Source organism: Pelomonas candidula (assembly GCF_043555985.1).
Lineage (GTDB): Bacteria > Pseudomonadota > Gammaproteobacteria > Burkholderiales > Burkholderiaceae_C > Pelomonas > Pelomonas candidula.
The window spans coordinates 168,194-213,997 of the sequence record NZ_JBIGIC010000013.1; the positions used below are offsets into that span (position 1 = coordinate 168,194).

Genomic DNA, 45,804 nt, shown 5'->3' on the forward strand with positions numbered 1-45,804 from the left:
GCCCGTTCACGTTCAACATCGCCCCCTTCGCCACGGCCAGCAGCGCAGGCGCAACGACTCGCGACAAGCTCGCCGTGCTGAACAGCGACTTTTCTCCGCCCAATTCGCGCGACCGCAGCCACGATGTCTGGGAATCGGTGCGCGATACCGCCAGCCAATGGGTCGAGTACCGCTGGGACAGGCCGGTGCAGACAGATCGCATCGAGGTTTACTGGGGCTGGGACGAGTGGGACATAAAGCTGCCCACGAGCTGCCTGTTGCTGTACTGGGACGGCAAGGCTTGGCAGCCCGTGCGCAACGCCCAAGGCCTGGGCGTCGAGATCAATCGCTTCAATTCGACGACCTTCGAGCCCGTGAAGACGACGCGGCTGCGTCTGAAGATGGCGACGCTGAAAGAGAAATCTGCTGGCATCCTGCAGTGGCAGGTGTGGAGCAACGGGCCTTTGCCAGACTTACCGCCACGCGTGGAGGCAGGAGTGGACCGCAGCGTGATTGTCGGCGGCGATAGTTATCTTTCCGGGCGTGTCGTCAGCCTCATCCCGTCCCAGCCGCCGCAGGTGCGCTGGCGCCAGATCAGTGGCCCTGGCGATGTGTTTTTCGGTGACGAACGCCAGCCCATCACGACGGCGCGCGTGAACCGTCCTGGCGAATACGAGCTCGAACTTGTCGCTGACGGAGTAGAAGCGCCCGACGGAATCCGCTCCACGCTGCGCCTTCGCGCTGCCGAGCCACCGCCATCGAAGCGACTGGACGTCGTCTACACGACGCCGTACCAGCTCACCAGCCTGCTCTGGCGGGACCGTGCCCGCAGCCTCGTCACGAGCTGGATTCCTCACTGCATCGACTACTGCGAGCGCACCGACCTGAAGGACGGCCAGGGCGGCATCGACAACTTCGTCGAAGCGGCCAAGGCCTTGCGCGGCGAGCCGCATGCCCCGCACCGCGGCTATGTGTTCTCCAACGCCTGGGTGCACCAGACGGTCGAGTCCATCTGCCTCGGGCTGATGGTGGACGCGCAAGGCGATGAGGAAATGCTGAAGGCGCAAGCGCAGCTGCGCGCCACGCTGGAACGCTGGATTCCCACCATCCTCGCCGCGCAGCACCCGGACGGTTACCTGCAGACGGCCTACACGTTGGCCTCGCGCAAGGATTGGCCCGAGCGCTGGTCGCCCGAGCAGCGGGGCAACCACGAGGGCTACGTCAGCGGCTACTTCATCGAGGCCGCCATCAACCACCACACGCTGACCGGCGGCCGCGACCTGCGCCTGTACGACGCGGCCAAGCGCTTGGCCGACTGCTGGGTCGCGAACCTCGGCCCGGGCAAGCGCCCCTGGTTCGACGGCCACCAGCAGATGGAGCAGGCGCTGGTGCGCTTCGGCCGCTTCGTCAACGACGTGGAAGGTGGCGGGCGCGGTGACGCCTACGTCGCGCTGGCCAAGTTCCTCGTCGAGAGCCGCGAGGGCGGCAGCCGGTACGACCAGAGCCACCTGCCACCGCGCCAGCAGTACGAGGCCGCCGGCCACGCGGTGCGCGCCGTCTACTACTACTCCGGCATGGCCGACATCGCCGCCGAGACGGGCGACCGCGACTATCAGAGCGCCGTGCTGTCGCTGTGGGACAACCTCGTCAACCGCAAGTACTACGTGACCGGCGGCGTCGGCAGCGGCGACACCAGCGAGGGTTTCGGCGACGACTACGCGCTGCGCCACGACGGCTACTGCGAGTCCTGCTCCAGCTGCGGCCTGGTGTTCTTCCAGTACAAGCTCAACCTCGCCTACCACCACGCCAAGTACGCCGACCTGTACGAGGAGACGCTCTACAACGCACTGCTCGGCGGCGTCGATCTGGCTGGCAAGCACTTCACGTACACCAACCCGCTCGTCGGCAGCCAGCGCTACGCGTGGCATACCTGCCCCTGCTGCGTCGGCAACATTCCGCGCACGCTGCTGATGATGCCGACCTGGGCCTACGCGAAGGACACGGACGGGCTGTTCGTCAACCTCTTCGTCGGCAGCCGCGTGCAGGTCGGCGCCGTGAAGGGCACGGCCGTCGAGATGGTGCAGGACACCAACTACCCGTGGGACGGCGGCGTGAAGCTGACCGTCAACCCGGCGCAGCCCACCGAGTTCGCGCTGCGCGTGCGCATGCCTGACCGGCACACCAGCGCGCTCTACACCGCGAAGCCCGCGGTGAGCGGGCTGCGTGGCCTGAAGGTAAACGGCCAAGCCGTCAAGGTCGACGCGCAGGACGGCTACGCCGTCATCCACCGCCGCTGGCAGGCCGGCGACACGGTCAGCTTCGAGCTGCCGCTGCCGGTGCAGCGCGTGGTTGCCGACGAAAAGGTGGCAGCCACACGCGGCCAGGTGGCACTGAGGCGCGGGCCGCTGGTCTACAGCGTGGAGGCGGTCGATCAACCGCGGTTGGACCTGCCGCTGGCCGATTCACCGATCACCGCTCGCTGGCAGCTCTCTCAACAGCTCGGTGTGATCTGCAGCTTGTCGGGGTACTGGAAAGACGGATCAAAGATGACCGCCATCCCCTACTTCGCCCGAATGAACCGCGAGCCGCAGGCCTCGCCCGAGTTCCCGTCGGGCGACCCGGGCTTCGCGCGTTCGCGCGTCTGGCTGAAAGCCTAGCAACCCGGACAGGTTGCCCTCAGGGAGAGGCATCGTCGTCGATGCTGCCGGATCAGCAGCACTTGCCGACGCGCGCGCTGTAGCGCGCAGCCTGCCTCTCCCTGAAGAACTCCTCGTAAGTCATCGCCGGCCGATCCGGGTGCGTGGCCTGGTGGTGGGCCAGATAGCTGCCGTAGTCCGGCACGCCCACCATCAGGCGCAGGCTCTGCGTGAGATAGCGCCCGGCCTGCGCCAGATCGCGGCGCAGCTCACGCATGCTGGCCCGCCGGCAACAGCACGAAGGCCGTCTCCTGCGCCGTGACCTTGTGGGTGGCACGCGCCGCCAGGATGGCCTTCACGCTGTAGATCAGCACGCTGATGACGACACCCATAAACAGCGCGCACAGCGCGGCGTCCAGGCGGTCGTTGAAGACAACGCGCGACATCGCATCCAGCGTCTTGGCCGGTGCCAGCACCTTGCCTTCGGCTATTGCCCCGGCGTACTTGTCGGCATGGGCCAGGAAGCCCAGCTTGGGGTCCGCCGAGAAGATCTTCAGCCAGCCGGCCGACATCGTGCACACCAGCAGCCAGGCAGCCGGCACGGCCGTGACCCAGGCGTAACGGTCCTTCTTCATCTTGAAGATGACGACGGTACCCAGCAGCAGCGCCACGGCGGCAAGCATCTGGTTGGCGATGCCGAACAGCGGCCACAGCGTGTTGACGCCGCCCAGCGGATCAGTGACGCCCTGGTGCAGGAAGTAACCCCAGGCCGCCACGCACAGACCCGTGGCGATGAGATTGGCGACCCAAGACTCGGTGCGCTTGAGCGAGGGCACGAAGCTGCCCAACAGATCCTGCAGCATGAAGCGGCCTGCGCGCGTGCCGGCGTCCACAGCGGTCAGGATGAACAGCGCCTCGAACAGGATGGCGAAGTGGTACCAGAAGGCCATCAGCGCCTTGCCGCCGACCACCTGGTGCAGGATCTCGGCCATGCCCACGGCCAGCGTCGGTGCGCCGCCAGCACGGGCCAGGATGGTCTTCTCGCCGACGTCGGCCGCGGCCTGCGCGAGCATGTCGGGCGTGATGACGAATCCCCAGGTTGACAGCGTCTGCGCGACCGTCGCGGCATCCTTGCCGACGACGGCGGCCGGGCTGTTCATCGCGAAGTACACGCCCGGCTCGATGCACGAGGCGGCCACCAGCGCCATCACGGCGACGAAGCTCTCGGCCAGCATGCCGCCGTAGCCGATGTAGCGCGCATGCCGCTCGTTCTCCAGCAGCTTGGGGCTGGTGCCCGACGAGATCAGCGCGTGGAAGCCCGACACCGCACCGCAGGCGATGGTGATGAACAGGAAGGGGAACAGGTTGCCGGCCCAGACGGGGCCACCGCCAGTGGCGAACTGGGTCAGCGCGGGCATCTTCAGCGGCGGCGCGACGATGACGATGCCGATGGCCAGCGCGACGATGGTGCCGATCTTCAGGAAGGTGGACAGGTAGTCGCGCGGCGCCAGCAGCAGCCACACGGGGATGCAGGCGGCGATGAAGCCATAGCCGATCAGCGCCCACACCAGTTGCACCGGCGTGAACGTGAACAGCGGCGCCAGCGTGGCGCTCTCGCTGACGGCCTGGCCGCCGAAGATGGCCGCCATCAGCAGCACGAAGCCGATGACCGACACCTCGCCGATACGGCCCGGGCGGATGAAGCGCAGGTAGATGCCCATGAACAGCGCGACGGGAATCGTCGCCGCCACGGTGAACGTACCCCACGGCGAGTCCGCCAGCGCCTTCACGACGATGAGGGCCAGCACGGCCAGGATGATGATCATGATCATGAACGCGCCGAACAGCGCGATCAGGCCGGGCACGGTGCCCATCTCCTGCTTGACGAGGTCGCCGAGGGACCGGCCGTCACGGCGCGTGGAGATGAACAGCACGATGAAGTCCTGCACCGCGCCGGCGAACACGACGCCAGCCAAGATCCACAGCAGCCCCGGCAGGTAGCCCATCTGCGCCGCGAGCACGGGGCCGACCAACGGGCCGGCACCGGCAATCGCCGCGAAGTGGTGGCCGAACAGCACGTGCTTGTTGGTCGGCACGTAGTCCAGGCCGTCGTTGTACTTCCAGGCCGGCGTCTGCCGCTTCGCGTCCAGCCCCAGCACCTTGTCGGCGATGAACAGGCTGTAGTAGCGGTAGGCGATCAGGTAGGTGCACAGCGCGGCGGCCACGACCCACAGCGCGCTGATCGTCTCGCCGCGGCTCAGGGCCACGGTGGCGAGCGACACGGCGCCGAGGATGGCAACGCCCGCCCAGGCAAGGTGGCGGCGCAGATTCATGAGGCTTGTCTCCATCGCGGCGCGCACCTCAACGCGGGTGCATGGCCGTGGTGCAAGTCTCGAAAATTGCGCACCCACCCGCATCGTGCATGCCACGCGGGCCAGCCACGCGGCATCACCTAAGGGTCAACCCGGAATCCCCGGGGCTCAAACGGCACCGGCCACGGCGCGTCGGGTGCCGCTCGCGCGGCGGCCATAGACGGCCAGCGTTGCCCCGAGGCTCAGCAGCGCAGCCGCCGACATCCAGATACCCGGCACGGCGCGGTTGCCGGTCGCGTCGATCAGCCAGGTGCAGACCAGCGGCGTGAAGCCGCCGAACAGCGCGGTTGCCAGGCTGTAGGCGAGCGAGAAACCCGCCGTGCGGATGTACGGCGGCACCACCTCGGTGAGCGCCGCGATCGTCGCACCGTTGTAGCTGGCATACAGGAACGACAGCCACAGCTCCACGGCCAGCATGTGCCCCAGGCTGGGTGCGGCCACCAGCCAGGCCATGGCAGGGTAGGCGGTCAGCACGGTCAGCGCCGTGGCCGCCAGCATGACCGGCGCGCGGCCGATGCGGTCCGACAGCCCGCCCATCACCGGCAGCCACAGCAGGTTGGACAGCCCGACCGCCAGCGTCACCAGCAGGCTCTCGGTGGTGGACAGGTGCAACACCGACTTGCCGAAGGTCGGCGTGTAGACCGTGATCAGGTAGAACGACACCGTCGTCATCACCACCAGCAGCGTGCTGAGGCTGATGACGCGCCAGTGCGTCGCCAGGCCCTGCAGCGTCTGGCGGAAGGTCGGCCGGTGCGTGGACGCCTTGAAGGCCTCGGTCTCCTGCAGCTGACGCCGGATGACGAAGATGGCCGGGACGATCAGGCAGCCGATGAAGAACGGGACGCGCCAGCCCCAGGCGTCCAGCGCGGCGCGGTCCATCGCCGTGTTCAGTCCGAAGCCCAACAGCGCGGACACGACGATGGCCAGTTGCTGGCTGGCCGACTGCCAGGCCACGAAGAAGCCACGCCGGCCCGGCGGTGCGATCTCGGCCAGGTAGACCGACACGCCGCCCAGTTCCACGCCGGCCGACAGGCCCTGCAGCAGCCGGCCCACCAACACCAGGGCCGGCGCCAGCAGGCCGATGCTGTCGTAGCCCGGCACGAAAGCCACCAGCGCCGTGCCGGCCGCCATGACGGTCAGCGTCACCAGCAGCCCGCGGCGGCGCCCGACGCGGTCGACGTAGGCGCCCAGCACCACCGCGCCCAGCGGCCGCATCAGGAAGCCTGCGCCGAAGGTCGCGAAGGTCAGCATCAGCGACGCGAACTCGCTGCCGGCCGGAAAGAACGCCCGGGCAATCGCCGTGGCGTAGAAGCCGAACAGGAAGAAGTCGTACATCTCGATGAAGTTGCCGCTGGTGACGCGGACCACGGCACCGAAGCGCGAGGGGATGGGGCTGGACCCCGACGGGGAATGAGCAGACATGCTTGTCTCCTGGATGAGCCGTTGCTGCCTCTGCGGGCCGCTGCCGGCGGTGAGGGTTCAGGGGGCCACGGGCTCCAGGCCGGCGGCGCGGATGGCCGGCGCGCTGTCGGGCCCGGCGAGGAAGTCGAGGTAGCGCTGCGCGGCGTCCGGGTGGGTGCTGCGGGCAACGCGGGCAGCGGCATAGGGCGTCACGCGCTGCAGCTCGTCGGGCAGCTCGCCGACGATGTCGATGCCGGCCACCGGCTGCAGCTCGCTGCGCTGCTGGCAGCCGAAGGCGGCTTCATGGCGGGCCAGGATCTCTCCCACCGGCGTGGCCGGGATCTGCCGGCCCTTGGCCTTGACCTCGGCCTCGACGCCCAGCCGCGCCAGCAGCTCGCCCTGGATGTACTCGCCGCTGGCGCTGTCCGACCAGGCCACCGACGGCGCCTGCAGCAAGGCCTGGCGTACCTGGGCCACGGTGTGCAGCGGCGGCCGCGGCGCGCCCGCCGGCACCGCGCAGGCGATGCGCGACAGTGCCAGGCGGCGCTTGCTCTGCGGCACGAGCCAGCCGGCCGCGACGAGCCGGTCCAGCGCCGGCTCGACCATGACGACCACATCCAGTGCCTCGCCGCGCTGCAACCGCGCCGGGATGGCCCCGGCGGTGTCGCCCATCGACGGGCCGAAGACGCGCTGCACCGGCTGGCCACCGGCCTGCCCCTCGTAGCGCGCCGACAGCGTCTTGAAGGCCTCGGCAAAGCCGCCCGAGGACGCCACCGTCAGCGGTGCATCGCCACTGCCGGCAGCGGCCCCCGCCGTGCTCGCGAGGCCGCTCGCCAGCAGCGCGACCAGGGCGTGTCGGAAGTACCGTGAGCGGGCGGCCTGGCCAGACTTGGAGCGTGCTTGCATGCGCTGCCGGCGCCCAGGCGCCGCCGTGTGTGATGACACAACGATCTTGGTCGCGGCGGACCATAAACTCCAGTGCAACGTTTCTCACGTTCATTGCATGCAAAGCAACGGTCTAGACCTCGACCAGCTCCGCGCCTTCGTCACCGTGGCCGACCGCCGCAGCTTTCGCGCAGCGGCGGACGAACTCCACCTGTCCCCGCCCGCGCTGAGCCGCCGCATCGAGCGGCTGGAGGAGCGTGTCGGCGCCAGGCTGCTGGAGCGCACCTCGCGCTCGGTGCAGTTGTCGGCCGTCGGAGAGGCCTTCCTGGACCGTGTGCGCGGCGTGCTGGCCGATCTCGATGGAGCCGTGCTGGGCGTGCACGAGCTGGCCTCGGGCCACCAGGGGCGTGTCACCGTCGCCGCCGTGCCTTCCGCCGCCAGTGGCTTCGTGCCACGTGCCCTCGCCCGCTTCGCCCAGGCCTACCCGGGCGTGAAGATGCGGCTGATGGACGGCTCGCTGCAGGAGACGACGCTGGCGGTGCTGGGCGGCCAGGCCGACCTGGGCATCACCTTCGACGACGCCACCGTGCCCGGGCTGGAGTCCACGCCGCTGGGCGACGATCCCTACGTGCTGGCGATGCCCGCCGCCCACCCCTGGGCCACCCGGGCCGTCATCCGCCTCGACGAACTGGCCGACCTGCCCCTGATCGGGCTGCACGGGGGCAGCGGCAACCGGCGGCTGCTCGACACCCAGCTCAAGGCGGGCGGCCTGGACCTCACGCCCCGCCACGAAGCCGCGCATCTGCAGGCCGTGCTGGCGATGGTGGCCGCCGGCATGGGGGCGGCGCTGGTGCCGCAACTGGCCGTCTCGCCGGCGCTGCCTGGCGTGGCCGCGCGGCCATTGCAGGGCGCACCGCTGAGCCGCGCGCTGGCAGTCTGCTGGTCGGCCTCCCGGCGGCTCACGCCGCTGGCCCAGCGCCTGATCCCGGAGCTGCAGCAGGCCTTTGCCGGCTGATCCCGGCGCACAACACCTGCTTACGAACGCTGCCGGCGGCGGGTCAACCCATCGGCCAGGCCGGCGTTGTGGACACAAGCCGGGACTTCTGCCCCGGCGTCGAAGGAGGTTCCATGATCCGCAAGCTCGTCACCGCTTCACTCGCAGCCGCAGCCCTGGTCGGCGCGACCGCCGCACATGCCGGCACGCACTGGTCCATTGGCATCAACGTGCCGCTGGCCGGCATCGTCGTGTCCGACGGCCGGTACGTGGAGCCCGCGCCGGTCTACTACACCCCGCCGCCGGTGGTCTACGCGCCGGCACCGCGCTACGTCGAACGCGAGGTCTACTACGCCCCGCCCCCACCGCCCCGCGTGATTTACGAGACGACCTACCGCGAAGGCCGCTGGGATGACCGCCGCTGGGACGACCGCCGTTGGGAACACGAGCGGCACGAGCATCGCGATCACTGGGATCGCGACGACGGCCCGCGCCGCGGGCGTTGATTTCAGTGAGCGGTCGCCGTACCGCTGCAGGCCGCGAGCGCCAGATGAAGCTCACCCAGCCAACCCGGGTTGAGATCCGCCCGCCTCTGCACGCCGCGCTGCAACGCCTGCAAGGCGGATAGCAGCCGCGGGCTGGCCATTTTTTTGGCGGCGTTCAGGTCGAGGCTTCCCCAGCCGTCGTCGCCCAACGCCAGCAGATGATCGATAACTCGCGCGTCACCGCGCACGGCCAAACCGATGACCGCCTCGCCGCGCACATCGGCCTCCGCGTCGCCCAGGTTCTGCCACAGCCGTTCGCGGACTTCCGGCGTGTCGACGTCGTGCAGCGTACCGAGTCCGAACGTCGCCCAGTCACGCACGTCATCATCGACATCGCGCGCCAGCCGCAGCAGGACTGCGACGGATTCGGGCTCGAAATAGCTGCCCAACGCGCAGGCCACACTGAAGCGGATGTCGCGGTTGCGGTGCGCGGCCAAACGGACCAGCTCAGGCAATGCGTCGGCATGAGGGCGATGCCCCAGTCCGGCAACGGCCGCATCGACGATCTCCTCGCGCGCATCGTGCAGATGGCTCAGCAGCAATTGCTGGGTCGGCACGAGCGCGTACTCGACGGACTCCGAGCCAACGCGCTGCCGCAATTGGGCCGCGATGTTCACCCCAAGCGCGCGCTTGCGCCAGTTGCCGCTGCGGCACAGCGTTTGCGCCAGCGCCAGTGTGGCCGGTGAACCGCGCATACGCAGTTCGCAGATGGCGTCCCAGCAGCGGTCGCTGTTCCATGCGAGCAGCGCGACTCTCACCAGTTGACGCAACGATCGGTGCTTGAATGAACGGCGAACACGGCGCTTCATGATCGCCCCCGTTCAGTTCTCGCGTGCTCCACCGCATACCGGATCAGCTCCGCCTGTCCGTCGAGGTCCAACTTTCGCTTGATGCTCTGCCGGTGCGCCTCCACGGTGCGCACGCTCAAGTCCAGGTCGCGGGCGATCTGCTTGCTGGACGCGCCCTGCCCCAGCTTGCTGAGGATCTCGCTCTCTCGCGGCGTCAGCACGGGTTTGGGGGCCTGGCCGCGGAACAGCCGGCCCGACACGGCGGCGCTGAGGAAGGTGCCGCCAGCCGCCACCGCGTCGATGGCCGACACGATCTCGGTCGCCGGCGCGTCCTTCAGCACATAGCCGCGCGCGCCGGCCTGCAGCGCGCGCTGCACGTACTCGGGGTTGTCGTACATGCTGAACATCAGCAGCTTGATGGCCGGCTGCGCCGCCAGCATCTCGGCGCCCAGTGCGATGCCGTTGACGTCCTTCAGCCCCACGTCCATCAGCACAACGTCGGGCGACGTGCGGCTCAGCTGCTCCAGCGCTTCATCGCGGGTGCCCGCCTCGCCCACGACCTCGAAGCGCGGCACGGCGGCCAGGCGTGCGACCAGGCCTTCGCGCACCATCGGGTGGTCATCGACGAGCAGGATGCGGATCGGGGTGGTCATGCAGCGGCGCGGGCCAGGTCGGAGGCCGACAGTTTGACCGCAAGCCGGCAACCCAGGCCCGGCGACGTGACGAGGCTCAGCCGCGCACCCAGCGCGTCGGCCCGCTCGCGCATGCTGCGCAGGCCCAGGCCGCGGTCGGCCACGGCCTGGGCGGCGTCGGCGTCGAAGCCCTGGCCGTCGTCCTTCACCTCCAGCGCCAGGCCGCCGTCGTGCTCGAAGCGCAGCGTCACCGCCACGACGGTCGCATGCGCGTGGCGGGCCGCGTTGTTCAGCGCCTCCTGGGCGATGCGGAACAGCGCCGTGTTGACGGCCTCGGGCAGGCCCACTTCCTCGCCTTGAACGGCAGCCGTGTAGTGCGTGCCGCCCGCGGCGTCGAACTCGCCGGCCAGGTGCTGCAGCGCGGCCGGCAAACCCAGCGTGTCCAGCAGCGCTGGCCGCAGCGCGTGCGACAGGTGGCGCACCTCGGCCAGCGTGCTGTTCAGGCGCTTCAGCGCCAGCTCCTGCAGCCGCGCGGCGCCGGCCGGCTCGTGCTGGGCCGATTCGATGAGCAGCTTGGTCGCAACCAGCGCCTGGCTGACGCCGTCGTGCAGTTCGCGGGCCAGCCGCGCGCGTTCGTCTTCCTGGCTCTGCACGACCTCGCGGGCCAGCGCGCGCAGCTTGGCCTCGGCGCTGCGATGCTCGCTGAGGTTGAGCGCCAGCGCGCCGGCGCTGATCAGCGCGACACCGAGCACGGCGACGGCGCCCACCCACAGCAGCGTCGTCGTGATGTTCTGGCGCGCGCCGCGTTCCAGCTCGGCCATCGTCGCCTCGATGCCGTCCAGGTACAGCCCCGTGCCCAGCATCCAGTTCCACTCGGGCACGGCGACGACGTAACCCAGCTTGGGCGCCAGCAGGCTGCTGGACGGCTTGCGCCACAGGTACTCCACGTAGCCGCCGCCCGCCTTCGCCTTGCCGATGAGCTGCTGGATGGTGGGCCGACCCTGCGGGTCGCGCAGCTCCCACAGGTTCTGCCCCAGCAGCTCGGGCTGGCGCGAATGCATCAACACGCGGCCGTCCAGCGAGTAGACGAAGAAATAGCCGTCCGGCCCGTAGTCCAGCGACGACAGCAGCTGCAACGCCCGCTGCGGCCCGTCGGGCTGGCCCAGCAGCGGCTTGACGGTACTGACGGCCAGGTCAACGTAGTGCTTCAGCTCGGTGCGGCGCGCGTCCATGTAGCTGGCGCGCACCAGCGCCTGCTCACGCGCGGCCAGCTCGCGCTCCTGCTGGCGAACGGCCAGCGCGATCAGCGCCAGCGAGGCCATCAGCGGCAGCAGGGCCAGCAGGACGAAGCGGCCCCGCAGGGACAGGGCCGCCCAGGCTTTCATCAGCGTCCCAACGTCGCCGGAGCCGGCGCCGTCTTGCGCTGGATGGGCTTCCACGTCTCCAGCCGCTTCAGCACATCGGCAATCGCCGCGTCCAGTTGCGTGTCATCGCCGCGGTTGACGGCGGCGGGGTCCAGCTCGACATCGACGTCCGGCGACACGCCCTCGTTCTCGACGCGCCACTCGCCGTCCGGCGTGTAGAAGCGGAAGAACGGCACGGTCAGGAAGGCACCGTCGATGAGCGGCGGGTTCGTCGAGATGCCGATCAGGCCGCCCCACGTGCGCTTGCCGATCAGCGGCCCCAGGCCCACGCGCTTGAAGGCATACGGCATGAAGTCGCCGCCGGAGCCGGCGTCCTGGTCGATCAGCATGGCCTTGGGGCCATAGATGGCGCCGCCCGGCGTGTCGAAGACGAGGCCGTCGCGGTCCTTCCAGCTGGCCAGGTAGGGGCGGCTCAGCAGTTCGGTCACGTAGTTGGCCGCCTGGCCGCCGCTGTTCCTGCGGTCGTCCACGATGAGCGCCTGCTTGTCGATCTGCGCGAAGAACATGCGGTTGAAGTGCTCGAAGCCCTGGTCGGCCGTGTCGGGCATGTAGACATAGGCGATCTTGCCACCGCTCTTCTCCTGCACCTTCCTGCGGTTGCCCTCGATCCACGCCCAGCGGCGCAGCTGAGCTTCGCTGGCGATGGGCTCGACGGTGATGTCGCGGCGCCCCTTCCCGGCGGCGTCCTGCGCGACGGCGATCGCGACCTGCTTGCCGACTGTGTTCTCCAGCAGTGCGTAGAGGTTGGTCTTGCTGTCCAGCGCCTGGCCGCCGATGGCGAGGATGAAGTCACCCTCCTTCACGCCCAGCCCCGGCACTGCCAGCGGCGAGCGCAGGTTGGGGTTGAGGCGGTCGCCGGCGTAGAGCTTCGCGATGCGGTAGCGGCCCTGCTCGACGCTGAAGTCCGCGCCCAGCAGGCCGACAGCCACGCGCGCCTCCTGGTGCACGTCGCCGCCGCCGGTGCGGTTGTGGCCCACCTGCAGCTCGCCGATCATCTGCACCAGCAGGTCGTTCAGGTCCTCACGGCGCTGCACATGCGCCAGCTGCGGCAGGTAGCGGTTGTAAACGCCCTGCCAGTCCAGCCCGTGCAGCGCCGGGTCGTAGAAGAACTCCTTCTCCATCCACCAGGCCTCGTCGAAGATCTGCTTCCACTCGGCACGCGGGTCGATGCGGGCGCGCAGGCCGGACAGGTCCAGCGCCTTGCTTTCGCCCTTGTCGTTGGCGTCGCCGACCTCCAGCCCGCCGCCCGCCACGGTCAGCAGCAGCTTCTTGTGGTCCTCGCTCAGCGAGAAGTTCGCGACGCCCGCCTTCAGCATCTTGGGCTTGCGCTCCTCGAAGTCGAAGCGCCACAACTCGGCCGTCGCGTTGCGCTCGGCCTGCGGGGGCTCGGCGCTGGCGCCGGGCTGCGGATGCTGCAGGTAGAACAGCGCGCCGTCCGACGCGACGGAAAGGCTGTCGTAGTTGCGCTCGGCCACCGGCAGCGCCACCAGGCGCTCATCCAGGCCGTCGAAGTCGATGCGCACGGGCTTGACCTTGCCCTCCTTCTTGCCGTCGTCCTTCTTGCCGTCCTCCTTCTTCGCGTCGGCCTTGGCAGGCGCCTTCGCGTCGGGCTTGCCGTCGTCTTTTTTATCGTCCTTCTTTTCGTCCTTCTTATCGTCCTCGTCACCGGTCCGCGGGGCCAGCGGCGACTTGCCGTCGGCAGCCAGCACCAGCGCGTACAGGCCGACGCGACGCGGGCGTTCCTGCGTCGACAGGTCCAGCCCGACCTGGCTGGGACCGGAGTTGATGGAAGCCGTGAAGTACAGATAGCCGCCATCGGCCGAGAAGACCGGGCTGCCGGCATGCGAGAGGCCGTCCGTCACCGCATGGTTGCGGCCCGTGCTCAGGTCATGCAGCCAGATGCGGCCGAAATGGTTCTCCCCCGACACCGTGTAGGCCAGCCAGCGGCTGTCGGGCGAGAAGGACACCTCCGTGCCGTTGCGGCGCTGGTCGGTCGCGATCTTGGCCAACTGGCCGCGCTGCGGGCCGGCCTTCAGGCTCAGCGTGTAGAGGTTGAGGTGGTTGTCCAGCAGCACCAGCGTGTGGCCGTCGGGCGACCAGTCGGCCAGCGTGAAATAACCCTCCTTGGGCAGCAGGAAGGTTTCCTTCGCGCCCAGGCCGGTTTGGGCTTGCAGCACCAGCTCGTGGCGCATGCCGGGGGCGTCGGAGAGGTAGGCGACGCGCTGGCCGTCGGGGCTCCACAGCGCGTCCTTCTCGCGCACGCCGGACGTCTGCGTCAGGTTGCGCACGCTGCCGTCCTTGACCGGCACCGTGAACACCTCGCCGCGTGCGCTGACGACCACGCGCTTGCCGGTGGCCGACAGGCGGGCCGAGGTCTGGGCCTGGCTGGCATCCTTCCACTGCGGGCGGGCCTGGGGCGCAATGCTGTCGAGCTGGATGTCCAGCACCTTGGGCTCTCCACCGGCCAGGTCGATCTGCTTGATGCGGCCGCCACTTTCGTAGACCAGCGTCGTGCCGGTGGCGTCGACGCTGCGCACGTCCCACTGTGTCTCGTGCGTCAGCTGGCGCAACTGCTTGGTGGCCGGGTTGAACGCGAACAGGTTGGCCGCACCATCGGCCCGGTCGGAAATGAAGACGACCTCGCCGCCCGCCCACACCGGGGCCGAGTCGGTCGCGTTGACGTGGGGAATCTGCTCCCACTTCTGGCTCGCCATGTCCATGATCCACACCGGCGGCGTCGAGCCGCCACGGCTCTGGCGCCAGCCGCTGGGGCCGGCATAGGCGGCGTTGTACGGCCGGTAGGCCAGCCGCTTGCCGTCGGCCGACCAGGCGCCTTCGTAGGCCACGGCCTTCATGACCTGCTTCTCGTAGCCGCCGTCGACGCTGACCTCGTAGAGCTGGTTGCTGCGGTTGTTCAGCACCTCGCGCGGCGACGCGAACAGCACGCGCTTGCCGTCCGGGCTCCAGCCGCTGACGACGTCCGGCGTGGGGTGCCAGGTGAGGCGCTTCGGCTGCCCGCCGTCCACGCCGATGACGTAGACGTCGGTGTTGCCGTCGTAGCTGGCCGAGAACGCGATCTGCCGGCCGTCCGGCGAGAAGCGCGGCGCGAACTCGCTGGCCGCATGGCTGGTCAGGCGCCGGGCGTTGCCACCGGACCGGTCGGCCAGCCACAGGTCGCCGGCGTAGACGAAGGCCAGGTGGTCCTTGGAAACGGCGGGCTGGCGCAGCATCAGCGTCGATTCGGCTGCGTTGGCCGCCGGCACGGCCAGGCTGGAGGTCATCCACACCAGGGCCAGGGCGAGTCGTGTCAGGGTCATCGGGATCTCCGATCAAGTCGCAAAACGCGCGACTCTAGACCCGAACTGCGGGGGACCTGAAAGTCAGGTCGTCGAGCGCTTGAGGCGCCCCTTCAGGCTGCCGGCAATGACGATCAGCCCGGGGATGAGGATCATGGCCCAGATGATCTTGTCCAGGTTGGTCTTGACCCACGGCACATTGCCGAACAGGTAGCCGACGAGCGTGACGCCGCAGACCCACAGCGCACCGCCCGTCACGTCGTAGAACGTGAACTTGCGCCGCGTCATCTGCGCCACGCCGGCAACGAAGGGCGCGAAGGTGCGCAGGAAGGGCATGAAGCGCGCCGCGATGATCGTGAAGCCGCCGTACTTCTCGTAGAAGGCATGGGCCTTGTCGAAGGCCGCCTTGTTGAAGACCCTTGAGTCCTCCCACTGGAACACGCGCGGCCCGAAGTAGCGGCCGATCGTGTAGTTGCTCTGGTTGCCGAGGATGGCCGCGGCCGTCAGCAGCGCCATAGACGTTCCCAGGTCCATCAGTCCCACGCCGCACATCGCTCCGACGACGAACAGCAGCGAGTCCCCCGGCAGGAAGGGCATCACGACGACGCCGGTCTCCACGAAGATGATGAGGAACAGCAGCGCGTACACCCAGGCACCGTAGGCCTGGACGAAGCTGGCCAGGTGCTGGTCCACGTGGAGGATGAAGTCGATCAGGAAGTGCAACAAGTCCATGAAGGCCATTATCCCGACGCCTTGATGACACGCCGCCGATAATCCGGCGGATGGATGTGTCCCTGCCAGAAGAAGTCGCCCCGCCCCGCGTCATCCGCGAACTGCCCGATGAGCTGATCAGCCAGATCGCCGCCGGCGAGGTGGTCGAGCGGCCGGCTTCGGTGGTGCGCGAGCTGGTCGACAACGCGCTGGACGCTGGCGCCAGGAACATCCAGGTCAAGCTGATGGCCGGCGGCGTGCGCGCCATCGTCGTGGAGGATGACGGCTGCGGCATTCCGGTGGCGCAGCTGCCGCTGGCGCTCAAGCGCCACGCGACCAGCAAGATCGCCAGCCTGCACGACCTCGAATCCGTCGCGACGATGGGCTTCCGCGGCGAGGCGCTGGCGGCGATCTCGTCGGTGTCGGACATGGCCATCGCGTCCCGCACGGCCGCCGACGCCCACGCCCACCGGCTGGACGCCCGCAGCGGCGAGCTGCAACCGGCCGCCCGCGCGCGCGGCACCAGCATCGAGGTGCGCGAGCTGTTCTTCTCGACGCCCGCGCGCCGCAAGTTCCTCAAGACCGACGCCACCGAGCTGGCCCATTGCGTGGAGGCCGTGCGCCGCCACGCGCTGGCGCGGCCCGACGTGGGCTTCGCGATCTGGCACGAGGGCAAGCTCGTCGACCAGTGGCGCGCCGCCTCCAGCGACCAGCGCATCGCCGACGTGCTGGGCGAAGACTTCATCGCCGACAGCCGCGCCTTCGAGCACAGCGCCGGCCCGCTGGCACTCACCGGCCGCGCCGGCCTGCCCGAAGCCGCGCGCTCGCGGTCCGACCAGCAGTACGTCTGGGTCAACGGCCGCTACGTGCGCGACAAGCTCATCAGCCACGCCATCCGCTCCGCCTACGAGGACGTGCTGCACGGGCAGCGCCAGCCCAGCTACGTGCTGTTCATCGAGATCGCGCCCGAACTGGTGGACGTCAACGTGCACCCGACCAAGATCGAGGTGCGCTTCCGCGACGGCCGTGCCATCCACCAGTCGGTGCGCCGCGCCTTCATCGACGCACTCGCGCAGTCGCGCAGCGCCGAGGCCGCCAGCGCGGAGCCCATCGAGTCGGCCATGGCGCCGCTGGCCTTCGAGCCGACGATGCCGGCCACGCTCTACGTCTCCGAGCCGCGCCAGACCTATACCGCGCCCGCCTACGTGCCGCCGGTGCCGGCCACGGCCGAGCAGGTGCGGTTGTCGCTCGTGCAGCACGAGGCGCTGTGGCAACCGGCCAGACCCGTCGTGCCCACGTCGCTGCCGGACACGCGGCCCGCGCCGCTGGTCGACCTGCCCGAGCTGTCGAAGAAGGACGACTGGCCGCTGGGCCGCGCCATCGCGCAGATCCAGGGCGTCTACATCCTGGCCGAGAACCGGCAGGGCCTGGTCATCGTCGACATGCACGCGGCGCACGAGCGCGTCGTCTACGAGCGGCTGAAGGCACGGCTCGGCTCGACAACCATCGAAAGCCAGCCGCTGCTGATCCCCGTCAGCTTCGCCGCGACGGCCGAGGAGGTGGCCGCTGCCGAGCAGCATGCCGACACGCTGGCCCAGCTGGGCCTCGACGTGTCGCCGCTGTCCACGCACACGCTGGCCGTGCGCTCGCGCCCGGCGTTGCTGGCCGCCAGCGACCTCGTCGCGCTGACCCGCGAGCTGCTGGCCGAGATGGCCCAGTTCGACGCCAGCTCGGTGCTGGAGCGCGCCCAGCACGAGATCCTCGCGACGATGGCCTGCCACGGCGCCGTGCGCGCCAACCGACAGCTGACGCTGGACGAGATGAACGCGCTGCTGCGCGACATGGAAGCCACCGAACGCGCCGACCAGTGCAACCACGGCCGCCCCACCTGGCGACAGCTCGACATGAAAGAGCTGGACGCCCTTTTCCTGAGAGGCCGTTGAGCCCAAGCCTATGGCCACCATCACCCTGAAGGGCAAGCCCAAGCCCGCCGCCAAGACCCGCAACGCCGATGGCGAAAAGCGCGCCCCGGTGCGCGGCAAAGGCGTGTCCAAGCCACGCCCGACGCTCGCGAAGGCACAGGCCGAACGCGCCGAACGCGAGGAGCAGTTCCAGAAGGCACAGCAGCAGCGCAACGAACGCGCTGCGCCGCGCCGTGATGACCGCCCTGCCCGGCCGAAGGCCACCGGATTCAAGCCCGAGCGCCCGCCGCAAGGCGGCGAAGGCTTCCACCGCGATGACCGCCCGGCCCGCCCGGGCCCGCGCCCCGGCGGCTTCCATCCCGACGGCCCACCGCGCGCGCAGCGGGGTGAGCCGGTGCGACGCAACGAGCACCGTGACGAACGCCCCGCCGACCGCCCGCGCGATGACCGCCCGCCGCGCGTCGACCAGCGCCGCATCGCCAACCGCGGCCCCGGCTTCGAGCCGCCACAGCGTCCGCAGCAACGGCTCAACCCGGCCCGCCAGGTCGACAGCGACGACGGCGACCGCCTGTCCAAGCGCATGAGCGAGCTGAAGCTCGCGTCGCGCCGCGAGGCCGACGAATGGATTGCCGCCGGCTGGGTGCGCGTGAACGGCAAGGTCGCCGTGCTGGGCCAGCGCGTCGTCGGCGACGTGCAGATCGACATCGACCCCGCCGCCCGCCAGGCCCAGGCTGAGCTGGTCACCGTGCTGCTGCACAAGCCCATCGGCTACGTGTCCGGCCAGGCCGAGGACGGCTACGAGCCTGCCGTCGTGCTGTTCCAGCCCGAGAACCGCTGGAAGGACGACCCGTCCGGCATCAAGCCCCACCCCAACCATCACCGCCATCTCGCGCCCGCCGGCCGGCTGGACATCGACTCCACCGGCCTGCTCGTGCTGACGCAGGACGGCCGCATCGCCAAGGCGCTGATCGGCGACGACTCTGACATCGAGAAGGAATACCTGGTACGCGTCGAGTTCGTCGCGCATGAGGTGCCCGAGGGCACGCTGCCCAACGCGGCGCTGGCGCCCGAGAAGCTCGCGCTGCTCAACCACGGCCTGGAGCTGGATGGCGAGCTGCTGAAGCCCGCCAAGGTCAGCTGGCAGAACGAGCAGCAGCTGCGCTTTGTGCTGCGCGAGGGCAAGAAGCGCCAGATCCGCCGCATGTGCGAGCTGGTCGGGTTGAAGGTCGTCGGCCTGAAGCGCGTGCGCATCGGCCGCATCCCGCTGGGCCATCTGCCGGTGGGCCAGTGGCGCTACCTCGCGCCGTGGGAGCGGTTCTGACACCGATTTGTTTGGCCGGCCCCACCGGCTGCGGCAAGACGGCGGCGGCGCTCGCGATTGCCGAGGTGTTGCCCGTCGAGATCATCAGCGTCGACTCGGCGCTGGTCTACCGCGGCATGGACATCGGCACCGCCAAGCCCACGGTCGCCGAGCAGGCGGCCGTGCCGCACCACCTCATTGACATCCTCGATCCGCTGGACAGCTACTCCGCCGCCGAATTCGTGCGCGACGCCAAACGGCTCGCCGCCGAGATCGTCGCGCGCGGCCGGCTGCCGCTGCTGGTGGGCGGCACGATGCTCTATTTCAAGGCGCTGTTCGACGGTCTCTCCACGCTGCCTCAGGCCGACGCCGAGCTGCGCGCCGCCATCGACGCCGAGGCTCTTGAGCGCGGCTGGCCGGCGATGCACGCCGAGCTGACCAGGCTGGACCCCGAGACCGGCGCACGCCTCGCGCCCAACGACAGCCAGCGCATCCAGCGTGCGCTGGAGGTCATCCGCCTGACCGGGCAGCCGCTGAGCGCGCTGCATGCTGCGTCGCGCGACGACGGCGTGGACTGGCCCCTGCTCTCGCTGGAGCCCGATGACCGCGCCTGGCTGCACGCGCGGCTGGCGCAGCGCTTCGACGTGATGCTGGCGCAAGGTCTCGTTGACGAGGTCAGGGCACTGCGGGCGCGGGGCGACCTGTCGCTGGCGCTGCCGTCGATGCGCTGCGTGGGCTACCGACAGGTCTGGGAGGCGCTGGACGCCAACGACTTCCACGACCTGCGCGACCGCGGTATCGCCGCGACGCGACAGCTCGCCAAGCGGCAGGTCACTTGGTTGCGCAGCATGCCGAAGCGGCGCGTCATCGCCTGCGATGGCGCGCAGCCGATTCCCGAGCTGCTGGCCGGATTGCAGAGGCTGTTGAACGCATGACGGTTCTTTCCGCGCGAGGGCTTGCCAAGGGCTACGGCGACACGCCGGTCTTCTCGAACATCGACCTGGACCTGGCGCCCGGCGAGATCGTGGCGCTGCTGGGCGAGTCGGGCAGCGGCAAGTCCACGCTCCTGAACTGCCTGGCCGGGCTGGACGAGGCCGACGCGGGTTCGATCACGCTGGCCGGTCAGGACCTGCGCCCGCTGGACGACGACGCGCGCTCGGCGTTGCGGCGTCGCGAGCTGGGCTTCATCTTCCAGGCCTTCCACCTGCTGCCGCACCTCAGTGTGGCGGACAACGTGGCGTTGCCGTTGCGGCTGCTGGGTTTGAAGGATGACGGACGCGTGGCGCAGATGCTGGAGGCCGTCAACCTCGGTCAGCTCGCCGCGCGGATGCCGAGGCAGCTGTCAGGCGGACAACTGCAGCGGGTGGCGATTGCCCGTGCTCTGGTGCACCGGCCGCGACTGGTGCTGGCGGATGAGCCCACCGGGAATCTCGATGCGCGGCATGCGGCGGAGGTGTTGGAGCTGCTGCGGCGCTGTACGCATGAGGCGGGGGCGGCGTGTCTGCTGGTCACACACTCTGAAGTCGCTGCTCACGCTGCGGACCGCCGGCTGAGGCTGGATGCCGATGGGTTGCATGACGCGTGAGTTTGGTTTGACGCCCAGGCCCATGCCGGGAGTTCGCCCCGGCGGGCGACCTACTTTCTTGTGCGGACAAGAAAGTAGGCAAAGAAACCGCCCCTGCAAAACCGGCCCTGCGGGCTCCCCTGCGATGCTCGCAAGCCCAGGCCCGCGCAGAACTCCCTACGTTCGCTGCGCTCACTCCGGTCAGACAGCTGCGCGGAGTCAGACCTTGAGGCGCGCTGCGCGCGCGCCTGGGCTTGCTGCGCTTCTCGGCGGTTTTAAAGGGGAGGCCCCGAAACAGCCGAACAGCCGGCAGCCCAACCCGAAAGCCGGCCGGTGCTGGCTGTTCATTCACCCCCCTTTTAGCGCCGCCGAGGAGCGCAGTGGCTTGCAACCGCGCGCGCAGCGCGCCTCAAGGGCTGACTTCGCGCGGCTGTCTGAGCGCAGCGTAGCGAAGCGAGTTCCGCGCGGGGTTGCAAGCCGCGAGCACCACAGGGCAGCCCGCTGCGAAGCAAAGGGCCGGCGCGGTCAGGGGCGACTTTTTGCCTTCTTTTTGGTCGCTCAAAAAGAAGGTCGCCCGCCGGGGCGAATTCCCGGCTGGGCTTTGCCACCAACCCAAATTAACGGCGAAGCCCAAACCCCATGCTGACCCTCTGGCGCCACCTCACCTGGCCCGCCTGGCGCGATCAGCCCGGCCGCGTCATCCTCGCCATCGTCGCGGTGATGCTCGGCGTCGCCCTCGCCTACGGCGTGCACCTGCTCAACGGCGCCGCGCTGACCGAATTCGCAAGAGCCGCCCGCGGCATCAACGGCCAGCCCGACGTCATCGTGCGCGCCGCCACCGGCTCACTGACCGACGCCGACTACGCCGAGCTGCTGAACCGCCCCGAGGTTGTCGCCGCCAACCCTGTCATCGAAGTGCAGGCGCTGTGGCCCGGCCAGCCCGGTCCCGAGTGGCGCGGCGTCTACATCCGCCTCATCGGCCTGGACCCGCTGGCCCTGCTGGCCGCGGCCAATGCCGACAGGCCGCTCGCCCCCGAGCTGACGCCGCAGGTGGACGGCGATGGCGACAACCGCCTGCCCGGCGACAACCTCGTGCACCTCAACGCCGCCGCCCGCGCCCGGCTGCCAGCGAACGCGACGATGCTCAAGCTGCGCGTGCTGCGCCCCGGCCACACCGAGCCCGACGACATCGAGCTCACCATCGGCGGGCGCATCGCTGCCGGCAGCGCGCCGCTGGGCGTGCTGGACATCGCCGACGCCCAGGTGCTGTTCGGCCGCCTCGGCTCGCTGGACCGCATCGACGTGCAGCTCGCGCCCGGCACCGACGCCACCGCCTGGGCCAAGACGCTGCCCGAGCGCTGGCGCGCCGCACCGCCCGAGGACGAAGGCGCGCGGCTGTCGGACCTGACGCGGGCCTACCGCGTCAACCTCGGCCTGCTGGCGCTGATGGCGCTGTTCACCGGCAGCTTCCTCGTCTACGCCGTGCTGTCGCTGGCGACGGCGCAACGGCTGCCGCAGTGGGCACTGGTCGGCGTGCTGGGCGTGTCGGCGCGCATGCGCTGGCGGCTCATCCTGATGGAAGGGCTGGTCATCGGCGTCGCCGGCACGCTGCTCGGGCTGGTGATGGGCCTGGGCCTGGCAGCCGGCGCGCTGAAGCTGATGGGGAGTGATTTGGGCCTGCACGGCGCCAGCGGCGCATCGACGGAGCTGCTGCTGAACCAGCCGCTGCTGTGGCCCACGCTGGCCTATGCCGCGTTGGGCCTGGCCGCGGCGCTGGTGGCCGCGGTGGCGCCGGCGCTCACCGTGCGTCGCATCGCGCCGGCCCTCGTGCTGAAGGGGCTGGGCTTGCCAGCCGGGCGCACGCTGCCGGCCTGGGTGGGTCTCGCGCTGCTGGCGCTGGGCGCGGCGCTGGCCGGGCTGCCGCCGGTGCTGCAGGACACGCCCGTCGGCGCCTACCTGGCCATGCTGTGCCTGCTGGCCGGCGGCCTCGCGCTGGTGCCGGCGCTGGTGCGTGGGCTGACGGCAATGCTGGCACGGCTGCCCGCCAGCGCGCTGCTCCTGCTGGCACGCGAGCGCAGCCGCGACCAGGCGACCGAGGCGCGGCGCTCGCTGGCCGGCGTGCTCGTCGCGCTGGCGCTGGCCGTGGCGATGACCGTCATGATCGGCAGCTTCCGCAACTCGCTGGAACGCTGGCTGGACCAGGCGCTGCCAGCCGACCTCTACGTGCGCAGTGCCTTGCGCAACGCCGGCGGCGCCGACATCACGCCCGCGCCGCTGCTGCCCACGCTGATCGAGCGCCTGGCCCACCTGCCCGAGGTGGCGCGCAGCGCACCGCAACTCACCACGCGGCTGCGCCTCGCGCCGGGCTCGGAAGCCGTCGCGCTGACGGCCCGCGAGCTGGGCACCGGCACGCTGCCCCTCGTCGAGCGCTGGGACGGCGCCGTGGTGACGGACGCGACGGCGGTCTGGGTCAACGAAGCCGGGCGGGACCGCGACGGCCTGCAGCCCGGCCACGTCTTCACCGCGCAACTGGTGAGTAGCGGCCGCGACGTGAAGCTGCAGGTGCGCGGCGTCTGGCGCGACTACTCGCGGCAGAACACCGCGCTGTGGATGGACCTGCCCGACTACCGGCGCCTCAGCGGCGACACGACGATCACCGAGCTGGCGCTGTGGCTCCAGCCCGGCGCGACGACCGACGCCGCACGCAAGGCCCTGCGCGCGCTGGCGGGCGACGACGTCGAGACCGCGGCGTCGGGCGAGCTGCGCACGCTGTCGCTGAAGATCTTCGACCGCAGCTTCGCCATCACCGTGTGGCTGCAGGCCGTGGCGCTGGCGGTGGGTCTGTTCGGCGTCATCGCCAGCCAGTCGGCCCAGGCGCTGGCGCGCAAGCGCGAGTTCGGGCTGCTGCGCCATCTGGGCCTGTCCCGGCGCGACCTCACTCGGCTGCTGCTCATCGAGGCCGGCCTCACCGGCGGCGCTGGCGCGCTGGCCGGGCTGGGGCTGGGGCTGGGGCTGAGCGTGGTGCTGGTCTACGTGGTCAACCCGCAGAGCTTTCACTGGAGCATGGAGCTGAGCCTGCCGGGCATGCGGCTGGCGGCGCTGGTGGGCCTGGCGTTCGCGGCGGCGGTGGGCGCGTCGCTGCTGGCGGGCCGCCGCGCGCTGGGTGGCGACGCCGTGCGCGCCGTCCGGGAGGATGCATGACGATGATGAAACGCCGCACGCTGCTGCTCGCCGCGCTGCCGCTCCCGGTGAGCGCAGCGATGAACTTCCCGCGCGACTTCGGCGCCCACCCGCAGCAGGCCATCGAGTGGTGGTACGTCACGGGCCTGCTGGGCGAGGCCGGCCAGCCGCCGCGCTTCGGCTACCAGCTCACCTTCTTCCGCGTGCCCGGCCCCGCACCGGCCGACCACGCCAGCCCGCTGGCCGCGAAGCAGTTGCTGCTGGGCCACGTGGCCCTGTCGGACCTCGCTGCGAAGCAGCAGCGCCACACGCAGCGCCTGCTGCGCACGCTGCCCGGCGCCGTCAGCGTGAACACGGCCGACTGCGACGTGCGCCTGCGCGACTGGACGCTGCGCCGCGAGGGCAGCGGCTACCGCGCCGCCTTCAGCGGCCCGGGGTTCACGCTGGACCTGACGCTCACGACGCCCGAGCCGCCGCTGCTGCAGGGCGAAGGCGGCATCTCCCGCAAGGGCTCCGACCCACAGCAGTTCAGCCACTACTACTCCCGCCCCCAGCTCGCCACGCAGGCGCAGCTGACGCTGGATGGCCGCACCCAGCGCCTCGCCGGCCGCGCCTGGCTGGACCACGAATGGAGCGACAACTACGTCGGCAACACCGCCGGCTGGGACTGGCTGGGCATCAACCTGCTGGACGGCCGCGCGCTCACGCTGTTCCAGCTGCGCCGCAAGGACGGCCAGCGCGACTGGGCCGGCGGCAGCCTGCGCGCGCCCGGCCAGGCGGATCGGAACTTCGCGCCGACCGAGGTCGAGATGACACCCGCGCGGCACTGGACCAGCCCGGCCACCGGCACCCGCTGGCCCGTCGAGTGGCGGCTGAAGAGCCCCGCCGGCGAGATGCGGCTTGTCGCGGCCTTCGACGCGCAGGAGGTCGACGCACGCCGCAGCAGCGGCCTCGTGTATTGGGAAGGTGCGTCCCGGCTGCTGGACGCCAGCGGCCGCGAGATCGGCTGGGGCTACCTGGAGCTGACCGGGTACGCCGGCCGCCCGCCGCTGGTCTGACCCGCGGCTGATGGCACACCACCTCGCTCGCCAGCCCACCCGCCCCACCTTCGGCTGGGACCACCTCGGCGGCCCGCGCGAAGCCGGCCTGCCCGCCGTCGACGACCTGCCGCACCAGCGGCTGCTGACCAGCGGCCGCGCCGCGCTGTTCGCTGCCTGCAAGGCGCTGGGCGTGCAACCTGGCGACACCGTGCTGGCCCCCAGCTACCACTGCCCCACGCTGGTGGCACCGCTGCGCGCGGCGGGTGCCGCCGTGCAGTTCTACCCGCTGGGGCCGGACGGCCTGCCCGCGCTGGACGCGATCACGCCCGCGCCGGGCACCCGCGCGCTCGTCGTGGCCCAGCTGTTCGGCCTGCCGCAGTCACTGGCCGGCGTGCGGGCCTGGTGCGACGCGCACGGCATCGCGCTGGTGGAGGACTGCGCGCACAGCTTCTTCGGCCAGGCCGGCGAGCGGCCCGTGGGGCACTGGGGCGACCTGGCAACGGCCAGCGTGTCCAAGTTCTTCCCGGTCCCGGAAGGCGGCCTGCTGGCGTCGGCCCGCCCCCTGCCGCCGCAGCCACTGCAGCCGGCCGGCGCCAGGCAGCAGATCAAGGCCTGGGTGGACCTGCTGGAGCGCGGCAGCGAACAAGGCCGCCTGACCGGCCTGAACACGGCACTGGGCGCCTTGTTCCGCCTGAAGAATGGGCCGCCGCGTGCGGCGTCGGCCGCCGGCCCGACCCGCCCGCCCACCGAGGCCGAGATGATGGCCGAGTGCGACCTGGCCCGCAGCGAGCAGGCGCCGCCCGCGCTGACCCGCCACCTCTTCGGCCTGCCGCGCGGCCGCATCGTGGCCCGCCGCCGCGCCCACTACGAAATGCTCCACCGCCTGACGCAAGGCCTCCCCGGCGCCCGCCCGCTGTTCGGCGTGCTGCCCGCGCAGGCCGCGCCCTACGTGATGCCGCTGTGGGTGGACGACGCCGAGCCGGTCTACGCCGCACTGCGCGCCGCCGGCTGCGCCGTGTTCCGCTGGGACCGCGTCTGGCCCGGCGTGCCGGACTTCGCCGACGACCACGGCGCGCGCTGGCGCACGCACGTGCTGCAGCTGCTTTGCCACCAGGACCTGACCGACGCTGCCCTCGCGCAAACGGTGGCCGTGCTGCGCCGCGCGCTGTCGGCCGGCTGAGCCAGGTCAAGCCGGCGGCGCGCCGGCTCGGCGAGACTGGACCCATGACCCTGTTGCTGACCGACCTCGACGCCGCCGTACAGACCCTGCTCGACCGCGTGGACGGCCCCGTCCGCCTGGCGCTGCCGCTGGGCCTCGGCAAGCCCAACGCGCTGGTCAACGCGCTGTACCGCCGCATGGCGGCCGACCCGTCCCGGCCGCTGCGCATCCTCACGGCGCTGTCGCTGGAAAAGCCGGAGGGCGCGAGCGACCTGGAGCGGCATTTCCTCGGCCCGTTCGTCGAGCGCGTGTTCGGCGACTACCCCGACCTGGCCTACGTGAAGGCTGCCCGCGCGCGGGCGCTGCCGGCCCACATCGAGGTGCGCGAGTTCTTCCTGAAGACGGCCGACTACCTCGGCAACGACGCCGCGCAGCAGGGCTTCATCTGCAGCAACTACAGCCTGGCCGTGCGCGACATGCTGACCCAGGGCGCCAACGTGCTGGCGCAGGCCGTGGCCGTGCGCACCGGGGCCGACGGCCGGCGGCGCTACTCGCTCTCGGGCAACCCGGACCTGACGGCCGACTTCGTCGACCGCTGCCACGCGCTGTCGCAGCCGCTGCTGGTGGTGGCCGTGCTGAACGAGCAGCTGCCCTTCATGCCCGGCCCGGCCGAGGTGGACGAGGACTTCTTCGACCTCATCGTCGACGTGCCCGAGGGCCACCATGCGCTGTTCGCGCCGCCCAACCCGGCCGTCTCCAAGGCCGACTACGCCATCGGCCTGCACGCCGCCAGCCTGGTGCCCGACGGCGGCACGCTGCAGATCGGCATCGGCTCGCTGGGCGACGCCATCGCGCAGGCCCTGCTGCTGCGCGAGCGCCAGAACGACACGTTCCGCACGCTCATCGACACGCTGGGCCGCGCCGCACCCTGGGGCCCGCGTGAAACAGGCCGCTTCGCGCAAGGCCTGTACGGCTGCTCCGAGATGTTCGCCAACGGGCTGCTGCAGCTCGTCGACGCCGGCCTCATCCGCCGCAGCGCCTACCCCGACCTGGCGCTGCAGCGGCTGGCCAACGCGGGCCGGCTGACAGCCGCGCCCAGCCTGGCCGCCGTGCAGGCGCTGGCCGACACCGGCGCGCTCGCCACGCAGCTCACGCCACCCGAGCTGGCGCGCTGGCAGCGCCTGGGCCTGCTGCACGACAAGCTGTGGCTGGACGGCGACCGCCTGCGCTGCGGCGACGTCAGCTGCGCCAACGACGTGAGCCTGCTCCAGCCCGGCATGCTGGGACCGCGCTGGCTGGGCAGCGCCGTGCTGCACGGCGGCTTCTTCCTCGGCCCGCGCGCCTTCTACCAGCGGCTGCGCGACATGCGCGACGACGAGCGGGACGCCCTCGCGATGACGCGCATCGCCTTCGTCAACGAGCTGTACGACAGCCCCGGCGCGCCCGAGGCGCTCAAGCGCGCCCAGCGCCGCGACGCCCGCTTCATCAACACGACGATGAAGATGACGCTGCTCGGCGCGGCGTCGTCCGACGCGAACGCCGACGGAGGTGTCGTCTCCGGCGTGGGTGGCCAGTACAACTTCGTCGCCCAGGCGCATGCGCTGGCCGGCGCGCGCTCGGTGCTGGCGCTGCGGGCCACGCACGACAACGCGGCCGGCCTGCAGTCCAACATCGTCTGGAGCCACGCCAACTGCACCATCCCGCGCCACCTGCGCGACCTCGTCGTCACCGAGTACGGCGTGGCTGACCTGCGCGGCGCGAGCGATGCCGAATGCGTGCAGCGGCTGCTGTGCATCGCCGACTCGCGCTTCCAGCACGAGCTGATGCGCGAGGCGCAGGCCCACGGCAAGCTCGCGCCCGGCTGGCAGCTGCCCGAGGCCGCCCGCCACAACACGCCCGAGGCGCTGAAAGGCCTGCTGCGCCCGGCACGCGAGGCCGGCCTGCTGCCCGACTTCCCGTTCGGCACCGACCTGGACGACGACGAACTCCAGATCGTCAGCGCGCTGAAGAAGCTCAAGCACGCCAGCCGTCACCCCGTGGAGCTGGTGACGATGGCGCTGGCCAGCCTGGGCCCGCAGCGCGCCGTGCCGCAGGCCTGGCTGCAGCGCCTGGGGCTGGACGAAGCCCACGGCTTCAAGGACCTGATGCTGCGCCGGCTGTTCGCCGCCAATCTATGAGCCTGGAAACGGCAGTTGACCGCTTGCCACACATCGAAAGCCCTGAAGGATCAAGACCTGGGGCGTGTTGTGGCGTTCACCACTTCGCTGAAGACCGCTGCGCGCCCAACTGCCGTTTCTAGGCTGAGCAACACGCTCGCGCAACAGGCAGTCCCTACACTGACACGATGCCCGAAACCACCCAACGCCCGGCCTCAAAGCAGGCCCGCTCGCTCTCCGGACTTGCGCCCTTCCTGCGCCCCTACCGCGGCCGCATCGCACTGGCGCTGCTGACGCTGGTGCTGGCGGCGCTGGCCACGCTGGCCTTTCCGCTCGCGCTGCGCGGCCTCATCGACGCCGGCTTCGGCGCCAGCAACCCCGGCGAGCGGTTGATGGCGCTGCGCGAGCACTTCCTCGCGATGTTCGCCGTGGGCGCCGCGCTGGGGTTGTTCTCGGCGTCGCGCTTCTACATGGTCACGTGGCTGGGCGAGCGCGTGACGGCAGACCTGCGCAACGCCGTCTACAGCCATGTGCTGCGCCAGAGCCCCGAGTTCTTCGAGACCACGCAGACCGGCGAGGTGCTCTCCCGCATCACGACGGACACCACCGTCGTGCAGACCGTCGTCGGCTCCAGCCTGTCGATGGGCCTGCGCAACACGGTGATGGGCATCGGCGCGCTGGTGATGCTGGTGGCCACCAACCCCTACGTGATGGGCCAGGTGCTGGGCATCCTGGTGCTGGTCGTGGCACCCGCGCTGTACTTCGGCCGCCGCGTGCGCAAGCTCTCGCGCGCCAGCCAGGACCGCGTGGCCGACACCTCGGCCATCGCCGCCGAGGTGCTGAACGCCGTCACCGTCGTGCAGAGCTACGTGCAGGAAGCCGCCGAGGCCGCGCGCTTCTCCGCCGCCAGCGAGGCCGCGTTCGACACCGCCCGCAAGCGCACCAAGGTGCGCAGCTTCCTCGTCGCCTTCCTCATCACCGCCGTGTTCGGTGCCATGCTGTGGGGGCTGTACCAGGGCACGCAGGCTGTCATCGCCGGCAAGATCAGTGCCGGCCACCTGGGGCAGACGGTGGTCTACGTGACGCTGCTGGTCAGCTCCGTGGCCGTGCTGGCCGAGGTGTGGGGCGACGTGCTGCGTGCGGCCGGCGCGACCGAGCGCCTGGTGGAACTGATGGACGCCAAGTCGCCCGTGGCCGACCCGGCCTCGCCGCAGCCACTGCCCGCAACGACCGGCGGCTCACGCGTCGAGTTCAGCGACGTGCTGTTCCACTACCCCTCGCGCCCGCAGACCGCCGCGCTGGACGGCGTGCAGCTGACCGTCGAGCCCGGCGAGACCGTCGCCCTCGTCGGCCCCAGCGGCGCCGGCAAGACGACGCTGTTCCAGCTGCTGCTGCGCTTCTACGACCCGCAGTCCGGCCAGATCCGCCTGAACGGCGTGCCCACGCAAAGCCTGAGCCTGGCTGACCTGCGCGCCAACATCGGCCTCGTGCCGCAGGACAGCGTCATCTTCTCCACCACCGCGATGGAGAACATCCGCTACGGCCGCCCCAACGCGACGGACGACGAGGTCATCGCCGCCGCCAAGGCCGCCTTCGCCGACGACTTCATCCGCGCGCTGCCCGAGGGCTACCAGAGCTTCCTGGGTGAGCGCGGCGTGCGCCTGTCCGGCGGCCAGCGCCAGCGCATCAGCATCGCCCGCGCCATGCTGAAGAACCCGCCGCTGCTGCTGCTGGACGAAGCGACGAGCGCGCTGGACGCCGAGAGCGAACGCGTCGTGCAGGCCGCGCTGGAAGCCGCCATGCAGCACCGCACGACGCTGGTCATCGCGCACCGGCTGGCAACCATCCAGAAGGCCGACCGCATCGTCGTGCTGGAGGCCGGTCGCATCGTCGACATCGGCCGGCACGACGAACTGGTGGCGCGCGGCGGGCTGTACGCCAAGCTGGCGGCGATGCAGTTTGGGCTGCAATCCGAATCCGACGCCGTGAACTGAGCGGGAGAAGTCGATGTCTCTTGGATGGGTGATCGCCGGAACGTTCGGCGAACTGATGTTGACGTACTTCCTGTTCATGATTGCCGCGTTCGCCGGTGGCGGCATGGCCAACGGCAACTCGCTGAGCGAGCGCCAGATCCTCCTGCTCGACCTGTCGATGCTCGCCCTGCCCGCCTCCGCCGTCATCAGCGCGGTCGTGGTGATCTACCTGTACAACACCGACGCCGGACCGGCGGCCTACTGGTGGTACGCGCTGCCAGCGGCGGCGGTCGCGCTGTACGCCTTGCTCGTTTCAAGCATGACGCGCTGACAGCGACTGCATCGTCACGGCGACGGAGCGCGCCAAACCCGAAGGCTGAGCAAACCCTCCTTCGTGGTTGCCCTTGCTTCCCGTATCCCGCATCCCTCCTATAGTCGGCAAAACATAACCGTCTTGCCTGGGGAGGCAACGTGGGCAACGTGGGCAACGTGGGCAACGTGGGCAACGTGGCACCAGAGGCATCCGGCGATTCCTTGACGCGGCAGGCTTCCGTACGGGAAGGCTTGAGCATGTCGATCTGGGAATTGAAGGCCGCTTCACCTGACCAATTTGCACCGCTGGTGCCCACCGATGCACAGGTGAACTCGGGCATCTTTGAATTCGACGGAACACCCCGGGTCTGGCGGCGGCGCCCCACGGTCGCGGTATTTCAGGAGCGCAGCAAGAAGCACCACCTGCCACGGGGTGATGCCAGCCTGCTGCTTTCCGGCGCACTGGTGCTGAACCAGAAGGCTGCGGACGCGCTGGGGCCCTTCCTGGCGCAGTTCGGGCAACTGCTCGAAGCCAGGGTCGACGGCGCCATCGAGTACTTCTACAACGTGACCCGGCTGATCGACTGCATCGACCCGGAACGCTCGGAACGGCGTGCGTCAGGCGCCATCGCCAAGCCGGCCTTTCGACCCCATGCCGTGCCGCACGGCCCGACCGTCTTCAAGGACCTTGGACGGCGCGAACCCGCATCTATGCCAACGATGAAGCACGGCAACTGTTCGCGGTCAGCATCGCGGAGGCCAAGCTTGGTGGCTTTCAGTTGGTCCAGGTTGGAACGGCTTGCGTTGATCGAGAAGCGATCAGCATGCGATGCCGACAGCGAGCGCTCGTGCGGGCAGCCTTGAAGACCGGCTGGATTCTGGATATCGGCCGGCATGACGAGTTGCTAGCGCGCGACGGGGCGTATGCGAAGTTGGCGGCGATGCAGTTTTGGTTGGAGATGGAAACCATGAAATCCTAAGCGCCACCGTTAGCCGCACAAGAAACCAACATCAACGCAATCCAACAATCCAACAATCAATCAAGCCTACCAATTTTCTGAGAAGCAAATGCACATTAAATCCTTCGAAGTAAACGGACTGATGGGAAGGGATGCACCGCTAATCCTCACCTTCAATCGCGACATAAATATAGTCACAGGCCGAAATGGCTCTGGCAAAACAAGCATTCTGAAGCTGCTTTGGTACATCATGAGCGGCAATATTTTCCAAGCCCTAAAGGAAGTCAACTTTAAAAAAGCGACCCTTGAAACTTCGGAATACATCATCACGGTCTATAGGTTATCGCCCTATACCTGTCGAATTGACTGGAAAGATGCATCAGGCGAGGAGACATTTGAGGATATCCATGACGAGGATGGCGATACATTGGTCAACGCTGAAGACCAAGCAAACAAAAAACTTTCGAGCCTTGGTTCGTCCGTTTTTCTTCCAACCTTTCGAAGGATTGAAGGCGGCTTCACTCTTGGCGACAGAAACAGCAACTCGCTCGCCAGAGCCAAAAATGATGTCGAAGATGCGTTGATATCTCTATCAAAAAAGCTCACAAACGACAGTCATGTGTTTGTCGCAGCACTCAGCACAGTAGATATCGTAAACCTTCTCGTCCGGCAGTACACCGACCTCTCCGAAGAATACAACAAACTTCAGGAAAATATCTCCCAGGGCGTCATTAAGAAAATTAAAGAATACAAAAAGGAAGGCAGCGATCCTGACAAGTTGGACAGCGCCAACCAATTGCTCGATGACATTCGCACACAAATTGAAAGCATGGAGGTATCCCGAGAATCCATCATGCGCCCGCTGGAGGCGGTTCGAACACTTGCGATGCGTTTACTCCGACACTCGGGAATCAAACTTGGTCGAAGCCTGAATTTCGGCGAGGCTGCGGGGGCAGTAAATTCAGACGCCCTGTCGGCCGGCGAAAAGCAGATGCTTAGTTTCATCGCCTACAACGCCTTTTACAAGGATGCAGTCTTTTTTATAGATGAGCCCGAACTTAGCCTTCATGTAGATTGGCAGCGGCAGCTCTTTTCCATATTAACAAACCAGCAAACCTCAAATCAGTTCGTAATTGCAACCCACTCACCGTTTATTTACAGCAAGTATCCAGACAAAGAATTGCAAATAGATCCACTGCGCGGCGACGAAGATCACGCACCGACATTGCCAAGCAATAGTGACGAAGGACACAGCAGGTCCGCATCACCGGAAAGAGGTTAAGCGTGGGCAAGGGAGAAAAGATTCCAACAGTCGACGAACTGATTGCCACACTAAAGAAGTCTTCATTGCCCACGCTAGTTTGCGAAGGCAGCGACGATCTTATCGTCTATCGTCGGATAGAAGACAAACTTAGCCATCTCGGATTATCACTTTTGCCAGTCGGTGGAAGAGATAACGCGATCAAAATTTTCGAAAGACGAAGAGAAATAGCAGCAGTGCCACTAGCATTCATTGTTGATCGCGACACGTGGATAAACACAGGAGTGCCGGCCCAGTACACAGATCCCTCCATAATACTCACCGATGGGTATTCTATCGAGAACGATGCGTTTCGAGACGGGAACTTTCTAGCACTACTCATCGGCCCTGAGTCGGCGACATTTCATTCAGAAATAAGCGATTTCATTGAATGGTATGCCTTGGCACTTAGCCGTCATCTAATTGATCAGTCCCAACCGATTTCACTACACCCTGAACAGGTCTTGAACGCTTCGCAACGCCCAGCACTGCTTGCTCTCAAAAACGGGGAAGCATATCCAACCACGTTTCGCACAACGATAACCAACGACTATAAGAAGCTGCTAAGGGGAAAGTCTCTTCTCAACTTGCTTTCCCGCAACTTAAATACAAGAAAAAATCTCCCCAACCACTCAACCCAGTCTCTACTCGAATTTGCCGCGGCCAATCCAGGCCCGCTACTCACCGCCACAACGAATGCGGTTAAGGCACGATTCGAATTCGGGGTCAAGTCTCAAATTTAAAACCTTAATCTTTTATGCAAGCTGGCAGTTCGGCGAGGTCATAATTTCAGCTCTTAGACTTCGGGCGTCGGGATCAGGCCTCAGATACAAACCATCCCACGCGGAAGGCGTGAGCTGAATTATTTGGCTGCCCACATCCCCACAGGAGAGGCTTGCACTTTGAGACCAGCCCTCGATTTCAATGCACAAATACGACGACATCGTTCATCGCATTCACGATCTGTTTGCCGCGATTGACGCAGCGAAGCTGCGGGACGCCGTAGCCAAAGGCGGTATCGGAGAAATCCTGCTGGCGCATCGACTGCGGCATCGGCTTGCCGCATCGGACAAGGGATGCGATGGCATAGACCCCCACACAGGCAAACGGTACGAATACAAGGTGAGCATCTCCGATCAATACAACTTTCATTTCGGCGCGCGAAAGAACTACGTGAAGAACCTCGCCACCGTGGGCAAACACTTTGCGGGGATAGACGGCGTATTTATTGCGCAGCGAAAAGAAGGGAAAATCCTGAGAATTGCGTTCATCAAGACGGCCGATTTGGTGCCAGAACTGAATCAGCACTTCTCCAGCCACACGGGGCCCCAATTGAACAAGAATTTGAGCTTTGCAACGTTTACAAAACTCAAGGGCGCCCGCGTACTTCCGAATCGCATACAAAGCACAATGCGACACCGCGGTTTGGTGTGAACGAGGCGCCCGCGGTGGCAGCCCAATGCAAGTGGCGCCGGTACGGCTGAAGAGTTCCAGACTATCGGGCGCGAAATCGCGCAGCGTTTGCGCACGGGATTCGGAGTCAGGTCTCACCTCTGCAGCCTTTCCCTTGTTCGCCCGGAAGAATTACCACGGGTCTAGACCGGCACGGCGGGGTGTATGTGGAACGCTTCCCCGCCTGAGCCTCGCCAGCCGCCCGGCTCAGTCCGCGTTCTTCGCCAGCCGGGCGACGAGCTTCATCAGCGTGGGCACGCGCTTGCGGCCGTGCATGGCGCGCACCCGCACCTTGGCTGCACCGATGTCCACGCCCGCGCAGGTGACGGTCAGCGGCCTGGCCTCCTCTTCCCGCATCACCTCGAACTGCGCCGGCAGGCCCGGTCGGCCGGTCTTCGACACGCCGATGACCGGCGTGCGGCTGCCCAGCGCGTGAAACAGGTGCTGGCCCAGGCCCGGCGTCGCCTCCGCATCGAGATGGACGAAGCCATCGATGAGGATGAGTTCGGGCGCCAGCTTGTGCTCGCGCAGCAGCTGCATCACGCAGGTCAGCTCGCGGAGATCGGGTTCTCCACGTGCGGGCTTCTCGACCTGGGCGATGTGCGAGACGTAGGTCTTCGCCGCTTCCGGCGCGTCCCAGGCGTCGAACGCGACGGCAGCGGCTTGCGCTTGCGCGCCGTCGAAGTGAACGGTGATGGCGAGTTTCATGAGGTGTTTTGAGGGTCAATCTTTCGCACAGTCTCGGTCATCAGGGCGAGGCCAATCCGACAGCGGCAGGCTGGCTGCGCGCGCTGGCGACGGGCGCGACGTCGCGGCTGACGGTCAAAAAACGTCTTTGATGGTTGTGGGGCGCGCGGCGCTCACGATGTTTTCAATATATCCACCAGACACAACGGGAGCAAAAATGACCAGATGGTATAAAAAAGAAGATATCGTCGCGCCACGGGACAAGGCCCATATGGCCGGCGTCACGATTACCGTCTGGAAGGAGAAAATGGTTTGGAACGAGGGTAGCAAAAACATTCCCCACCAAATCGTTCAGGCCGTCACCACGTCGGTCGAATGGCTCGATCACGCGATCAATCAACTCACGGTACCGAACTATCTGGACGCGAAGAGCTCGCTCGCCAAGATCTACTTCCACGTTTACCGCGACGTGATCAAGGCTCCACCGGTGAATCCTCAGCTTTCGGAGAAGGCGCGCGCCGACCAGCAAAAAGAGCTGGAATTTTCCGTCAGGATGAGGATGAATGATCTGCGCATGATCCTGACAAATATAAAGATCGGATTGAGCAAAGACCAGATCATCAAGGTCAACGATGCCCACACCATCAAGGACGGTGAGAAAAAGCATTACCTCGGTCTCGTCAAGGCGGCACCGGGCGGCAAAGAGTACGGAAAAATAACCATCGGATTCCGCGCCTTTCGAGAAGGCCACAATCTGCCGCGCATCGTCATCCACGAAGCCGCGCATAAATTCACCCTGGCGACCGATGGCAAGAACACCGGGGGTTATTGGAAGCAGGATTTCAGCGACTATCTCGACCCGGAGGCCATGAATCACGTCGCGTGCCTGAACAACGCGGACAGCCACGCGCTGTTCGTCTGGGCCATGAACATCGGCCAAGGCGGCGCTCCCGAGATCTCCTCCCAATTTGCCGAGGGCATGGAGAACCGTTGGCGCAAGCACCTGGGCGGCGCCTGAGCAGGCCGGCCGTCGTCGCTCGCTGCCGCTGAACCACCGCTGACCCGCCACGCATGGCGGGTCAAGCACTCAGCGGTGCCGACGCCCCGCTCGCCGTGCGCGGCCCCCGTAGGGGCCAACGTGCAATCCATCACACCATCAGCTGAATGACCCTTCATTTCTGAATGGTCATTCACTTTTTGCTTGCCAGCCTTTCGGCAAAAACTAGAATGAATGCTCATTCAGTACATGCAACCGGCTGAGCGCACCGCGACGACCTGAGGGCGACGCGGGGCCCCTCGGCCCAAAACAAGCCGAGGAACGTCCCATGCCCACCCTCTTCCAACGCCGCGCCATGCAAGAGCGCGCAGAACGCCGCTCCCTCGGCATGCCCGCCTTCGCCACGCTGACCGTGCTGGTCGCCGTGGCTGCGGCCGTGTTCCTGACCGCCTGCAGCCCGGCCGGTGCCCAGGGCGGCCACGGCCAGCCGGGTGGCCCGGCGCCGGTGTCCGTGCTGACGCTGCAACCCCAACGCGTGGAACTCAGCACCGAACTGGCCGGCCGCACCGTGGCCTACCAGACGGCGGAGGTGCGCCCGCAGGTGAACGGCATCGTCAAGATGCGCGCCTTCACCGAGGGCAGCGACGTGAAGGCCGGCCAGGTGCTCTACCAGATCGACGCCGCCAGCTACCAGGCCGCGCTGGACAGCGCCAAGGCCACGCTGGCCAAGGCCGAAGCCACCGCCGCAACGGCCAAGCTGAAGGCCGGCCGCTACGACGAACTGGCCGGCATCGACGCCGTCAGCAAGCAGCTGCGCGACGACGCCCGCGCCGCGCTGCAGCAGGCCCAGGCCGATGTGGCAGCCGCCACAGCCGCCGTCCGCACCGCGCAGATCGACCTGGACCGCACCCGCGTCAGCGCGCCCATCGCCGGCCGCATCGGCCGCTCGGCGGTCACGCCCGGCGCGCTCGTCACGGCCAACCAGGCTGGCGCGATGGCCACGCTGCAGCAGCTCGACCCGATCTACGTCGACGTCACGCAGACCAGCGCCGAGCTGCTGCGCCTGCAGCGCCAACTGGCCGACGGCACGCTGCAGCGCGACGCGGCCGGCCAGGCGCGCGTGAAGCTGCTGCTGGAAGACGGCACGACCTACGCGCTGGACGGCAAGCTGCAGTTCTCCGAGCTGCAGGTGGACCCGACCAGCGGCAGCGTGACGCTGCGTGCGCAGTTCCCCAACCCCAAGCGCCAGTTGCTGCCGGGCATGTATGTGCGTGCCCAGGTGCAGAGCGGCGTGCAGGCCGCCAGCATCCTGGTGCCGCAGGCCGCCGTGTCGCGTGACGCCAAGGGCAACGCGACCGCCATGGTGGTGGGCAAGGACGGCAAGGCCGAGGCCCGGCAACTGCAGACCGGCGCGGTCGTCAACGGCCAGTGGCTGGTGACGGCGGGCCTCGTCGCAGGCGATCAGCTCATCGTCGATGGCCTGCAGCGCCTGCGCCCCGGTGCGTCGGTGCAGGCCGTTCCCGCCACGGCGCAGATCGCCGCGTCCGCCGCGCAGGCCCGCTGATCGGAGAGCGTCACCATGTCCCGCTTCTTCATCGACCGCCCCATCTTCGCGTGGGTGCTGGCCATCGTCATCATGCTGGCCGGCGCGCTGTCCATCCGCACGCTGCCGGTCTCGCAATACCCCAGCATCGCGCCGCCACAGGTGTCGATCAACGCGTCCTACCCCGGCGCCTCCGCCAAGACGCTGGAAGACACCGTCACCCAGGTCATCGAGCAGAAGCTCAAGGGCATCGACGGCCTGACCTACATGTCCTCCACGTCGGACTCGCAGGGCAACGCCACCATCACGCTGACGTTTGAATCCGGCACCAACCCCGACACGGCGCAGGTGCAGGTGCAGAACAAGCTATCTGCCGCCACGTCGCTGCTGCCGCAGGAAGTGCAACGCCAGGGCGTGCAGGTGGTCAAGTCCACGATCAACTTCCTGATGGTGGTGGGCTTCGTGTCGGAGGACGGCAAGCTTTCTGGCACCGACCTGTCGGACTACGTGTCCACCAACGTGCTGGACCCGCTGAGCCGCGTGGAAGGCGTGGGCGAGGTGACACTGTTCGGCGCGCAGTACGCGATGCGGATCTGGCTGAACCCCAACCAGCTGAACCAGCACGGCCTGACGCCGGCCGACGTGTCCGCCGCCATCCAGGCGCAGAACGCGCAGGTCTCCGCCGGCCAGCTGGGCGCCGCCCCGGCCAACGTGGGCCAGCAGCTCAATGCCACCGTGACGGCTCAGAGCCGGCTGCAGACGCCGGAGCAGTTCCGCGGCATCGTGCTGAAGACCGGCACCGACGGCGCGACCGTGCACCTGGGCGATGTGGCCCGCGTGGAACTGGGCGCCGAAAGCTACGCCACCATGTCGCGCTACAACGGCAAGCCCGCCGCGGGCATGGCCGTCAAGCTCGCCACCGGCGCCAACGCGCTGGCCACGGCCAAGGCGGTGGAAGCCGAGCTGAAGCGCATGGAGCCCTTCATGCCCGCCGGCGTGAAGGCCGTCATCCCCTATGACAGCACGCCGTTCGTCGAGGTCTCCATCCACGAGGTCGTCAAGACGCTGATCGAAGCCGTCGTGCTGGTCTTCCTCGTGATGTACCTGTTCCTGCAGAACTTCCGCGCCACGCTGATCCCGACTATCGCCGTGCCGGTCGTGCTGCTGGGCACCTTCGGCGTCATGGCCGTGGCCGGCTTCTCCATCAACACGCTGACGATGTTCGGCCTGGTGCTGGCCATCGGCCTGCTGGTGGACGATGCCATCGTCGTCGTCGAGAACGTCGAGCGCGTGATGACCGAGGAGGGCCTGTCGCCCAAGGAGGCCACGCGCAAGTCCATGGGCCAGATCACCGGCGCGCTGGTGGGCATCGCGCTGGTGCTGTCGGCCGTGTTCGTGCCGATGGCCTTCTTCGGCGGCTCCACGGGCGTCATCTACCGCCAGTTCTCCATCACCATCGTGTCGGCCATGGTGCTGTCGGTGCTCGTCGCCATGGTGCTGACGCCAGCGCTGTGCGCCACGTTGCTGAAGCCCGCTGGATCTGGACATGGGGGCGCGGCCACGCGCGGTTTCTTCGGCGCGTTCAACCGCCGCTTCGATGCGACCACCAACGGCTATGAAGGCGTCGTCGCCCGCATGCTGCGCCGCTGGGGCCGCCACCTGGTCGTGTACGGCCTGCTGGTGGTCGGCATGGCGGTGCTGTTCCTGCGCCTGCCCACGTCCTTCCTGCCTGAGGAAGACCAGGGCATCCTGTTCTCGCAGATCCAGCTGCCGGCCGGCGCCACGCAGGGCCGCACGCTGGACGTCGTCAAGCGTGTCGAGAATCACTTCCTGACGAACGAGAAGGACAACGTCGAGTCCGTGTTCGCCGTCACCGGCTTCAGCTTCGCCGGCCGCGGCGAGAACATGGCCATCGGCTTCGTCAAGCTCAAGGACTGGAGCGAGCGCAAGAGCGCCGCGCAGAAGGTGCAGGCCATCGCCGGCCGCGCGATGGGCGCTTTCATGCAGTACCGCGACGCCTCGGTGTTCGCCTTCGCGCCGCCGGCCGTGCTGGAGCTGGGCAACGCCAGCGGCTTCGACGTCTACCTGCAGGACCAGGGCAGCGTGGGCCGCGAGGCGCTGGTGGCCGCGCGCAACCAGTTCCTCGGCATGGCGTCCAAGGACCCGACGCTGGTGGCCGTGCGCCCCAACGGCCTGGAGGACGCGCCGCAGCTGCGCCTGGACGTGGACACGGCCAAGGCAGGCGCTTTAGGCCTGTCGGTCGCCGACATCAACAGCCTGCTGTCCACTGCCTGGGGCGGCAGTTACGTCAACGACTTCATCGACCGCGGCCGCGTGAAGAAGGTCTACCTGCAGGCCGACGCCGCCTACCGCATGCAGCCGGACGACCTGAACAGCTGGCGCGTGCGCAACGCGTCGGGCCAGATGGTGCCGTTCTCGGCGTTCGGCACGGCGAGCTGGGAGCTGGGTTCTCCCCGCCTGGAGCGCTACAACGGCCTGCCCGCGCTGGAAGTGCTGGGCCAGCCGGCGCCGGGCAAGAGCTCGGGCGCGGCGATGAAGTCGGTGGAGGCCATCGTGGCCCAGCTGCCGCCCGGCGTGGGCGTGAGCTGGACGGGCCTGAGCTACCAGGAGCGCCTGACCGGCGACCAGGCGCCCATGCTGTACGCGCTGTCGCTGCTGGTCGTGTTCCTGTGCCTGGCCGCGCTGTACGAGAGCTGGAGCATCCCGGTCTCGGTGATGCTGGTGGTGCCGCTGGGCGTCATCGGCGCGCTGCTGGCCGCCACGGCACGCGGGCTGTCCAACGACGTGTATTTCCAGGTCGGCCTGCTGACGACCATCGGCCTGTCGGCCAAGAACGCGATCCTGATCGTGGAGTTCGCCAAGGCGCAGATGGAGGCCGGCAAGGACACCGTCTCCGCCACGCTGGAAGCCGTGCGCATGCGGCTGCGGCCCATCCTGATGACGTCGTTGGCCTTTGCCCTCGGCGTGCTGCCGCTGGCCATCGCCTCCGGCGCCGGCTCGGGCAGCCAGAACGCCATCGGCACCGGCGTGCTGGGCGGCATGTTGAGCGCCACCGTGCTGGGCCTGTTCTTCGTGCCCGTCTTCTTCATTGCAGTCCAACGTTGGTTCCCAAAGAAGACTGTTCCGGCGCCCGCCCCCGTGGCCGCGCCCCAAGCCCTGGAGGGCCTGTGACATGACCAAGTTCCTCATCCCCACGCTGCTGGCCGCGAGCCTCGCGCTCGCCGGTTGCGCCAGCCTCGCACCGACCTACGAGCGCCCGGCCGCACCGGTCGCCGCCCAATGGCCCGTCCCGCAGGCCACGACGGCCGACGCCAAGGCCGCGGACATCGGCTGGCGCGAGTTCTTCACCGACCCGAAGCTGCAAGGCCTGATCGAGCAGGCACTGGCGAACAACCGTGACCTGCGCGTCGCCGTGCTGAACGTGCAGCGCGCCCAGGCGCAATATGGCGTGCAGCGAGCGGACCAGTTGCCCTCGGTGAACGCCGCCGTCGGCCAGACGGCACAGCGCGTCAGCGGCATCACCACGCGCCAGTACACGGCCACGCTGGGCGTCAGCGCCTACGAGCTGGACCTGTTCGGGAGGGTGAGGAGCCTGACCGACGCCGCGCTGCAGAGCTACCTCGCCACCGAGGACGCCCGCCGCAGCACGCAGATCAGCCTCGTCGCCGAGGTGGCGAGCGCCTACCTGACGCTGGCCGCGGACCAGGAGAAGCTGCGCCTGGCCGAGCAGACGCTGCTGTCGCGTCAGGACGGCCTGCGCCTGACGCAGCGGCTGCAGGCGGCCGGCGTGTCGTCCATGCTGGACCTGCGCCAGGCCGAGATCTCGGCCGAGACCGCGCAGACCGACCTCGCCAGCCTGACCAGCCAGGTCGCCCAGGACCGCAACGCGCTGGAGCTGCTGGTGGGCCAGCCCATCCAGCCCGCGCAGTGGCCGGAGGCCGGCACTGACGCGGCCGTCACGCAGACCGCCGAGCTGTCGGCCGGCCTGCCGTCCGACGTGCTGCTGGCCCGGCCCGACGTGCAGCAGGCCGAGCGCACGCTGCAATCCGCCAACGCCAACATCGGCGCGGCGCGCGCGGCCTTCTTCCCGAAGATCAGCCTGACGGCCAGCGCCGGCAGCGCGAGTGGCGCGCTGAGTGACCTGTTCCACGCTGGCACCGGCATGTGGAGCTTCGTGCCGCAGGTGTCGCTGCCCATCTTCGACGCCGGCCGCAACCAGGCCAACCTCACCATCGCCAAGGTCGACCGCGACATCGCCGTGGCCCAGTACGAGAAGGCCATCCAGTCCGCCTTCCGCGACGTGGCCGACGCGCTGGCGCAGCGCGCCACCATCGGCGATCAGGTCGCATCGCAGCAGCGCCTCGTCACTCAGTCGCAGGACGCGTTGCGCTTGGCCGAGGCCCGCTTCGCCAAGGGCGTGGACGACCGCCTCGCCACGCTGGACGCGCAGCGCTCGCTGTACAGCGCCGAACAGGGCCTGATCGCGGCGCGCCTGGCTCAGCAGGTCAACCGCGTGACGCTGTACAAGGCGCTGGGCGGCGGCGCCGGCTCGGGCGGGCAGGCGCCACAATCCGCGTCCTGATCGACTGACACGAGCCCATGTCCATCGCCGCCCCGACCGACCGCGCCCTCGCCCGCCGCCAGCAGGTGCTGGACGCTGCTGCGGAGTGCTTCCGCCGCCGCGGCTTCCACGCGGCCAGCATGGCCGAGATCGCCAAGACGGCGGGCATGAGCCCCGGCCACATCTATAACCTGTTCGAGAACAAGGACGACATCATCGCGGCCATCGTCGAGCGGGATTGCGAGGAAGTCCTGGCCCGCATCGCCGAGTTCCAGCAGGAAGGCGACCTGATGGAGAAACTGCTGGCGGGCACCGAGCAGGCGATCGACGAGCACAGCGAGGTGGCCAAGGCGGCGCTGGAACTGGAGGTGCTGGCCGAGGCCAGCCGCAACGCCAGGCTCGCCGTGGTGGTGCGGCAAAGCCAGACGCTGGTGAACGCCAAGGCCCAGGACCTGATCCGCCAGAGCCTGGGTGCGCACGCCGACACGCTGCCGGCCGAGGAAATCCAGGGCCGCGCGCTGATGCTCGGGGCTCTCTTCAGTGGGCTGACGGCGCTGAGCGTGCGCGACCCGTCGGTGTCCCAGCAGGTGACGACGCTGGCGCCCGTCATGCGGCGGGTGTTGCAAGTCCTGCTCGCCCCGTAGCGGAGACAATGCGGGGCATGAGCACCCCGCCCCGTCCTCCGCAGCAATACGAAGATTTCATGCGCCATGTGTTCGAGCATGGTGTGCAGAAGAGCGACCGCACCGGCACCGGCACGCGCAGCGTGTTCGGCCACCAGATGCGCTTCGACTTAGGCCAAGGCTTCCCGCTGGTGACGACGAAGAAGGTGCACCTGAAGTCCATCGTGCTGGAACTGCTGTGGTTCCTGCGCGGCGACAGCAACGTCAAGTGGCTGCAGGAACGCGGCGTGACGATCTGGAACGAGTGGGCGCGCGAGGACGGCGACCTCGGCCCGGTCTACGGCGTGCAGTGGCGCAGCTGGCCGACGCCCGACGGCGGCCATATCGACCAGATCGCCGACGTCGTCAAGACGCTCAAGACCAACCCGGACAGCCGCCGCATCATCGTCAGCGCGTGGAACGTGGCCGAGCTGTCCAAGATGGCCCTGATGCCTTGCCACGTCTATCTTCGTTCGCGGCGGTACACATCTCCCTCTTCTCCCGCGGGCGGCCGCGCGATTTCGATATGTACCGGTACACAACCGACCCTTCACTGACCCGCCGCAGCAGTCGCCTGTGGATAACTTTGTTGTCCGGCGCGCGATGAGCCTATACAAGTCGTGGTGACATCCGTCGCCGGCCCAACCTAGACACACATCCCATGCAGCAATACCTCGACCTTCTTCAGCGCGTCATGGAAGAAGGAACCGACCGGCCGGACCGGACCGGAACTGGAACCCGCGCCGTCTTCGGCCACCAGATGCGGTTCAACCTGGCTAAGGGCTTTCCGGTCCTAACAACGAAGAAGCTGCATCTTCGGTCAATCATTGTTGAGCTACTTTGGTTTCTCCGTGGAGATACCAACATCAAATGGCTCAAAGAACACAACGTTTCCATTTGGGACGAGTGGGCCGATGAGAATGGAGACCTTGGCCCCGTGTACGGCAAACAATGGCGCCATTGGACGGCGCCGGATGGCCGCAATATCGACCAAATCGCTGAACTTATTCAGCAAATCAAGCGCGACCCCAACTCGCGCCGCCAGCTTGTTACTGCCTGGAACCCCGGCGAGCTCAAGCAGATGAAACTCGCTCCGTGCCACTGCTTATTCCAGACGGCGGTCATCGGAAACAAGCTTCACCTCCAGCTCTATCAACGCTCCTGCGATGTTTTTCTGGGCGTCCCATTCAATATTGCGAGCTATGCACTACTTCAGCTCATGCTTGCACAGCAATGCGACCTAGAGCCCGGCGACTTCGTTTGGACGGGTGGAGACGTCCATATTTACAGCAATCATTTCGAACAAGTCAAACTGCAGATGACGCGCGATCCGCGTCCCCTTCCGAAAATGAACATTCTTCGGAAACCTGACTCAATTGACGGGTATGTCCTCGAGGACTTCCAGCTGACAGACTACGACCCGCACCCCCACATCAAGGGCGAAGTGGCCGTCTGAAAATCCAGGAACGAGGCCTGCTTTGACCGTATCGAGAGGCATTCTTCGACGGTATACGGACTTGGCATCGCTGCTTGACTTGCTGCATCGGCGAGAAATTACTCTCCTTCCGCCGAGCACATGGGATGACAGAAACGACCGACTCCTGATGGAGACGTATCGCAAAGCAAAGGGTCTTGAAACCCTGCTCGCGTTGTGCCTGAGCGAACGCGCCGAGACCTATCATCACTGGAAGGTCTTCACCGACCGCAATAACGGCGTGTGCATCCTCTTTCATCGCACTAAGTTGCGCGATGCAATGAAGAAAAGCAAGGTCAACCTCCGAAGAATGAGCTACCTCACGTTCAGCGAATTGGACGCTGAAACGATCCCAACCGCTCGACTTCCATATCTAAAGCGTTTTGCGTTCAAAGACGAAGGCGAAGTTCGTGCAGTCTACGAAAACGCTAAAAAGGAAGCTGAGCTTAAAAAGGTTCCCATTGACCTTGGCGTGATCGAAGGCATCAGCCTGAATCCATGGATGGCGAAGCCAGTGGCAGACTCGATCATTGCAATCATCGAGCAGATGACGCCAAATCTCCCCTTCGAGATAACGCGGTCGAATCTGATTGAATCCAGGGTCTGGCGAAAGTTCGCCGAGAAATACCCAGAGCAAAGTTGACCTCGTCGGCAACCGCTAACGCTTGAGCGACCTCCTGGCCGCGTCCAAAAGCTTGACGCGCTCGCCCTTCGACAGCTTTCCCATCACCATCAGCAGCTCCGCAATGGTGTTGTCGGTCTCATAGAAGAACGACACAGGTACGCCAAGCACCTTGGCAACCCGCTCCATCAGTTCGTGAGTCGGCGCGCGCGTGCCCACCTCGTAACGGTTCATCCGGGCACTTGCAGAGTCGGCCTCAAGCCCCGCCTCGAGGCCAAGCGCCTCCTGAGACAGCCCAGAGTTAACTCTGGCCTGCTTAAGCCTCTTCCCGATGACCGACATGCACGCTCCGCGAAACGGCGGATCGTGTCCAAAACGCACAGTTCACACACTACCGTTTTGGTAGTATTTGGATTGTTCGTATACACCGCCTGCTTCGAGAGGCTGAGCCGCGGTCACGCCACGACAGCGCGCTCTGGGCGTCCCAGCGCCTGCCCCTGCGCAGAGAACTCAACACCGGTCGTCAGATGCTCTTCGTCGCTCGCTCACCTTCGTTTCTGGAAGTCACTAGGCTTGATTCGAAAGTTCTAACAGCACTGAATGACGCGGGCAGAGCAACGCATCGGCCTTGGCTGGTCCTCACCTACCTGCTTCCGGGCGAGGCCCCAAACGCAGCCATGGAGACCGCTTGCGCGCAGGACATTGAGACGTTGCTGGACCACATGAAGCAACGGCCAAAGGCTCAGCCGGCGAGCCTGCTCTACATGAGGCCTCCCACCCTGAACGACCAATGGTCTCGCCTGTACGTCCACTTCGTCGTCAAAGGGAAGTGCAATGGCGTGCCCGTGTACCTCTACGAACTGGGCGGTCCGAGAGGGATGTGTCTACTCGACGGCGAGAACATCGACCCCGATGACGTCTTGCAGCGCAAGGTCGTCTTGCAAGTCAACTGGTCGCGCCACTTCAATTGGTGATGGGTGATGCGCGCCTTGTTTCTCTCCATGGACACGGTGCTGGGGCCCCTAAGCCGCGATTCCGCCTACGTCGAGGCTGTGCAGTGGGTCGGCCAACTCGGCGCCGACCTAGCTGCTCAGAATGACGTGCAGGTAGTGTTCAACCGCGACTCAGGCGTGTTGGCGCCGATCTAAATTTGACCCACCCTGCCGATTGAACTTTGACCCAGGGCTTGGGGCCGGCATCGGCTGACGCCGGCTGTGGACAACTGTAGCGCTGAGCTCGGTCAGCCCGCCTCGTCGC

The 45,804-nt window shown here is 67.7% G+C and carries 37 protein-coding genes and 1 pseudogene (1 of these 38 running past the window's edge); 26 read left to right on the forward strand and 12 right to left on the reverse strand.

Translation table 11 applies throughout. The annotated features are described in order from the left end of the window. Positions 1–2,636, forward strand: partial view of a glycoside hydrolase family 127 protein gene (locus ACG04R_RS23025; RefSeq protein WP_394415964.1) — the 3' portion only. The gene continues 103 nt to the left of window position 1, outside the view; only the last 2,636 of its 2,739 coding nucleotides appear in the window; its start codon lies off the left edge, out of view; its stop codon occupies positions 2,634–2,636. 52 nt (positions 2,637–2,688) lie between these two features. On the opposite strand, the gene ACG04R_RS23030 is transcribed toward ACG04R_RS23025, so the two are convergent. The 4 genes from ACG04R_RS23030 to ACG04R_RS23045 all read right to left on the reverse strand — a co-directional run bounded on the left by ACG04R_RS23030 (position 2,689) and on the right by ACG04R_RS23045 (position 7,294). Then, the gene (locus tag ACG04R_RS23030; protein ID WP_394415965.1) at positions 2,689–2,892 is read right to left on the reverse strand and encodes a YbdD/YjiX family protein; all 204 of its coding nucleotides are present in this window, start codon (positions 2,890–2,892) and stop codon (positions 2,689–2,691) included. After that, complete coding sequence (locus ACG04R_RS23035) at positions 2,885–4,948, reverse strand: carbon starvation CstA family protein (protein WP_394415966.1); 2,064 nt, start codon at positions 4,946–4,948, stop codon at positions 2,885–2,887. The genes ACG04R_RS23030 and ACG04R_RS23035 overlap by 8 nt, the downstream gene beginning before the upstream one ends. A 147-nt stretch (positions 4,949–5,095) precedes the next feature. Beyond that, positions 5,096–6,409, reverse strand: a complete 1,314-nt coding sequence (gene tcuC / locus ACG04R_RS23040) for an MFS transporter (RefSeq protein WP_394415967.1) — start codon at positions 6,407–6,409, stop codon at positions 5,096–5,098. A gap of 57 nt (positions 6,410–6,466) precedes the next feature. Continuing rightward, positions 6,467–7,294 carry a substrate-binding domain-containing protein gene (locus ACG04R_RS23045; protein WP_394415968.1) on the reverse strand — a complete coding sequence of 276 codons (828 nt, stop codon included), beginning with the start codon at positions 7,292–7,294 and terminating at the stop codon, positions 6,467–6,469. 97 nt (positions 7,295–7,391) lie between these two features. Between ACG04R_RS23045 and ACG04R_RS23050 the strand changes: the two genes are divergently transcribed. Next, entirely contained in the window at positions 7,392–8,288 is an 897-nt protein-coding gene (locus ACG04R_RS23050) for a LysR family transcriptional regulator (RefSeq protein WP_394415969.1), read from the forward strand. A 113-nt stretch (positions 8,289–8,401) separates the two neighbouring features. Further along, entirely contained in the window at positions 8,402–8,773 is a 372-nt protein-coding gene (locus ACG04R_RS23055; RefSeq protein WP_394415970.1) for a hypothetical protein, read from the forward strand. A gap of 2 nt (positions 8,774–8,775) precedes the next feature. Here the strand turns inward: ACG04R_RS23055 and ACG04R_RS23060 are convergent, their stop codons facing one another. The 5 genes from ACG04R_RS23060 to ACG04R_RS23080 all read right to left on the reverse strand — a co-directional run bounded on the left by ACG04R_RS23060 (position 8,776) and on the right by ACG04R_RS23080 (position 15,684). Next, positions 8,776–9,621, reverse strand: coding sequence for a HEAT repeat domain-containing protein (locus ACG04R_RS23060; protein WP_394415971.1), 846 nt, complete (start codon positions 9,619–9,621; stop codon positions 8,776–8,778). Continuing rightward, positions 9,618–10,253 (reverse strand): response regulator transcription factor, encoded by a 636-nt coding sequence (locus ACG04R_RS23065; RefSeq protein WP_394415972.1) that lies wholly within the window; start codon positions 10,251–10,253, stop codon positions 9,618–9,620. The genes ACG04R_RS23060 and ACG04R_RS23065 overlap by 4 nt, the downstream gene beginning before the upstream one ends. Continuing rightward, positions 10,250–11,617 (reverse strand): cache domain-containing protein, encoded by a 1,368-nt coding sequence (locus ACG04R_RS23070; protein ID WP_394415973.1) that lies wholly within the window; start codon positions 11,615–11,617, stop codon positions 10,250–10,252. The genes ACG04R_RS23065 and ACG04R_RS23070 overlap by 4 nt, the downstream gene beginning before the upstream one ends. Beyond that, a complete protein-coding gene (locus tag ACG04R_RS23075) occupies positions 11,617–14,973 on the reverse strand; it encodes a S41 family peptidase (RefSeq protein WP_394415974.1) in 3,357 nt (1,118 codons plus the stop codon). The genes ACG04R_RS23070 and ACG04R_RS23075 overlap by 1 nt, the downstream gene beginning before the upstream one ends. Before the next feature lie 63 nt (positions 14,974–15,036). After that, entirely contained in the window at positions 15,037–15,684 is a 648-nt protein-coding gene (locus tag ACG04R_RS23080; RefSeq protein WP_394415975.1) for a DedA family protein, read from the reverse strand. A gap of 50 nt (positions 15,685–15,734) precedes the next feature. Here ACG04R_RS23080 and mutL point away from each other — a divergent pair, with 50 nt between their 5' ends. The 13 genes from mutL to ACG04R_RS23145 all read left to right on the forward strand — a co-directional run bounded on the left by mutL (position 15,735) and on the right by ACG04R_RS23145 (position 33,271). After that, positions 15,735–17,606 carry a DNA mismatch repair endonuclease MutL gene (mutL, locus tag ACG04R_RS23085; RefSeq protein WP_394415976.1) on the forward strand — a complete coding sequence of 624 codons (1,872 nt, stop codon included), beginning with the start codon at positions 15,735–15,737 and terminating at the stop codon, positions 17,604–17,606. A 10-nt stretch (positions 17,607–17,616) separates the two neighbouring features. After that, on the forward strand, positions 17,617–18,906 hold the full coding sequence (locus tag ACG04R_RS23090) for a pseudouridine synthase (protein WP_394415977.1): 1,290 nt from the start codon (positions 17,617–17,619) through the stop codon (positions 18,904–18,906). Beyond that, positions 18,873–19,820 (forward strand): tRNA (adenosine(37)-N6)-dimethylallyltransferase MiaA, encoded by a 948-nt coding sequence (gene miaA / locus ACG04R_RS23095; RefSeq protein WP_394415978.1) that lies wholly within the window; start codon positions 18,873–18,875, stop codon positions 19,818–19,820. The genes ACG04R_RS23090 and miaA overlap by 34 nt, the downstream gene beginning before the upstream one ends. Then, positions 19,817–20,470, forward strand: coding sequence for an ABC transporter ATP-binding protein (locus ACG04R_RS23100; protein WP_394415979.1), 654 nt, complete (start codon positions 19,817–19,819; stop codon positions 20,468–20,470). Before miaA ends, ACG04R_RS23100 begins: the two co-directional genes overlap by 4 nt. Positions 20,471–21,088: 618 nt before the next feature. Next, the gene (locus ACG04R_RS23105; RefSeq protein WP_394415980.1) at positions 21,089–23,650 is read left to right on the forward strand and encodes an ABC transporter permease; all 2,562 of its coding nucleotides are present in this window, start codon (positions 21,089–21,091) and stop codon (positions 23,648–23,650) included. After that, the gene (locus ACG04R_RS23110) at positions 23,647–24,687 is read left to right on the forward strand and encodes a lipocalin-like domain-containing protein (protein ID WP_394415981.1); all 1,041 of its coding nucleotides are present in this window, start codon (positions 23,647–23,649) and stop codon (positions 24,685–24,687) included. The genes ACG04R_RS23105 and ACG04R_RS23110 overlap by 4 nt, the downstream gene beginning before the upstream one ends. Positions 24,688–24,697: 10 nt before the next feature. Further along, positions 24,698–25,849 (forward strand): DegT/DnrJ/EryC1/StrS family aminotransferase, encoded by a 1,152-nt coding sequence (locus tag ACG04R_RS23115; RefSeq protein WP_394415982.1) that lies wholly within the window; start codon positions 24,698–24,700, stop codon positions 25,847–25,849. Positions 25,850–25,893: 44 nt separating this feature from the next. Continuing rightward, entirely contained in the window at positions 25,894–28,005 is a 2,112-nt protein-coding gene (locus tag ACG04R_RS23120) for an acetyl-CoA hydrolase/transferase C-terminal domain-containing protein (protein ID WP_394415983.1), read from the forward strand. A gap of 167 nt (positions 28,006–28,172) precedes the next feature. Further along, positions 28,173–29,978 (forward strand): ABC transporter transmembrane domain-containing protein, encoded by a 1,806-nt coding sequence (locus tag ACG04R_RS23125; RefSeq protein WP_394415984.1) that lies wholly within the window; start codon positions 28,173–28,175, stop codon positions 29,976–29,978. 13 nt (positions 29,979–29,991) lie between these two features. Further along, positions 29,992–30,288, forward strand: a complete 297-nt coding sequence (locus ACG04R_RS23130) for a hypothetical protein (protein WP_394415985.1) — start codon at positions 29,992–29,994, stop codon at positions 30,286–30,288. Between the two features lie 239 nt (positions 30,289–30,527). Continuing rightward, positions 30,528–31,133, forward strand: a complete 606-nt coding sequence (locus tag ACG04R_RS23135; protein WP_394415986.1) for a hypothetical protein — start codon at positions 30,528–30,530, stop codon at positions 31,131–31,133. 204 nt (positions 31,134–31,337) lie between these two features. Continuing rightward, on the forward strand, positions 31,338–32,510 hold the full coding sequence (locus ACG04R_RS23140) for an AAA family ATPase (RefSeq protein WP_394415987.1): 1,173 nt from the start codon (positions 31,338–31,340) through the stop codon (positions 32,508–32,510). A 2-nt stretch (positions 32,511–32,512) separates the two neighbouring features. Continuing rightward, positions 32,513–33,271 (forward strand): hypothetical protein, encoded by a 759-nt coding sequence (locus ACG04R_RS23145; RefSeq protein ID WP_394415988.1) that lies wholly within the window; start codon positions 32,513–32,515, stop codon positions 33,269–33,271. Positions 33,272–33,449: 178 nt separating this feature from the next. On the opposite strand, the gene ACG04R_RS23150 is transcribed toward ACG04R_RS23145, so the two are convergent. Further along, on the reverse strand, positions 33,450–33,836 hold the full coding sequence (locus tag ACG04R_RS23150; protein WP_394415989.1) for a hypothetical protein: 387 nt from the start codon (positions 33,834–33,836) through the stop codon (positions 33,450–33,452). A gap of 351 nt (positions 33,837–34,187) precedes the next feature. Further along, the gene (locus ACG04R_RS23155; protein ID WP_394415990.1) at positions 34,188–34,688 is read right to left on the reverse strand and encodes an endonuclease V; all 501 of its coding nucleotides are present in this window, start codon (positions 34,686–34,688) and stop codon (positions 34,188–34,190) included. Positions 34,689–34,884: 196 nt separating this feature from the next. Here ACG04R_RS23155 and ACG04R_RS23160 point away from each other — a divergent pair, with 196 nt between their 5' ends. From ACG04R_RS23160 to ACG04R_RS23195, 8 genes and pseudogenes are all read left to right on the forward strand, one after another. Next, entirely contained in the window at positions 34,885–35,685 is an 801-nt protein-coding gene (locus tag ACG04R_RS23160; protein ID WP_394415991.1) for a hypothetical protein, read from the forward strand. 367 nt (positions 35,686–36,052) lie between these two features. Next, complete coding sequence (locus tag ACG04R_RS23165; protein WP_394416003.1) at positions 36,053–37,228, forward strand: efflux RND transporter periplasmic adaptor subunit; 1,176 nt, start codon at positions 36,053–36,055, stop codon at positions 37,226–37,228. 15 nt (positions 37,229–37,243) lie between these two features. Then, on the forward strand, positions 37,244–40,399 hold the full coding sequence (locus ACG04R_RS23170) for an efflux RND transporter permease subunit (RefSeq protein ID WP_394415992.1): 3,156 nt from the start codon (positions 37,244–37,246) through the stop codon (positions 40,397–40,399). Position 40,400: 1 nt separating this feature from the next. Continuing rightward, the gene (locus ACG04R_RS23175) at positions 40,401–41,810 is read left to right on the forward strand and encodes an efflux transporter outer membrane subunit (RefSeq protein WP_394415993.1); all 1,410 of its coding nucleotides are present in this window, start codon (positions 40,401–40,403) and stop codon (positions 41,808–41,810) included. A 17-nt stretch (positions 41,811–41,827) separates the two neighbouring features. Further along, positions 41,828–42,433 (forward strand): TetR/AcrR family transcriptional regulator, encoded by a 606-nt coding sequence (locus ACG04R_RS23180; protein ID WP_394415994.1) that lies wholly within the window; start codon positions 41,828–41,830, stop codon positions 42,431–42,433. A 17-nt stretch (positions 42,434–42,450) separates the two neighbouring features. Then, positions 42,451–42,960 (forward strand): annotated as a pseudogene (thyA, locus tag ACG04R_RS23185) (thymidylate synthase); the annotation flags it as partial. Positions 42,961–43,112: 152 nt separating this feature from the next. After that, positions 43,113–43,907 (forward strand): thymidylate synthase, encoded by a 795-nt coding sequence (locus ACG04R_RS23190; RefSeq protein ID WP_394415995.1) that lies wholly within the window; start codon positions 43,113–43,115, stop codon positions 43,905–43,907. Between the two features lie 148 nt (positions 43,908–44,055). Further along, positions 44,056–44,568 carry a hypothetical protein gene (locus ACG04R_RS23195; protein ID WP_394415996.1) on the forward strand — a complete coding sequence of 171 codons (513 nt, stop codon included), beginning with the start codon at positions 44,056–44,058 and terminating at the stop codon, positions 44,566–44,568. A 15-nt stretch (positions 44,569–44,583) separates the two neighbouring features. On the opposite strand, the gene ACG04R_RS23200 is transcribed toward ACG04R_RS23195, so the two are convergent. Further along, positions 44,584–44,889 (reverse strand): helix-turn-helix domain-containing protein, encoded by a 306-nt coding sequence (locus tag ACG04R_RS23200; protein ID WP_394415997.1) that lies wholly within the window; start codon positions 44,887–44,889, stop codon positions 44,584–44,586. A 185-nt stretch (positions 44,890–45,074) separates the two neighbouring features. On the opposite strand from ACG04R_RS23200, the gene ACG04R_RS23205 reads away from it, so the two are divergent. Then, positions 45,075–45,521 (forward strand): hypothetical protein, encoded by a 447-nt coding sequence (locus ACG04R_RS23205; RefSeq protein WP_394415998.1) that lies wholly within the window; start codon positions 45,075–45,077, stop codon positions 45,519–45,521. A gap of 27 nt (positions 45,522–45,548) precedes the next feature. Continuing rightward, positions 45,549–45,695: a hypothetical protein gene (locus ACG04R_RS23210; RefSeq protein WP_394415999.1), complete on the forward strand. Its 147-nt coding sequence runs from the start codon at positions 45,549–45,551 to the stop codon at positions 45,693–45,695. Positions 45,696–45,804: the final 109 nt, after the last annotated feature.

Excerpts from the sequence above, each read along its gene's own strand:
- ACG04R_RS23140 (WP_394415987.1), top strand. The coding sequence starts at position 31,338 with ATGCACATTAAATCCTTCGAAGTAAACGGACTGATGGGAAGGGATGCA.
- ACG04R_RS23210 (WP_394415999.1), top strand. The coding sequence starts at position 45,549 with ATGGACACGGTGCTGGGGCCCCTAAGCCGCGATTCCGCCTACGTCGAG.
- ACG04R_RS23070 (WP_394415973.1), bottom strand. The coding sequence starts at position 11,617 with ATGAAAGCCTGGGCGGCCCTGTCCCTGCGGGGCCGCTTCGTCCTGCTG.
- ACG04R_RS23195 (WP_394415996.1), top strand. The coding sequence starts at position 44,056 with ATGGAGACGTATCGCAAAGCAAAGGGTCTTGAAACCCTGCTCGCGTTG.
- ACG04R_RS23200 (WP_394415997.1), bottom strand. The coding sequence starts at position 44,889 with ATGTCGGTCATCGGGAAGAGGCTTAAGCAGGCCAGAGTTAACTCTGGG.
- ACG04R_RS23165 (WP_394416003.1), top strand. The coding sequence starts at position 36,053 with ATGCCCGCCTTCGCCACGCTGACCGTGCTGGTCGCCGTGGCTGCGGCC.
- ACG04R_RS23075 (WP_394415974.1), bottom strand. The coding sequence starts at position 14,973 with ATGACCCTGACACGACTCGCCCTGGCCCTGGTGTGGATGACCTCCAGC.
- ACG04R_RS23065 (WP_394415972.1), bottom strand. The coding sequence starts at position 10,253 with ATGACCACCCCGATCCGCATCCTGCTCGTCGATGACCACCCGATGGTG.
- ACG04R_RS23035 (WP_394415966.1), bottom strand. The coding sequence starts at position 4,948 with ATGAATCTGCGCCGCCACCTTGCCTGGGCGGGCGTTGCCATCCTCGGC.
- ACG04R_RS23190 (WP_394415995.1), top strand. The coding sequence starts at position 43,113 with ATGCAGCAATACCTCGACCTTCTTCAGCGCGTCATGGAAGAAGGAACC.
- ACG04R_RS23135 (WP_394415986.1), top strand. The coding sequence starts at position 30,528 with ATGTCGATCTGGGAATTGAAGGCCGCTTCACCTGACCAATTTGCACCG.
- mutL (WP_394415976.1), top strand. The coding sequence starts at position 15,735 with ATGGATGTGTCCCTGCCAGAAGAAGTCGCCCCGCCCCGCGTCATCCGC.
- ACG04R_RS23100 (WP_394415979.1), top strand. The coding sequence starts at position 19,817 with ATGACGGTTCTTTCCGCGCGAGGGCTTGCCAAGGGCTACGGCGACACG.
- ACG04R_RS23180 (WP_394415994.1), top strand. The coding sequence starts at position 41,828 with ATGTCCATCGCCGCCCCGACCGACCGCGCCCTCGCCCGCCGCCAGCAG.
- ACG04R_RS23080 (WP_394415975.1), bottom strand. The coding sequence starts at position 15,684 with ATGGACTTGTTGCACTTCCTGATCGACTTCATCCTCCACGTGGACCAG.
- ACG04R_RS23110 (WP_394415981.1), top strand. The coding sequence starts at position 23,647 with ATGACGATGATGAAACGCCGCACGCTGCTGCTCGCCGCGCTGCCGCTC.
- ACG04R_RS23175 (WP_394415993.1), top strand. The coding sequence starts at position 40,401 with ATGACCAAGTTCCTCATCCCCACGCTGCTGGCCGCGAGCCTCGCGCTC.
- tcuC (WP_394415967.1), bottom strand. The coding sequence starts at position 6,409 with ATGTCTGCTCATTCCCCGTCGGGGTCCAGCCCCATCCCCTCGCGCTTC.
- ACG04R_RS23205 (WP_394415998.1), top strand. The coding sequence starts at position 45,075 with ATGCTCTTCGTCGCTCGCTCACCTTCGTTTCTGGAAGTCACTAGGCTT.
- ACG04R_RS23170 (WP_394415992.1), top strand. The coding sequence starts at position 37,244 with ATGTCCCGCTTCTTCATCGACCGCCCCATCTTCGCGTGGGTGCTGGCC.
- ACG04R_RS23160 (WP_394415991.1), top strand. The coding sequence starts at position 34,885 with ATGACCAGATGGTATAAAAAAGAAGATATCGTCGCGCCACGGGACAAG.
- ACG04R_RS23155 (WP_394415990.1), bottom strand. The coding sequence starts at position 34,688 with ATGAAACTCGCCATCACCGTTCACTTCGACGGCGCGCAAGCGCAAGCC.
- ACG04R_RS23055 (WP_394415970.1), top strand. The coding sequence starts at position 8,402 with ATGATCCGCAAGCTCGTCACCGCTTCACTCGCAGCCGCAGCCCTGGTC.
- ACG04R_RS23090 (WP_394415977.1), top strand. The coding sequence starts at position 17,617 with ATGGCCACCATCACCCTGAAGGGCAAGCCCAAGCCCGCCGCCAAGACC.
- ACG04R_RS23115 (WP_394415982.1), top strand. The coding sequence starts at position 24,698 with ATGGCACACCACCTCGCTCGCCAGCCCACCCGCCCCACCTTCGGCTGG.
- ACG04R_RS23045 (WP_394415968.1), bottom strand. The coding sequence starts at position 7,294 with ATGCAAGCACGCTCCAAGTCTGGCCAGGCCGCCCGCTCACGGTACTTC.
- ACG04R_RS23050 (WP_394415969.1), top strand. The coding sequence starts at position 7,392 with ATGCAAAGCAACGGTCTAGACCTCGACCAGCTCCGCGCCTTCGTCACC.
- ACG04R_RS23125 (WP_394415984.1), top strand. The coding sequence starts at position 28,173 with ATGCCCGAAACCACCCAACGCCCGGCCTCAAAGCAGGCCCGCTCGCTC.
- ACG04R_RS23030 (WP_394415965.1), bottom strand. The coding sequence starts at position 2,892 with ATGCGTGAGCTGCGCCGCGATCTGGCGCAGGCCGGGCGCTATCTCACG.
- ACG04R_RS23120 (WP_394415983.1), top strand. The coding sequence starts at position 25,894 with ATGACCCTGTTGCTGACCGACCTCGACGCCGCCGTACAGACCCTGCTC.
- ACG04R_RS23105 (WP_394415980.1), top strand. The coding sequence starts at position 21,089 with ATGCTGACCCTCTGGCGCCACCTCACCTGGCCCGCCTGGCGCGATCAG.
- ACG04R_RS23130 (WP_394415985.1), top strand. The coding sequence starts at position 29,992 with ATGTCTCTTGGATGGGTGATCGCCGGAACGTTCGGCGAACTGATGTTG.
- ACG04R_RS23060 (WP_394415971.1), bottom strand. The coding sequence starts at position 9,621 with ATGAAGCGCCGTGTTCGCCGTTCATTCAAGCACCGATCGTTGCGTCAA.